The following is a 57,671-nucleotide window of genomic DNA, read 5'->3' on the forward strand; positions in this document are numbered from 1 at the left end:
ACGCACAGCGGCTTCACCGCCACGGCCTTGGGCATTCGGACGTTCCGCAGGAGGTCGAAGCCCACCAGCCGCAGTTCGACCACACCGGGCTTGACGGCGGCGACGTGCACCGCGTGTACGCCCCACGCGTGCCGCAGCCGCTCCGTCGAGGCAGCGAGGTCCGCCGGTTCCTGGCCGGGTGCGAGCCGGACGCGGAACCGCATTCCGGTCGCGGTCGGTCTGATCAGTCCACGCCGAGGTGGCACCGGCCGGACCTCTCGCCGGGTTGCCGCTGTGACGACCAGGACCCTCAGCCGGGACGGAGCGACCGCCAGGCCGCAGGAGTCCATGACCGACCCGTACGAGATGAGGACCCGGACGACTGAGAGCGGCAGGCCCACAACCAACCAGTACAGGGCCGGATACCGGGCCTTGGCCCAGACCGCCCCACCGCCGAGTGCGACGACGAGGCAGCCCAGAAGGGCGAGCGTCAGCGGACCGGGCATCTCAGACACCGGCACCGACTGTCGCACCGGCGGTCAGCGCGGCGGCTCGGTAGGCGATGCCGTGCCGTGCCTGGCCGTTGAACACCGACTCCCACGGGCGGGCGACCAGACCGGGCAGCGAGACGAGCCCGCCCAGGGGCAGCCCCTGTGTGATGCCGCTTTCGGGAACGGTGACGTGGACCAGAGCGGACTCGCCTTCGTCGATGTAGACGACGCCGACCTTCATCAACGCCTCACCGGTCTCGGCATCCTTGGCGATCTCACCGGTCTGCCGGTCGCGGACTTTGGGCTCAGGAATCTCGGTCAGCAGGATCGTCGCGGTGGAGGTGTCAACACGGATGGAACGCACGGGATGTCTCCTCAGAGGTTCACCTCAATGCATCTAGTCATCTAGACAAGATGCATCGGGATACAGGGTTCAGCAGGAACGAGACCCAGAGTGCCACACCTCTTGACCACTCGTCTATACGAGTTGGCGTTTTCGTGTGTACGAGTTCGCCGCGATCGATTCCCCGAGGGTCCGTCAGCATCCCGTGCGCACAGGCCGGTTAGGTGGCGGGCAGCTGGTAGTTCAGTACGTACGCATCCGCCGCCATGACCGTGTCGCAGACCTCCACCGCCCGTCCCTTGGTGTCGAAGGCGGTACGGATGAGATGGAAGACAGGCACACCGGCAGCGAGCCGCAGCGTCCTGACCTCCTGCGGCGAGGGCATCCGGGCCTTGATCTCTTCCTCGAAGTGGTCGAGGGTGTGGCCGAGTTCTTCCAGTCGGGCGTAGATGCCGCCAGGCCCCGGGTTGGGTTGGGCGATCGGGGTGTCGCGGGCGAGGTCGAGCGGCAGATACGAGACGGCGAACTCAACCGGCCGGCCGTCGAGCAGATAGCGACGGCGCCGAGCCAGGACCTTGCGGGGAGCTCCCAGCCGAGCCGAGATATCAGGGGTCGGACGCTCCTCTTTCACTTCCAGGTTGTCCACTTCAGGGTGACTGCCAGCCGCATCGGCCTCCACGATGAAGGCGGACTTCCCCTGCTCCCGGTGACGGCGGGCGAATCGGTCCGAGGCGAGACGGCGAACCGGCGGCCGAGGCCGGACGAAGACGCCCTTGCCGTGTTCGGACGAGACCAGGCCCTCACTCTGGAGGATGGAAAGCGCGTTGCGGACCGTCATCCGGGAGACGCTGAAATGCTCGACCAACTCGGACTCCGAGGGCAGCTTGGCCCCCTCGGCGAATCGCCCCTTGTCGATGGCTTCCCGCAGCTGATCGGCGATCTGCCGGAAGACGGCGCGGTCGCTGGTGGGGTCCAGTGAGCCGAGCAGGCCGGACGCAAGAGCGGACATGTGCACTCCTTTGGATATCTAGACAAGAGGCTGAGTGCTGTTGCTACGGTGAGCAGCCTAGCCAGCCCGCCGGGACGAGGAACGCCGAACGTGACTGATGCCGAACGCCCCCACTCCGTGAGCGTCGCCGGAGTGATCGTGGACGACCACGGTCGCGCCCTGCTGATCAAGCGACGCGACAACGGACACTGGGAGCCGCCCGGCGGAGTGGTCGAAGCCGGGGAGACCCTGCCCGAGGCGCTTCAGCGGGAGGTGCTGGAAGAGACCGGCATCAAGATCGAGCTTCCCGCGACCCTGACCGGCATCTACAAGAACATGACGGGCCTGATCGTCTCGCTCGTCTTCCGCTGCCGTGCCATCGAGGGCCAGCCGACCACCGGTGACGAGACCAAGGCTTTGCGTTGGGTCACCCGCGACGAGGCGGCCGAGCTGGCCGACGAGGCGTATGCGATCCGAGTCCAGGACGCACTCGACACCATGACCCCGCCTGCCGTCCGAGCCCACGACGGCGTGCGACTCATCTAGTACAAACCATCGGTCCATAGCCGCCCACCAGCATAAAGGAACTTGTATGCACGAGTATATGAGTGAAATCCGAGTCTGGGGCCTCACTTGTCCAGGATTCCGAGAGGAGGTGAGCCGGGCCAGGCGCTGGACCCGCGACATCCTCAACGGCCACCCGAGCACGGACGACGTCGCAGTGATCGTCACGGAGCTCAGCGCCAACGCACTCCGGCACACGGCCAGCGGCGAGAAGAACGGCGCCTTCCACATCACACTCGCGCTCGCCGAGCACGCCGTCTTCGTATCAGTGGCCGACGCGGGGAGCAGTAGCACCGTCCCGAGGGTGACGTGCGCCGATGACATGGCGGTCAGCGGCCGAGGGCTCGACATGGTCACCACACTCGCCGACAGAGTCGCCATCCACAGCACCGGCCACGGCCACACCATCACCGCGGAACTCCGAACGCAGGAGCCAGAGGGGCACCCATGGTGACGCCCCTATCCGCCTTACCAAGCCGCCCCACCTATTGGTGCGAGGCCACCGCCCAACCCACGACCGGTGGCAACACCTGCTGGCTCGGCTCCTATATGGCCCGCAGCCCCCGCCTGGCCTTGCGGTGGTTCACCCGCCGGGTCCGCGATGTCACCGACCAACTCGATCCCCACTACGCCGCCCCCGGCCGCCACTGGCTCACCGACCACACCGAGCACGAGCGCGCCCGAACATCCCTGGCCGAAGGCGAGATGTACACCCTCACCCTCCACGACGACACCGCACGGTACGTACTCTCCGCCCGCCCCACAGGAACGACCCTATGACCGCGCGACTCGTCACCCCCGGCTTCTGGTGCGAATGCCAGACCCACACCACTACCGCCATGACACCCGTACTGGTCGGCTCACTCAACACTGACAGTGCAGTGCAGGCCGTCCGCTGGATCAGAACCGCGGTACGCACCATCGTTCCGGCACTGGACCCAGAGCCGTTCCAACAGGTCCTCGACTGGCTCACGCTGGAGTACCTCAACACCGTCTTGACCCTCAACTCTGGCCAACCGATTGCATTCACGGTCACCCAGGCCACCACCACGATCCAATGGACCGCCAGACCAGTGCACTTCCTCCACCTGGCCCACCGCCAGACTGGCAACCTCCCAGCCTGCGCAGACCAGTACACCGAGCCGCCGTGGACTCAGTGAGAACAACTTTCTCTACGGTTTCAAGGCGTCTCGCTTCGCTCGCCGCACGCGGTCCGGCTCTGGCCGGGCCCGCCGCTCCTGTCTCCGCCCCGCTCCGGCCCCGGCTCCGCCGGCCGCGCCGAGAGCGGGTGGGTGGGTGGTGAACCCCGATGTGGCTGGGGCGGTCGGCTCCGCGGCTTTAGGCAGCCACCATGGGGCGAGCCTCTAAGATCGGGGCCCACATCGTGCCATTGCGGGCAGGTCCACAGACCGCCCGATTCGCCGAAAGCTTACGGGCCCCGATCTCTCGCCCCATGGCAGCTCCCGCCCAAAGCCGCTCCACCGACCGGACTCACCTGCGGATAACCGAGGTGCCCTCAAGAGGTCGAGTAATGAACTGAGCGTCGACTACTCCTCAAAGAAACTCTGAAAAATAAGGTCGAACTCGCATTGGATATCAGCCGCTTCCAAAGCGAGCGCAGATCTCATCCCGCTCGCCGTTCGATGCTCATCACAGAAGTTCTGGGCTGCAGTAAGTTTGTCTCCTACAACCGAAGAAGGGTAATAGTCCTCGATTGTTCCACGTTCAAGCACATAGATCTTTTCCTCACGCAGCGTCGCAATCAAGGAGGATTTTGCCTCTTCGATCTCGCGGTTGAGCGGATACTTGATTGCGCTGACCCGTAGGTCACGCGTCACGACGCGAGTGAAGAATTCATCAACCTTTTGCCTCACATGAGGCCAATCACCCTCTCCCGCCAAAAACATATCTGCGGCCTGCTTCGCGTCTCGCCAAAGCTCCTTCATGGCTGGCGCGTCACGAGCTTTTCGAGCCTGATTACTCGAAAGATCGTAGGATGCCGCGCCTTCCTTTGCGATCACTGCACCAACAAGCGACATGAGATGGCGCTGTTTTTTCATGGAGTCTTCGCTAGCTCCTAGCTTATTGAACCCCTCGGAAATTGCGTCCAGATCTGCAAGCACCGCAACCGAAACACCAAACCGCTCAAAGAATTCTCGATATCTTCCGATGCTGGACTTACCATTGACTCGCGCAATGGCTACAGATCGCCTATCGAAATCCCAATCAGGGCACAGAGTGCGAGCAACGTGCGGGATCAAAATGTGGTCACTGTCACCCTCAACCAGAAGGACCTTGTCGGAAAAGAAAGCGGCATCATTGTTCTCTTGGCGAATCATCTGAAACTGATCTTTCGCCTTTAGGTGCGAGAGATCTACGGGATAGGCAACAGCCTCTGGAGGTGTAACGTTTCGGTCTTTTGCAATCTTCACAAAGGTGCCGGTAGCTTGCGGGCTATAGAAGGATGTGGAGTGAGTACTTACCAGCACATGATTATCCTGAGCGAATACTCTCAACGCTTCGAAGAGTTGACGTTGTGCACGCGGATGAAGAAAAAGTTCAGGCTCCTCAAACAACAGGAAGTAGGGCCTCCGTGCCGTTTCGGGAAATCCTCCGCGCATGGAGGCTCGCAACTCCGCATAAGCTCTGAGGATGGCAAAGGTTATAGACCTCCGGAGACCATCTCCCTTGCTCTTGAACGCCCCACGGACTCCGTCATCGACTGTAATTGTTGCGTTCGAGAGAATGCTCTTGAGGTCAGGCGGAGGGATTTCAATTTGTGTGACGGTATCCGGAAAGGCTGCTTGGAGATTCCTCTGTACCAGCTGTTCAATCTGCCGGACCTCGGCCAACCTTTCATCTACCTGAGTGCCGTCTTCCTGAATTTCAACATTTAGATACCCACGGAGTTGCCCAAACAGCGAACTCAGATCTGCAAGCTGCGGCTTAATTTGCTCAAAGAGGATCCCAAGCAATTTCCCAAATGAGGCACTTTCGGTGGTCTTCAGATCGTCCGAGAGCTCTTTAACTGCAGGAATGTAAATAACTTCCGGAAGGAGCGCCTGAATGGATCTATCCATTCCGGTAGGAAGCTCCACATCGCCTTTCACTCGCTCAGAAGGAGGAAGATCACTGGCCAGTCTTGCGACCGCCTCCTTGACTTCTTTTTGAGTGGTTTTCTGCGAAAGAACCTCCCGCAACTGAGGAAATACGTAGATGACACTCTCTCTTAGCTCCTCGCCTCGTTTCCCTGCGACGAGCTCATTGACAGAAGACGGCCAATAACTCTTGTCGGAAGGGACTTCATCCACCTGGCGAAGAAGCCCCCTGCCAGGACTTTTATAAACACGAGAAAGCGTTAGCTTGCCTCCCTCGGTTGCCTTTTCAATTCTCCCCCGATGCTCTTCGGCGAGACGCGCTAGATCTTCATCCTTTATCTCCTCAAAGACAATCTCGATGCGGAGTTGGCTACTTTTGTCATAGAAGTCAGAGTCCTTCAGGGTCGGACCGCTGAAGAATATGTCCAGCGCTTGCAGAATAGATGACTTCCCTGCGTTATTTTCGCCAATTATGCAACCAAATTGAGAGATCGGCATTTTCAGATCTCGGAGACCTCGATAATTTTGGACATGTATATGCGAGATCCGCATTGCAGTGCCTCTCATGGATCACGGTTTGTTCGCCCTAGGGTGCAAGGGGCATGAGCTGAACAGCCTAGATCCACGAGGCTCCCGTTCGAGGCGTGTTGGACAAACTGGCCTCCGCGCGCCAAAGCACCTGGCCTCCAGAGGTACTGGCTCAGAAACCCGTACCATCGACATTTTGGCCTTGTACTGCAACACCAGGACCACAAGTCCACTGGCATCCCATGGGTTTCGGTAGTCTCTGGAGCTTGGCTCCCAGGTCTGAGTAGAGAAGACCTGCCACATGTCGCAACGGCTGGCTGAGCACACCGAAGCACGCAGGAGCTTCCGCACTAGGGAGCTTGTGACGAGCGATGCGTCGAGTTCGTACGCGACCCTCTGTCGAACGAAGACCCCCCGGTCTGACATCACCAGCTGACATCAACGTCGCCGGACAGCAACGGATCCCGGCATCTGAAACTGGACTCCGAACCGCCGGGGGAGCACTAGCCCAAGCAGTTGGCTTGGCCGAGCGATCGAACTCCTAAAGCGGGTGTCGCAGGTTCGAATCCTGCCGGGGGCACAGGACGAAGGGCCAGTTCAGAGGCTTGATTCCCTCGAACTGGCCCTTCTTCATGATCACGGCCGTGCCACCCCGTGCCGGAAGCCCGCGCTGGGAGTCCGCGACGCCCCGCTCTTTCCGGATCGTCGAGCCGATCGGCAATCTCCCGATCACGACCGTTGCGGTACGAGAGGCCACCCGTAGCGCACCTGGCCCGAAGGCTCCGCATCATCGCGGGCAGTTAGAGTCCGCCCTGTGAACGAGCACGAGGCGAGGATGGCCCGTCCCCGCATGGCAGCCGGCGCTCTCTTCTTCGACGAAGCCGGTCGCGTCCTGCTCGTGGAACCGTCCTACAAGGACTACCGCGATGTACCGGGCGGCTATGTCGAACGAGGCGAGTCACCCTTGAAAGCCTGCACGCGGGAGATTCACGAGGAACTGGGCATCACACCCCGCGTCGGCCGTCTGCTCGTCGTGGACTGGGCACCGAATCCAGGGGAGGGGGACAAAATCCTCTACCTCTTCGACGGCGGCCTCCTCAGCACAGACCACCGCCACCAGGTCGCGCTGCGGGCCGACGAACTCCACGGCTACGACTTCCACCACGCCGAACGGTTGCCAGAGCTCACCATCCCCCGCCTCGTACGCCGCATCACCGCTGCCATCCAGGCCCGCCTGGATGGCCTGACTGTCTATCTGGAACATGGCGAGCCGCCAGAAGCAGGCTCCTGACCAGGTCGAGTACCCGCGTTCACAGTCTCGTCCGTGGTCTCATTCGCACCCGTCCGCACAACAGCGTCAAGCACGCCGTCAGGATCCGGTTCCGCACCTCACGCGATTGCCCCAGGGCGAATCCTGCCGGTGCACGGCGACCGCAGCAGGACAGAGCATTCCGTCCGTGTGAGCGGATCTTGAGGCTGGTCTGCGCCGACCGTGTATCCCCCAGCACAAAAGCCCCAGCCCTCCCCGAGTGGAAGGCCAGGGCCCTTGCTTGCCGGCGAAGGGGGTCAGGCGACCAAGGCCACCTCGGTGCCGGGTGCCGTGCCCGGGTAGGCGTCGTTGACCAGGTTGAGTTGGCTCTGCATGTACCAGGTGCTGAGGCCGAAGGCGAAGAACAGGAGCGTGGCCGTGGTGGGGTTGCACGTCACCGGGAGGCCGGCCGCGCGTTGTGCGTTGGCGATGGCCCGTGCCGTGTTGCGGAAGGAGATCAGCGGTGCGATCAGGGTCCAGCCCAGGAAGATCAGCACGAGAACGCTGCCGCCCGGCTTGAGGACGCGCCGCCGGTCGAACTCCTGCAGTTCGTTGAGGATCTTGTAGTACCAGACCAGTTGGTAGACCCCGAGGGTGATCAGCGGTAGGCCGATCCACACCGCGGCCGGTCCGCGACGCTTCATGGTCAGGCCGGTCAAGCGGCCGGCCACGGGGGCCTCGGCGCCTTGGGGCGCGACGGCGACCCCGGCGGCGGGCGCGGTGTTCTGGCTCGAATCGGCGTTGGGCTGGACGTCAACCATGTAGCGGGCTCCGTTTATCCATGTCGTGGTGCTGGTGTGAGCCGGAGCAGCGTGACAGGGGAGCGAAGGGCACGTGAGGGCAGTTGCCTGTTCGTTACCGGCTGTCACGTCATCGTGATCAAGTCGGTCTCGGAGGCGGTCCGCGCGTACCTGGGCGCGATCGCGCTCCCTCGGTGTTGCGGCGTCGGTGTCCGGTCCCGGAAGGCTCGGCACCGCCGTTGGCGAGGGCTCCGCGCCGGGCCCGCACCCCATTCACAGACACTGGACGTGGACGGCCCGAGCGTCACAGCATGTGACGATGGGAGGCCCGGTGCAGGACGGGCCGGGGCGAGCGGCAGTGGCCCAGCGGGGTCCCGTACGAGGTCGCCCGGCACTCCGCGGGGAGCCGTCGACGCAGCAGACGTCGACACGACATCCAGTCATACCTAGGCAGGAATGCGCAGCTCAGAGATCTATTCATGGCATGTATACATCCCGTGTATAGTCGAGCCATGTCCATCGGTCACACTCTGCTCGGACTCCTGGAGTCCGGCCCGCGTCATGGTTACGACCTCAAGCGCGCCTTCGATGAGAAGTTCGGCCACGACCGCCCCGTCCACTACGGACAGATCTACTCGACCATGTCCCGCCTGCTGAAGAACGGCCTCGTCGAGGTCGACGGCGTGGAGTCCGGGAGCGGGCCCGAGCGCAAGCGGTACGCCATCACCAAGGCGGGCATCACCGATGTCGCCCACTGGCTCGCCCAGCCGGAGAAGCCCGAGCCCTACCTCCAGTCGACCCTCTACACCAAGGTCGTCCTCGCCCTGCTCACCGGGCGCAGCGCCGCCGGACTGCTGGACACCCAGCGGGCCGAGCACCTGCGTCTGATGCGCGTACTCACCGATCGCAAGCGCCACGGCGACATCGCCGACCAGCTCATCTGCGACCATGCCCTTTTCCATCTCGAAGCCGATCTGCGCTGGCTGGAACTGACAGCCGCCCGACTGGACCGACTCGCGCAGGAGGTCAGCGCATGAGTACCGAACCCAGGACCCTCGACGGTCCCCTGTTGTCCGCCGAGGAACTGCACAAGTCCTTCGGCCCCACTCCGGCCCTCGACGGGGCTTCGTTCTCGATCCGCCGTGGGGAGGTCGTCGCCATCATGGGCCCCTCCGGTTCGGGCAAGTCGACCTTGCTGCACTGCCTCGCGGGCATCGTCCCGCCGGACTCAGGCACGATCACCTATGCGGGGCGGAACCTCACCGCCCTGACGGACGCACACCGCAGCGCCCTACGACGCAGCGAGTTCGGCTTCGTCTTCCAGTTCGGCCAGCTCGTGCCCGAGCTCAGCTGTGTGGAGAACGTGGCGCTCCCGCTGCGCCTGGCCGGTACGCGGCGCAAGGAGGCGCACCGCGTGGCCAAGGAGTGGCTGGAGCGGCTGGAGGTGTCCGACGTCGGGCACAAGCGCCCTGGTGAGGTGTCCGGTGGTCAAGGCCAGCGCGTCGCCGTCGCCCGGTCTCTGGTGACGACTCCGAAGGTGGTGTTCGCGGATGAACCCACCGGTGCCCTGGACTCGTACAACGGCGAGCGGGTGATGCAACTGCTGACCGACGCCGCACGCGAGACCCATGCTGCGGTGGTCCTGGTGACGCATGAAGCCCGGGTGGCCGCGTACTCGGACCGGGAGGTCGTGGTCCGCGACGGTCAGGTGCGCGATATGGCGGGCGTCGGATGAACGACCCCACGAGCGGCGCCGGGCTGCGCGGTTGGGCACGGGATCTGACGCTGGGCGTCCGATTCGCCGTGACCGGAGGCCGGCGCGGCTGGACGCGTACGCTGCTGACCGCCTTCGGCGTCGGTCTCGGAGTCGCCCTCCTGTTGGTGGCAGCTGCGATCCCGCACGCCCTCCAGAGCCGTGATGACCGTCAGGGAGACCGCACACCCGCGCCGCAGGGCAGCGGGCAGCTCTCCGAAGCAGCGTTCCACCATGCCCAGACCGAGACCGTCTTCCGTGACGACGTGATCACCGGCACCCTCTTCCGCGCCGCGGGCAAGGGCACCCCCAGCGCCCCTCCCGGTCTGGCGGCGCTGCCGAAGCCCGGTGAGATGGCGGTCTCGCCGGCCCTGGCGGAACTCCTCGCGTCCCCGGGCGGCACCCTCCTGAAGGAACGTTTGCCCTATCGGGTCACCGCCACCATCGGTGACCGCGGGCTGATCGGTCCCGACGAACTGCGCTACTACGCGGGCAGCGACCAGCTCACCGCGGAGAACGCCAAGGGCACGAGCGACAGCTTCGGGCGGTACGAGGTCGGCGAACCCTTCGTCGGTGTCCTCCTCCTCATCGCCGTGATCGCCTTCGTGGCACTACTGCTCCCGGTGGGGGTCTTCATCGCCACCGCGGTGCGGTTCGGCGGCGAACAGCGCGACCGAAGGCTCGCGGCACTGCGCCTCGTGGGCTCGGACCGGGCCATGACCCATCGGATCGCCGCGGGTGAGGCCCTGTGCGGAGCGCTGTTGGGACTGGTCGTGGGTGCGGGCCTCTTCGTGCTCGTCCGGCAGTTCGCCAGTGCCGTGACGGTCTGGGACATCACCGCGTTCCCCTTCGACATCGTCCCCAACCCGGCGCTCGCAGCGCTGATCCTGATCGCCGTACCGGTGGCCGCGGTCGGTGTCAGCCTCTTCGCCATGCGCGGAGTGTCCGTCGAACCCCTCGGCGTGGTGCGGAGCAGCGCCCCGCGCCGGCGCAGGCTCTGGTGGCGGATCCTGCTCCCGGTCCTGGGCATCCTGCTCCTGCTGTCGTCGGCGAGCGCGCTCACCCTGGCGGGTGACGAGTCCTTCCAGATCGCGCTGGGCGCCGCCTTGACGCTGACCGGCATCACCGCGCTCCTGCCCTGGCTGGTCGAGGCGGTCGTCTCCCGGCTGGACGGCGGCCCGGTGGCCTGGCAGCTGGCGATCCGACGGCTTCAGCTCAGCAGTGGCGCCGCAGCACGAGCCATCAGCGGAATCGTCGTGGCGGCGGCGGGCGCGATCGCGCTCCAGATGTTGTTCAGCTCCGTGCAGGGAGACTTCACCAAGTCCACCGGTGTGGACACCTCCCGCGCGCAACTCCAGGTGGAGAACGGCACCAAGGACGGTCGGGAGGCGCGCGAGGCCCTCACGACCCTGCGGGAGACCACCGGAGTCGCCGGGGTGATCGGGCTGACCGAGGGACTCATCGAACGGCAGGGCCCCAAGCGCACCGGTGAGGACTTCGTGCCCTTCACCCAGCTGACCGTCGCCGACTGCCCCGCGCTGCGCACGCTGGTGAAGCTGTCCTCCTGCAAGGACGGGGACGTCTTCACCGTCCGTCAGCCCAAGGGCATGGAGACGTACTCGTACCGGCCGGAGCCGGGTGCGAAGGTGAATCTGATCAGGAACGACGGGGGCGAGGGAGCCGGGCCGAAGCCGCGCCCGTGGCAGTTGCCCGCGACCACCCAGGAGGTGAAGTCCCTCGTCAGCCCGGTGGGCACCCACACGGCCGGGGTGCTCGCCACCCCGGCGGCGCTCGATGTCGATCTGATGCCCCTGCCCCGGATCAACGCGATGATCAAGCTGGCGCCCGATGTGACGGACGCGGCCGAGCTTGTGCGCAATGCGGCGGCGAAGCTGGATGCACGGGCGAGCGTCTCCACGCTGGAGTCCACGGAGACCGTGCGTCGGTTCGACGGCCTGCGCACCGGAATCTTCGTGGGAGCCACGGCGACGATGGTCCTGATCGCGGCATCGCTGTTGGTCTCCACCCTGGAGCAGTTGCGGGAGCGGCGACGGCTGCTGTCGATCCTGGTCGCCTTCGGCACCCGGCGCTCGACCCTGAGCTGGTCGGTGCTCTGGCAGACGGCCCTGCCCATCGCACTCGGGCTGGCGCTCGCCGTGGCGGGTGGCACGGTCCTGGGGCTGACGCTGCTGTTCATGGTGGGCAGCGGGGTCGCCGACTGGACGGTTTCCCTGCCGATCGTCGGGGTGGGCGCGGCACTGATCGCCTTGGTGACCCTGTTGAGCATGCCTCCGCTGTGGCGGATGATGCGCCCGGACGGATTGCGTACCGAGTAGCCGCCCGGTGGGTACGCGAGCGGCCCGCTCCCTGTACATCGGTACGGGGGCGGGCCGCCCCCGTACCGACGACAGGGGTTCACTCCTGCATTTCCTTGGGGCAGGGAGTGCCCCGGGGAAGGTCGTAGGGGGCTGCCAGTCGGTACACCCCGGGCCGGGGTGCCAGCAGTTCCGTCCACTCGTCGCCTTCGGCGTCCTCTTCGGCCTTGATCAGACAGCCGTTCGGGTTGGTGAACGACTTGGGCTCGCCTTCGGCGCGCTCCTTGGACGCCTCGGACTCCTGCGGGCCCTCGACCTTCTCGCGCTGGTCGTCGACGATGCTCAACCAGGGCGAGTAGGGCACCCGGATCAGCACCCGTCCCGCGGTGGTGACCTTGAGCCTTATCTCTTCCTCGCCCGCGTGCTGGACGACCGCGGGCGCATCCGCGAGGGGCGTGGGCTCCTTGACGGCGAACAGCTGCCAGTTCGCATCGCTCCAGACCGGCTTGAGATACGGCTGTCCCTCCTTCACCAACTCGGTCTCCTGCTCGGCCCCGGTGTCGGGGGTGCCGTTGGGCAGGACCACGTAGTGCACGGCCCAGCGGTCCAGCCAGGCGCGGTAGTCGGCGGAGGTGAGGGTGCGGTCCTTGTCGTAGAAGAGCGGGTTGCGCTTCATGTCGGCCTGTCGGTTCCAGCCGCGGGCCAGATTGACGTACGACGCGAGTGCGGACGCCTCCCGATGGCTCTTGGCGGGAACGACCTCGACCCGGCCCCGCTCGGACTTGACCTCCTGGAGCTTGCTGACGAGCGGTGCCAGCTCACGCGTCCAAGCGGCCGTCGGTGCGGTGCGGACCATGTCGTCCACGCCCTTGAACCCGATCCAGAAGTTCAGCCCGGCGAAGGCGAGGAGCAGCGCGTACCACTTCCGGGTGCGCGGAACCGTGTACGGCAGGACCGCGAGGAGCGTCACTCCGGCGAAGAGCATCGGCAGCCGGGAGACGTTCGAACCGATCTGGGAATCGATCGCCCAGGTCAGGAGGGTGCCGAGCGCATAGACGGCGGCTGCGGTGCGGACCGTGCGCCACTGCTTGGGTACGAAGAGGAATACCAGCACGCCGTAGAGGAACGGCAGCGAGGTCGAGGCCAGGGACATCGGCTGGGTGCCGGAGAACGGGAACAGCCAGGAGGAGAGCGCCACGACCGCCGCGGGCGGGAGGCCGATGGCGTACGCGCCCGGGCGCCGTCCGTTGAGGAACAGTGCGGCTGCGATGACCCCGAGGAACAGACCTGCGACCGGGCTCGCGGCGGTCGCCAGTGCGGCGAGCGGGGCGGCGACGGCGGCCTTCGCCCAGCGCTTGGTGCGCCAGCGGTGCGGCCAGCAGAAGACGGCGGCGACCGAACCGAGCGCCACCATCATGCCGAGGCCGAAGGTCACCCGGCCGGAGAGCGCGTTGCAGAAGAAGGCGAAGACCCCGGCGAGCGAGCAGGCCAGCGGATTGCGCACGGCGCGCACCCGGACCAGGATCAGTGCGGTCAGCGCCGCGGAGACCGTACCCGCGACCATCATGGTCGAGCGCACGCCGATCAAGGACATCAGATACGGCGAGACCACGCTGTACGACACGGGATGCATCCCGCCGTACCAGGCGAGGTTGTACGCGGAGTCCGGATGTCGACCGACGAACTCGGCCCACGCGTCCTGGGCGGCCAGATCGCCGCCGCTGTTGGCGAAGAGGAAGAACCAGAGCAGATGCACGACCGCCGCGACGGCCGTGGTCACGAGAACGGGACGGCGGGTCAACCGGTCCCTGAGGTCGGCGAGTACGCTGCGGTCCCCCGGGGTCCCGGGCCCGGTCGCCGGACCGGTGTCGATAGTGTTGGACGCGGGCTGGCGTATTCGCGGCCCCGTACGGATGCTGCGGCCGTCCGTTTGGACCGGCTCAGCAGTAGTCACTGCGGCTCTCCCCGTCTCCCCGTCCGTATGTGGTCGTCGCTCGCCCACGAAGACGCTGTCCCGGCGCCTTTGAGTTGACCGGACGCTAACACGAGGGCGTCCCGGTTTCCCGGGACGCCCTCGTGGGCCCGACCTGCTCAGCCGAGCCTGGTCAGCTTGGCTCCGAAGCCGGGCTCGGCGAGTTCCTGCTGGAGCTCGATGGGTGCGGTGACCTTCCCCGGCCCGGTGCCGACCGAGATCTGGCCGACGATCTGACCGGACTTCGCCGCCCCGGGGAGCTTCTTGCCGCCGTCGTTGATCTCGATGGAGACCCGGTGGCCGGCCCAGCCGATCGCCTTGAGGTCCTTGGCGGCAACGACCGCCGTCCGACCGCCGAGACCGTCGTCCACATAGCCGACGACCTGTCCCTTCTTGACCGCGACCGCGGAGGTGACGGCCTGCTGGGTCGCCGCGATCACATTGATGCTGTGGTCGATGGCGAGGTCGACCTTCTCCTTCAGGAGCTTGGCGTCCTGAACGCCCAGGGTGACACCGACGATCTGGTGCAGTTCGCCGTCCACTTCGGCGTTGGCGGCCCAGAGCAGATTGCCGCCGGCCGGGGTGGACGATCCGGTCTTGATGCCACCGACGCCGTCCTCGAGGAGGGCCCGGTCGTTGCCGTTGCGCAGCGGGATCCCCACACCCGGGATCTCCTTCATCGTGGTGTTGACGATCTCACGGAAGATGTCGTTCTTCATCACGGCCTGGGCCAGTTTCAGCTGGTCCTGGGGGGTGGAGACGGTGGTCTCCTGGAGACCGCTGGGGTCGGTGTAGAGGGTGTCGGCCATCCCGAGTTCCTTGGCCGCGTCATTCATCTTCTTGACGAACGCCTGCTCCGTGCCGGCGTCCCAGCGGGCGAGGAGCCGGGCGACGTTGTTCGCGGAGTGGATCATCACCATCTCCAGCATCTCGCGCTGGGTGAACTTCTGGCCCTTCGACACCGGCACCCGGGACTCGTCCGTGTTCTTGCTCTCGTCCTCGGTCTGCTGATCGACGGTGATCTTGGGGCCCACCTGCTTGCCGGTGATGGGGTGTTCCTTGAGGATCACGTACGCGGTCATCGTCTTGGCGACGCTCGCGATGGGCGCGGGACGCTGAGCCCCATAGGTGGCCACCGTGCCCACGCCGTCGACGGCCACGGCCCCCTGTCCCTCACCGGGGAACGGCAGGCTCAACGCATCGCCCTGGAAGGTGAAGGTGGGGTCGGTGGAGAGCTTGAGCGTCGGCGCGGGCAGCGGGCGCAGAACCTGCACGATCGCAAAGACGATCAAGAGGACCGCCAGCAGCGGCGTCCAGATCTTGACCCTGCGGATCAAGGTGCGCACCGCGGTGTCGGGCGGTGGCGGGGTGTTCGTCAGCTCCGCGAGCAAATCCAGCGGGGGCAAAGGCGGTACGGGCTGCTGGGTGGTCCGCTCGGGCTCGCTCAAGCCTGCGGGCGCACCGGCCGGAGGGCCGCCCGCGACCCGGTCCCGGTCCGCCGGAGCAGCGGTTCCGGTCTTGTTGGCGACCGGGGTGCGCGGTCCGTCGTCGCTGCGCAGCGGCACGAACGTACTGGGCCGTGGTGACGGGGAGTCCTTGGCGCTGGGGTCGGACTCGGGTCGTGGCGCGGGCGGGGCCTTGAGCGAGGCGGTGGTGTTGTCGGTCTTCTTGGCGGTGCCCACCTTGTCAGCGCCAACGGTGCTGTCTGCGCCATCAATACTGCCCGTGCTGGTGCTGGTGGCAGCTTCGCCGGGCTTGCGCAGCGCCTTGAAGACGGCGGTGGGCTGGTCAACGGCGGGTCCGGTCCCCGTGGAGGCATCGGCGGGCCCGGTCGCGGATCCGCCCTTGGACGCCGGAGTACCGGCCCTGGACGCCGGAGTACCGGCCTTGGGCGAGGCGTCGGCCTTGGGCCGGTCCTCGGTCGAGGACTTCGCCGTTCGGTGTCCCGAGCCGCCGGAAGGGCCGTCCGTGGAGGTGTCAGAGCTCTTGGCCTCCGCGGGTGCCGTCCTGGCCGGTGTCCCGGCAGCCGGTGTCCTGCCCGGCGCCCTTTCGGCGGCTTCTGCTGCGGACGGGGTGCCGCTCGGGGAGGGCTCGGTGGTGGCGCGGGCGGCCCAGGAAGGAGTGCCGGGGGTTCGGCCGGCCCCTGTGGTGCGGGAGTCGGCATCGGACTCGCCCCCCGCCCCGGAGTCGGTACGCGCGGCACCGGCGGCCGAAGCCGCGCCCTTCGGGTCACGTGTCTCGGAACCGTCGGCCTTCGGCGCCTGGGGGGTTCCGGTGCCTTCGCCGGCCCCCGTACGGCGCTTGGTGAGGTCCGTGGACGTACCGGGCCCCGACGCCCCGGACGCAGTCTCCGCGGCGGGCCCGGTCTCGGAGGTGTCCGCGGAGGTGGCCGTCGACGGCTCGGAGGGCTTCTTCGTGCTCCCTGAAGCGCCCCGGGGGGCCGTCACCGACGCCGCCGGTCGGGAAGCGCCGGCCGCGGGCCGCCGGGCGCCGTCCGGCGCCTCCTCGCGCTTCGCAGGTTCATCATCCGCCACAGCGGAGGCCCGGCCCTCGGCATCGCCGTCGTTCGCCTCGTCGCCATCCGCTTCGCCGCTGTCGACCGGGGCACCGGCTTTGTCCAGGGTGACGCGATCGCCGGCGGTCCGACTCGTCGTACCGCCCGTCGTGGTACCTATCTCGGCACCGTCGCGATCGGCCTCGGGGAGCACGGCCGTCCGCTCGTCCGCGGACGCCTCGCGTGACTGCGGCAACAGCGCGGTCCTCTCGGCGCCCGCGCCCTTGCCCTTCCCCGTACCGCCGCTGTCGGTGTCGGTGTCGGTGTCGGTGTCGGCAGCCGATTCCGCATCGGCTTCCGCGGCCGGTGCGTGATCCACCGACGCCACCCACGCGGCCACCGCAGAGCGCAGTTCGGCGTCGCTCTGCACGGAGCCGGTCTCGGTGCCCTGCTGACGCACTCCGGAGTCCGGGGCCTTGCGTCCGGCGGCGCCGGACGGCTTCGGTTCGTCGGGGAGCCTGAAGACCGCGGTCGGCTGATCCACTTCCGACGCTGACGCCCGTCCGAGCATGGCGAGACGCGGATCGCGTTCCCCCTCGGTCGTCTCCCCCGACGACTTCCGCTGCTCCGACCTGTCGGGGGACTCGCCCGCCACCGTGCCTCCTCCATGAGTCGTGCGCCGCTGCCATACGTACGCACTACGGGTCGCCGCATCCGGCAGCCCGTGTTGTCCGAACCATCTATCAGTGTCCTGTGTGAGAGCACGGCCCCTGGGCGTAGACGAGAACGACATACCTAACGGTTCCCATACAAAGCACCCAGGCGCTCTCGACAGACCAATGTGAGAGGGGTCACCCTGTCATTCATCCACGCGGGGAGGCATGGATGGGCAGGAGCCGCAGAACAATTCCGGAGGAGCTTTTGCTGCTCGCTTTGGACCCGACGACGGGAACCACAGCGCAGCCGCAATCGCTCGACCTTGGTCTGGCCGGAGCACAGCTAGTGGAGCTGGCTTTGGCAGGACGGATAGCCCCAGACGGGGATCGTATCGCCGTGGTGATGCCACGGCCGACCGGAGATCCAACACTGGACTCCGCGCTGGAACTGCTGCGCCGACGTGGCAGTCCGGTTCGCGCGGTCCACTGGATCGGCGGGCCCCGACTGGGGTTGCGCCAGATCTACCTGGCACACCTGGAGCGGTGCGGCATGGTTCATGCCGTGGCGGGCCAGATGTGCGGGGTGCTGCCGACGACTCGCTACCAGGCGACGGACACGGCGATCAGCAGGGACATCCGAGCCCGGCTGGACAGTGCGATCCGCACCGGTGTTCCACCGGACCCGCGGACCGCGGCGCTCGCCGCGCTGGCCCATGCGGTCGGACTCGGCAAGCACCTCTACCCAGGAAATGAGGGGCGTTCCTCGCGATCCCGACTGCGGGATCTCATCAGGCACGACCCCATGGGCGGACTCGTGGCGCACGCCGTGATGGACGTCCAGAACGGTGTGGCCGCGCAGCCTCGCCGTAACCCTTCTGCACCGGGCAGCAGCCGTCAGGCGGCCGTTTCGATGCAGCCGCGCCGCGGGGGCATGGCCCGCGTCGCCGCGCACTGAGCACCACACGCACCAGGCGCCGCACCGAGCACAGCGATACGCACGGAGCGGCGCAGGGGGCGCCGATTCACCGCGATCGACCGAACCACCGCACCAGGCAACGCTGTCACGCTCTGGAGCACCGCACCGCGCGAACGGCGGCCATCACCGCCGTCGCAGCGATGTGTTCCTGATCGGTTCGGGGGTCGTACCCCGACGCGCGGGGCAGCCAGCACTGCTCCGCGCGTCCCTCACGCCGGCAGTCGTGCGACCGGAGCCTTCCGGCGTCCGAAGTGCGGTGCGACACTGCCATGAGCGCAGCCGGAACATGCCACTCCGACCGTGTCTCGTGTGGCCATTCCCCAGCGCGGGCCCTCGTGATGGTGGCAGTCTGCTGAGCAGTAGATACGCTCAGCTACAGCCGGAGGTGCAGTTTCTGTGGCGTCCAGTGTCAATCCCACCGTCAGGCGACGCCGTTTGGGTCTGGAGTTGCGCAGGCTCCGGGAACTCCGCGGCATGACCGCCGAAGAGGTCGCCGAACGCCTGTTGGTCTCCCAGTCGAAGATCAGCAGGTTGGAGAACGGCCGTCGTTCCATCAGCCAGCGGGACGTGCGCGACCTGTGCAGCGTGTACGAGGTCGACGACCATCGGATTGTCGACTCGCTGATGCAGATGGCCAAGGACTCGCGCCAGCAGGGCTGGTGGCACGCCTTCGGTGACATCCCGTACAGCGTCTACATCGGTCTGGAGACCGACGCCGCGAGTCTTCGGGTGTACGAACCGCAGGTCGTTCCCGGGCTGCTCCAGACCAGGCCGTACGCGGAGGCGCTGATCGCGGGCGCGCTGCCGGAGAGCGCGGTCTCGGACATCGAGAAGCGCGTGAGCGTGCGGGTGCGCCGCCAGGAGCGGATCAAGGACTCCGACCTGCCGCTGCGGCTGTGGGCGGTGATCGACGAAGCCGCGCTGCGCCGTGCCGTGGGAGGCAGGGCCCTGATGCGCGAGCAGTTGGAGTACCTGATGGAGATGTCCCAACTGCCGCACGTCACCATCCAGGTGCTCCCGTTCGACATGGGCGCCCATCCGGGCATCAACGGCCAGTACGCGATTCTGGAATTCCCCGACGCGACCGATTCGAGCGTCGTCTACATCGAGGGCGTCACGAGCGATCTCTATCTGGAGAAGGCGAACGACGTGCACAAGTACAGCGTGATGTACGAACACCTGCGGGCCCAGGCGCTGAATGTGGAGCAGACGACCTCGTTCATCGAGGGCATCGCCAAGGAGTACGCGCGCTGATGTCGCCGTGCACGCTGATGTCGACGTGCACGCCGGGCGCGACCGGGGATGTCCGACCGCGCGTTGAAGCACCGGTCTGAAAGATCAATTCGCCCGCTTCGCATGAAAGGGCGGAAAGGTACACCCCCGAACCGCAATTGCGTAAGGGGTCGGTAGTACATGCCATCCGACCGAGTGAATGCCTGCCTCGCAGGTCCGTTGCGGCGAGTAGCGTCGATCACACCAGCGACACGCTGGCACATCGCACCACTTGCCGAAGCGGAGTAAACATGGCAATCATTCAGGGAGCCACGGAGTCATGGACCAAGTCCACGTACTCCGGGGGGAACGGGGCTTGCGTGGAGGTCAAGTCCCCGATCATGCAGGCAATTTCCGTACGAGACTCCAAGGTCCCCGCGGGCCCCACGATCACCTTCGTGCCCGGCTCGTGGAACGCGTTCGTCAGCGAAGTCGGCCAGGGAGCGTTCCATCTCGGCTAATCCCCTGCCGAGCAGTGAAGGACGTTCTTCGCACACGCAGGATTCCCCATGCGCGTGTGCGGATGCACCACCTGACAGAGCCCTCTCGACTGGTCCGCCGTCCCGGCCGAGGGGGCTCGGCCGTGCCCCCACTTCTCTCCTCTGTGCCGGGGCCGTTCAGACCGGGGCACCGGGTGGGACGCGCACGACGCTGATGCCCGAGTGGGTCACGGGCAGGCCGCGGGCACGATCGGGTACGAGCAGCGTGTGCAGCCGGGGGAACGCTTCCAGCCATCCACCGCCCAGCACCGCCGAGTAGCCGTCCTTGAGCCAGAGATGCGTGAGCAGGTCCGGGTCGAGGTGTGCCACCAGATCGGTGGAGCGGAAGATGCCCACCAGTTGGATGCGGGAGCGACCGCCGAGGTCCCGAAGGGCCCGCAGGTGGTCCGGGTGGTGGGCGGTGAAGTAGAGATCGGTCTCGTCGAGGTGGGCGACGACGGACTCCGCGTACCTCTGGGTGTCGAACCGCGGCCAGCACCAGGCCAACTGGCGACGTACGGACAGGGACGGATGGCGGCCGAAGCGGGCGAGGACGGGCAGTGCGGCATCGGTGCCGATCCGACTCGCCGTGATGACCACGTTCTCGGCCTGGTCATCCGTCAGCTCTGCGGGGCCCGGCAGCAGTCCGAGGACGATGGGACCGCCGTGCTCCCCCAGGTTCCGCGCCCGTCTGCGGCTGTTCGGGGGGACGAACCCCCCGACGAGGTCGACCACGCGTTGGCGTACGCCCGGGGCCACCTCGGTGGCGTGTTCCAGACAGGTAGCCGCCAACAGCACCCGGCGGAGTTCCTGTCCCGGCAGGCTGCTAGCGAAGGGGATGTCGTCGTGGTCGCGCCCCAGGGTGGTTCCCTCGATGTCCGCGATGAGACCGGCGAGCACGCGTTCCCGCTCGGCAGGGCGGCCCAAGGCCACCGACATCCGGACGACGTCCTCCCACTGGTCCTTGTGCGCATTGTCCAGCAGTAGAGGGAAGTCCCCCTCCTCGACGACCGCCTTGGCGCCCAGGTAGTCCTGGAAGGTGCGGTGCACAAAGTCGATGCGTCCCGCGACCGGCTCCCGCAGCAGCCCGGAGCGCTCCAGCAGATGCCTCAGCACCTCATCGGCAGGCGCCTGGACATGGGCCATGTTCACCAGCGAGCGCTCCAGCTGACGCAGCGCGTCGTCCTGTTCCATCTCCACCCGCGCATTGCGGATGAGCCAGTGGGCGAGCTTCTGGAGCAGCAGGATCTGGGTCTCGGACGACAGCCGCAGACCGCCTTCGGAGCGCACCCCGCGCTCCACGTCGCGCCGCTCCAGCAGCATCCTCAGTGCCGCGTCGTAGAGGTCCCGACGGCCGTGGGGCAGGAAGCCGCGGCGCTCACGGTGCAGGGCGCAGAGCAGTCCGCACATCAGCGGGTTGACCGCCAGCCGGCCGAGGTCCTCACCGACCCGGACGGCGTCGAGCAGCGCTTCGCCGAGAGCCGGGTCCGTGCCCGCCGCCGTGTGCCAGCGGCGGATGAAGTGGCTGACGTCCGGGCGGGACATCGAGGACAGGGAGAGCGGGGCGAAGCCCTCGCGGGACAGCCAGTCCTCGCCGACCGCGGAAGGGCGGGCGGTCACCAGCCAGAGGTTGCCGGGAAAGTCCGCCATCAACTCGCGCAGCCAGCGGCGTGTCTGCTCGCGCTCGCGCTGGGGGATCTCGTCGATGCCGTCGACGAGGAGGAAGGCCCGGCCCGCGCGCAGCACCCGGTCCGCCCAACCAGCCGGTTGGGCTCCGCTGACCGAGCTGCGCACGGCGGACAGGAACTCGTCCGGTGTGGGCGGGTTGCCGTCGCTGATGACCCGGCGCAGCGGAAGGACGAAGGGGATACGGCCGATGAGTTCGCTGAGGTGCTCGGTGTACTCGGACCGGTTCCCGCCGTCGACGGTCCAGCGGGCGGTGGCGACCGCCAGCCACTGCACGAGCGTGGTCTTGCCCGATCCCGCGCCGCCGAGCAGCAGGACCTTGCTCCGGCCGGAGAGCGCCTGTTCGGCGGGGATCGGCGCGGCCGTGTCCCGGGTGAGCTCCAGCGACACGTAGGAGGCGTCGAGTTGCCATTCGTGCTCGTGGTGGAGGTCGAGTCCGTAGATCGTCAGTTCGCCGTGCTTGCGGATGACGTGGCGGAGATAGCGCTCCTCAAAGCGGGCGTCCTCGACGGAGCGGCTGGGGAGCCGCTCGATGAGGAGGTCACCGATCGCGATCAACGACTCGATGGAACGCGACTGTTCGACGAGGGTGCGGGCGACGAAGGTGGAGCGTTGGGTGAAGAAGTTCAGGATGTGCAGACAGGCCGCCTGGAGGAGGGCGTCGTAGTGTCCCTCGGCCGCGGCCGACAGTTGAGTGGGGCGGGCGAGTCGGGCGGCGAAGCGGTCGGCGCCCAGCCGGACGGCCTGGACGTCGTCCATGTCGAGATCGCCCAGGCTGTGCAGGGCGAGGACGAGCGCATCGGCCAGTTCTCGACGCACCTCGGGGGTGGGCGCCTCGGCGGGCCCGTGGGCGCGGGAGGCGCGTTCCACCAACTCGGTGCAGAGTTTGGTCAACTCGGCGTCGCCCAGGGTGCGCTTCTCCCCCTTGAAGGAGACCAGTCCCGATATCCGCACCGGCCGGTCCACCAGGCCGGCACCGGAGGTGCCCTGGACGAACAGCTTCTTGACCAGGGGGCCCACGGCGCTGGAGGCGAGGCGTGCGGCAAGGAGGGAGGGGTCCATGAGCGGGATGCTAGCCGGGGGTGGGGCGCGGGCTGGTGGACCAGTCGGGCACCAGGTCAGACGCGGGGGTAGCGGGCCAGCCAGCCGGGGGCTGCCGCGGCGGGACCGTGCAGCGCGGGGCCCTGGGTCATCTCCATGGCGAAGTCGTCCGCCAGCTCCAGGATGGTCGGGCGCCCCTCCAACTCCGAGAGCCAGGCGGGGGGAAGCGCGGTTTCGCCGTGCAGCGCCCCGAGCAGGGCCCCGGTCAGACAGCCCGTGATGTCCGACGGGCCGTCGTGGTTGACCGAGAGTCTCAGCCCGTGGCGTATGTCCTGGCTCACCAGGGCGCAGTACACGGCGGTCGCCAGTGCCTCTTCGGCGCTGCGCTCGCCACCGAATCCGGCGATGCGCTCCGGGTTGGGCGGGCCTTCCGTCACGGCTGCGACGGCCTGCTCCAGCGCGTCCGTCACGGGTTGGTGACCCGGACGGGTGGCCAGCAGGGTCAGTGCTCGTCGGATCGAGCCGTCCAGCCCTTCACCCCGTGCCAGACCGTGGACGAGCACGGCGAACGCGCCTGCCGAGAGATAGGCGCTGGGGTGGCCGTGCGTGTGGACGGCGCACTCCAGGGCGAGTTGGTAGACCAACTGGGGCTCCCAGCCCACGAGCAGTCCGAAGGGGGCCGAGCGGGCCAGCGCACCCGCGTCCCGGGCGTTCGGGTTCTTGGGGCTGTCCAGGGTGCCCATGATGTCGTCGCCCAGCCCCATGAGGACGGCCTTCGCGGGGGCGCGCCGGGTGTAGAGCCACTCTTCGCAGGCCAGCCAGCCGTTGTCCTTGCGGCGCTCGTCCGGACCCCAGTCGGACTGGGTCGCGGCCCAACGTCGATGGGCCCGGTGCACATCGGTGGGCGGGTGCCAGGCGCCCGTGTCCCGTCGGACCTGGGCCCGGATCAGCCCGTCGACGGTGAACAGGCTCAGTTGGGTGGCCGCGCTGATCGCTCCGCGCCTGCCGTACGCCGGGACGAAGTCGTTGACGCCTTGCGGACCGTAGGCGTCGACCATTTCCTTCCAGGTGAGCGCGGTGACACCCGCGCCCAGCGCATCGCCGATGGCCGCGCCGAGCAGGGAGCCGCGCACCCGGGCCCGGAAGTCCTGCTGTTCGGCACGCCCCCAGACGGCTGTGGCTGCTGGGGTCACCGCGCGCCCTCCCTGGACGTGGAACGTAGTGCGAACTACAGCGAACGTAGTGGGAACGTAAGCCGGGGCAGCACTGTAATCGCTACGGCCCTGGCAGGGCGGCTTGTGGGGTGAAGGCTCTCTTCATATATCGGGCTCGGACTGCCCGGATGGGGTCGGGCGTAGCTGTTGGGGCGACTGCGGCTTGGAGTGGCTGGCTCCGGCCCCCCGGGCAGGACCGCCGCCCGAGGCGGGCACGGACCTCGCCGCACGGACCTCGCCGCACGGAGCTGGTCCCCCGTGCTGGACCGCGGCCCGGGACACGAACCTCGGGCGCACGGCCCGCGGGCGTGAGCGGCCCCCGGGCGTGGGCAGTACCCGCCCCGGGAGCACGTCCCTGTCGCGGCTGCACGGTCCCTGTCACGCCGACACCGGAAGGGGCCGGTGGAAGGGATCGGTGGATGGGATCGGTGGATGGGTGGATGGGATCGGGCGCCGGCTTCCCCCGGTGAGGCCGCCCCGCCCGAGGTCGGGGTCTACTCAGCGCTCTGCCGGCGAAGCTCGTCAGCCCCCTCCTCGTCCCTCAGCCCTGGTTCCGCCAGCAACTCCCGGGCGCTCGACCCTTCGTCCAACACCAGCAGTGCCCTCACGTCCAGCAGGGCGAGCGCGGGGCTGCCCTGGGCCAGATGGACACGGCCGCGGAGTCGGTAGGGGCGGGCGTCGTCCTGCGCGAGGGATATCGCCCGGTCCAACTCGGCCCGGGCTTCGTCCAGCCGGCCCAGGGCGAAGAGGCTCGCCCCGCGCCGGGTGGCGATCCGTGGGTCGTCCGGCAGGAGTTCGGCCGCCCGGGTCAGATCCCCGAGGGCTTCCTCCGGGCGGCCGAGCGCATGGAGCGACTGGCCCCGGCGCCCCCTCGGCCATCCGTCGTCCGGCGCCAGGGCCACCGCGCCGTCATAGTCGGCTATCGCCCGATCGTGGCGCCCCGCCCGCCGATGTGCGTCCCCGCGCAGGACGCGGTACTCGGACTCCAGGGGCGCCGCGGCCACCGCCGCTTCGAGATCGGCGAGTTCGCTCTCGACGTCCCCGAGTGCGCGGTGCACTGGGGCACGCGCCACCAGTGTCGCAGCGGAGCCCGGTGCGACCTCCAGCGCACGCTGGAAGTCGGACAGGGCGTCCGGGTATCGCTGGAGGGCCGCCCGGGCGCGGCCCCGGGCCACCAGCGCGTACTCGTAGGACGGGTCGTGCCTCAGCGAGCTGTCGAAGTCGGCGATCGCCTCCTCATGCCGCCCAAGGAGATGATGGGCATGGCCTCGCTGTGCATACGCCCATTCCTTGGCCCTGGAGGTCGCCACGACCCGGTCGAGATCGGCGAACTCCGCCGCGGTGTCTCCCAACTCTCGATGGATCTCCGCTCGGCGCAGCATCGCCCACAGATAGCCCGGCTCGATCTCCAGTGATGCCGTCAGATCCGCGAGGGCTTCTTCGATGCGGTCCAGCGACTTCTTCGCCATGGCCCTGCTGCCGAGCGCCCAGGCATAGGCGGGATCGAGAACGAGCGCCCGGTCGTACAGGGTGATCGCTTCCTCGAATCGATCGAGGCGGCGCAGGATCTCGCCGTACTCGCCCACGATCCAGGGGTTGTCCGGGTCGAGCTCGCGGGCGCGCCGGATGTCGTGGAGGGACCCTTCTCCATCCCCCAGCCCCCGTCTGACCTGAGCACGCCGCACGAGCGCCCAGACATGGCGGGCGTCGGACTCCAAGGCGTGATCGAGATCGACGAGGGCTTCCGCGCTGAGCCCGAGGGCGTGTTTGCTCTGGGCCCGGCTGGAGAGCGCCCAACTGTCCGTCGGGTTGAGCTCCAGGGCCCGGCCGAAGTGTTCGAGCGACTGGCCGTGCTGCTGGAGCAGCCGATGGGTCTCGCCGAGCCCGAAGTGGGCGCGCTGGCAGGTGTCGTCCAGGGCGATGGCCCGGCGGTAGTCCTTCATCGCCTCCGAGTGGTCGCCCAGATTGCGCTGGTCGCGGCCCCGGACGACCAGGGCTGTGACCTTGGCCTGCGGTTCCAGTTCGGCGCGGCTGAGGATCAGGCCGAGCAGTTCGACGCATCGGCGTCCGTCGTCCCGCAAGGCACCGAGGGATTCCCGACCCAGCGGGACGAGGACGTCGCTGTCGGCGTCGGTGCCGGCGTCGATGAGGAGCTGCGCCCACTGACGGGCCCGGAGCGGCCCCGCGTCACAGGCGTCGATGCCGTCGCGAAGGGCGGCGGGCAGCGCTCCGCGCGGCTGGGCGCAGAGCCGGTGGTAGAGCTCCTCCAGCCGCAGTTCGCGCCAGGTGTCCTGGGCCCAGCGCTCGGGTGGTGCAAGCCCTTCTCCGGCCTTCGCGCACCAGCCCGCGAACACGGCGGCCAGCCGGTCGTGTCCGGCGCTCCAGCGCTCGGGGGAGCTGTTGCGGCGCAGCCGCAGCATCGGTTCCCGGACGACGTCGTGGTACTGGGCGCGTCCGCCGCGGTCGATGACGAAGGGCATCGACCGGAGCCAGGTGAAGAGGTCCGGGGCCAAGTCGTTGCCGACGGCGGCCCGGAACACGTCCTCGTTGAGCCGTCGGGGCAGCGCTCCGTCCTGGGCGGCGGCGCGCCGCACGGGATCGGTCTCCCACTTGAGGAACCGCTCCACTGCGGTGGCGCTGGGGTCGTCGACGGCACCGGTGCTGCCCGCGTTCTCCGCGAGGGTGGAGACGAGCACCGGAAGGCAGCCGGAGAGTCTCAGGACGTCCCTGACGACGTCCTCGTCGTGGACCTTCTTGTCCGCGAGGAGTTGCCGTGCCTCGGTCTCGGTGAACGGCGACAGCGGGATCTCGGCGATCAATCCGGCGTAGTCCGACCAGACGTGGGGGTTGAGGGGGAGCTGACCGGAGGTGGTGAACAGGCAGTTCCCCGCCAGTGAGCCGTGCCGGCTCGCGAGGAGGTCGCACAGCCAGGGGTCGAGGAAGGGGCCGGTCCGCTCGTAGGTGTCGAAGAAGAACGCGATCCACGGAACGCGGTCGGCGATCCGGTCCAACTCGGCCAGGAGGACCGGGGTGAGGAACTTCACCGGGTCCAGGACGAGCGCCACGTCCTCCTGCTTGCCGAAGTGACGGCTGAGGGCCGCGCGTGCGTTGTCGGTGGCGTGGGCGATGCGGTTGGGGTCGATGGCCCCGGTGATGGCTCCGGCGCCGGGCACCAGCCCCATCGCGATCAGTCCGGCCTGGGCGACGACGAGGGAGCCGGTGGTGGGGGCCGGGGCACCGGTCGCGGGGTCCACCTCGGGCACGGCGGCCACCGCGGACTCCACCTCGTGACGGCGCTGGCGGTAGGTGGCCAGCAGCTTCTCCACCGGTTTCAGCGGGAATCCCTGTGCGGCGAACTGTGCACAGACCGCTTCCAGGACCTCGGGCACGCTCGTGGCCGACTCGTCGACGACGGCGGTCAGCGCTCCCGCCTCCTTCGCCGTGTGGACGAGCCGGCGCAGCAGGAAGGACTTGCCCACGCCCGAATTGCCGTGGACGTGGAAGGCGAACTGGTGCTCGGGGTCTTCCAGAGCCGTCGTCAGATTTCTCTGGAACAGCGCCAACTCGGCCCGCCTGCCCACGAACCCGGCGAGTCTGCGTTCCTTCAGCAAGTCCTGCATCGACCGAACCATGTGATCAGTCTGGCCGCTTCGCGCGGCGGCCGTCAGCCCCTGTGGATAACCTCCGCGACCCCGTCCCCACCACTCGTTTCGGAGCGCGAAACTCCGCTCCGATCCGCCGGATGGTTGCCCCGACATCAGCAGCGCGGACGCCTACCCGTACACCAGCGACGTCAGCGACACCAGCAATGTCAGCCGGCTACTCCGACACCAGCGGCAGCAGCGTCGGCAGTTGGCCGTCCGCTTCGCCCGCCGTGCGCTGCCGCTCCTCGGGCACCTCCCCGTACAGCGTCGTCCGTGCCCGTGCCGGGCGCCCCGCCAGTTCGGCGATCTCCACCAGGCCCTTGATGGAACGGTACGAGCCGTACCGGGACCCGGCCATCCGGGAGATGGTCTCCTCCATCAGCGTGCCCCCGAGGTCGTTGGCGCCCGAGCGCAGCATCTCCGCCGCCCCCTCGGCCCCCAACTTCACCCAGCTGGTCTGGATGTTGGTGATGTGCGGATGGAGCAGCAGCCGCGCCATGGCGGTCACGGCCCGGTTGTCGCGGTCGGTGGGACCCGGACGGGCGATCCCTGCCAGGTAGACGGGGGCGTTCGTGTGGATGAACGGCAGGGTCACGAACTCCGTGAAGCCGCCCGTCTCCTGCTGGATGCGGGCGAGCGTACGGAGGTGGCCGAGCCAGTGCCGGGGCTGGTCGACGTGCCCGTACATCATGGTCGACGAGGAGCGGATGCCCAGGTCGTGTGCCGTGCTGACGACGTCGATCCAGGTGGCCGCGGGCAGTTTGCCCTTGGTGAGGATCCAGCGGACCTCGTCGTCGAGGATCTCGGCCGCGGTGCCGGGGATGGAATCGAGGCCCGCTTCCTTCGCCGCGGTCAGCCACTCCCGTACGGACAGGCCCGTCCGTGAGGCGCCGTTGACGATCTCCATCGGGGAGAAGGCGTGCACGTGGATGCCGGGCACGCGCTCCTTGACGGCCCGGGCGATGTCAAAGTAGGCCGTGCCGGGGAGGTCGGGGTGGATGCCGCCCTGCATGCAGACCTCGACGGCTCCCACCTCCCACGCCTGTTCGGCGCGGTCGGCCACCTGGGACAGCGAGAGCGTGTAGGCGTCGGCGTCGGTGCGCCGCTGGGCGAAGGCGCAGAACCGGCAGCCCGTGTAGCAGACGTTGGTGAAGTTGATGTTGCGGGTGACGACGTAGGTCACCTCGTCACCCACCACCGACTTGCGCAGTTCATCGGCCACGGCGGTCAGCGCATCCAGGGCGGGCCCGTCGGCGTGGAGGAGGGCCAGCGCCTCGTCGTCGGTGAGCCGGGTGGGGTCGTCGGCGGCGGTCCGCAGCGCCTGGCGCACATCGGCGTCGATCCGTGACGGGACCATGCCGGGAGCGGCTGCCTCCCGGAGCGCGCCCCAGTCGCCGTACACGGCGTCGAAGTCGGCCCTGCGGTCGTGGGTGCGGCCCTCGGTGTCGATCGTGCGGTGGAGGTCGGTGCGCCCGCTGGCGGTGAAGCCCTCGTCCGGTTCCTGCCAGGGCAGTCCGACGGGGACGGCGTCCTGGCGGGCCAGTCCGGTCTGCGGGTCGGCCAGCGCCCTTACGTGGGGCAGCACCCGGGGGTCGAGCCAGGGCTCGCCGCGCTGTACGAACTCGGGGTAGACGCAGAGCCGTTCCGCGAGGGTGAAGCCGACGGCCTCGGACTGCCGGGCGAGTTCGTCGATCTGGGGCCAGGGGCGTTCGGGGTTCACGTGGTCGGGGGTCAGGGGCGACACCCCGCCCCAGTCGTCGATGCCCGCGCCGATCAGCCGGGCGTACTCGGCGTCCACCAGGTTCGGCGGGGCCTGGAGGCAGGCGGACGGCCCCAGCAGCAGCCGGGCGACGGCCACGGTGGCGACCAGTTCGTCGAGTTCGGCATCGGGCATTCCGCGCATGGCCGTGTCGGGCTTGGCGCGGAAGTTCTGGAGGATGAGTTCCTGGATGCCGTGGTACGAGCGCGAGGTGCGGCGCAGCGCGAACAGCGACTCCGCACGCTCCTCGTGGGTCTCCCCGATCCCGATGAGGAGACCGCTGGTGAACGGCACGGAGCTGCGTCCGGCGTCCTCAAGGACCCTGAGACGTACGGCGGGTTCCTTGTCGGGCGAGCCGTAGTGCGGTCCGCCGGGTTCGCTCCACAGCCGCGTGGCGGTGGTCTCCAACATCATGCCCATGGAGGGGGCGACGGGCTTGAGGCGCTGGAAGTCGGTCCACGTCAGCACCCCGGGGTTGAGGTGTGGCAGCAGCCCGGTCTCCTCCAGGATGCGGATCGAGATGGCCCGTACGTAGGCGATGGTGTCGTCGTACCCCTCGGCCTCCAGCCAGGCGCGGGCCTCGGGCCAGCGGTCCTCCGGCTTGTCCCCGAGGGTGATCAGGGCTTCCTTGCAGCCCATTTCGGCGCCACGCCGGGCGATGGCGAGCACCTCGTCGGGGGACATGAACATGCCGTGGCCGGCGCGGCGCAGCTTGCCCGGCACGGTGACGAAGGTGCAGTAGTGGCACTTGTCGCGGCAGAGGCGGGTGAGGGGGATGAATACGCTCTTGGAGTAGGTGATGATTCCCGGCCGGCCGGCGGCTTCGAGCCCGGCGTCCCGCACGCGCGCCGCGGACGCGCAGAGGTCGTCCAGATCACGGCCGCGGGCCTGGAGGAGGACGGTGGTCTCGGCGACATCGAGGGCGACCCCGTCCCTGGCTCGCTTGAGGGCGCGGCGCATGGCGTTCTCGGTGGGGCGTGCGGGCTCGTGATCCGTCATGAATCGAGCATACGAGCTGTTCGGGGGCGGTAGAGGGCCCGGTGCGCGCGCTGGCCGAGTACGGGCGTTCGGCGCCGGGGACCGCGGTACGCACCACCGGGAGGCATGCCCGGTGGACACGGCAACCACCGCCTTCGCCGTCCGGCTCGGCGCCCGCAGTCGTTCTTCGGACCGTTCATCAGACCGTCATGTACGGCGGGGTGCACGGGATCGCGGAGATGAGTAGCCGGGCGGGTTCCCGCGGCCTGCCGGGCGTGGCGCAATGACCCCATGGCCGATTCGTCTCGCTCTCGTCGAGTGCCCGTGACGCCCGTCAGCCCCGCCGGTCGCACGGCCGACCAGCAGTGGCGCCTGGCGGCCCGGATCGGGCTGACGACCCTGGTGCCCGCGTTCGTCACGGCGGTGCTCGTGATGCTGGAGCACTGCATCCCGAACGACTGTACGGACCAGTCGGACGTCCTGTCGCACATCGCCTGGTGGGCGTTTGCGGTCAGCGCGTCGGCGGGGCTGTTCGCCGGGTTCTCGCCCCGGCGCTTCTACTGGAGCCAGCGCGCCAGGCCACCGGTGACGTTGCTGCACTGGGCGGCGCAGCTCGTGTCGGTGGGTGCGGTGTTGGCCTATATGAGATGAGCGCGCTCGGACGGGGTCAGTCCGGAACGACCAGGGAGGGCGTCTCGCGGGTGAGGACCTCGCCACGGAAGAACGCCGGGCTCTTGCGCTGCATCACCAGCATGATGACCACGCCGACGAGCAGCAGTCCAACGCCGATGACGAAGACCGAACCGACACCGAAGACGGACGAGCCACTTCCGTACGCCGGGTCCCACATGTCGTACAGCGTCTTGCCGAAGACCGCCGCCAGCAGCGTGCCGCCGAGGAGCGGGAAGACTCCCTTGAAGACCAGGTCGCGGCCGGAGCGCAGGAGTTCCCTGCGGAAGTACCAGGCGCAGGCGAAGGCGGTCAGGGAGTAGTAGAAGCAGATCATCAGACCGAGGGCGTAGATCGTGTCGATCAGTACGTTCTCGCTGACGAGGGTCATCACGGCGTAGAAGACGCCGGTGGCGATGCCGGCGACGACCGTGGCGCGGCCCGGGGTCTTGAAGCGGGGGTTGACCCGTGAGTACGAGGCGGGCAGGGCCTCGTACGTGGACATGGCCAGTACGGTTCGGGCGACCGGGATGAAGGTCGTCTGGAGGCTGGCCGCGGCCGAGGCGAGCACGGCCACGAAGAGCAGGACGCCGAGGCCGGGGCCCATGATGGGGCCGGCGAGGGCGGCGAAGACGTTGTCGGAGGTCTCGGCGTTGGCGAGGCCGAGGCCCTTGTCACCGGAGCCGACGGCCATCTGTGCGGCCACGGCGGTGGCGAGGTAGGAGGCGACGAGGATGATCATGGCGATCAGGGCCGCGCGCCCGGGGGTCTTGTCGCTGCCCGTGGTCTCTTCGTTGGCGGTGAGACAGGCGTCCCAACCCCAGTACATGAAGATCGACAGTGAGAGTCCGGCGGTGAAGGCGGCGAAGGACTGGACGGCGAAGGGGTTCAGCCACTCCATGGAGAAGGACAGCGAGGTGTCGAAGGAGCCCGCCTTGCTGAGCGCCATGGCCACGAAGAGGCCGAGCACCAGCAGTTGGAGGCCGACCAGCGCGTACTGCACGCCCTTGGTGGCCGTCATGCCCCGGTAGCTGATCGCGGTGGCGATGGCGATCAGGATCAGGACGGTGACGATGTGGACGGCCTTGTTGTCGTCGAGGGCGGCGATGGATTCGCTGCCGGTGATCTCGCCGGCGAGGAGCCAGAAGAAGGAGGTGGCGACGCCCGCCAGATTGGAGAGCACGATGATCGTGGCGATCACCAGTCCCCAGCCGCACATCCAGCCGAGGCGGGGGCCGAACGCCTTCACGGTCCAGGTGAAGGAGGTGCCGCAGTCCGGCATCACCCGGTTGAGCTCCCGGTAGGCGAAGGCCACCAGCAGCATGGGCAGGAAGCCCGCGAGGAAGACGGCGGGCATCTGGAGCCCCACCTCACCGGCGGTGGAGCCGAGCGTCGAGGTGAGGCAGTAGACGGGGGCGACGGTGGAGATGCCGATGACGGCACTACCGGTGAGGCCGACGGAATTGCCGCCGAGGCCCTTGGTGCGTACGCCGCTTCGGGACGCGCCCCCATCCGGGGCACCCCCTACCGTGTCTCCGGCCAGGGGCCGCGCGTCCAACTGACTCATGAACAGGACGTTAACGGGTGCGGTTTCCACATCCGGAAGCTATGCGTCCGAATATCGAACCTTCGTTTTCGCTAGCAATTTCCATGAGTCACCTCGGGATGGAAGATCGACCGAGCGAGTTGGCATGGGTTACAAGGATTTTCACCCCTACTCACAAGTACGAGAACCGCAGCGCTGACCGTTTTGTACCTTTTAAAATTTTCCCGCGCCCGATACTGGTTCATGATCGCCCGCGCAAGGTGCACCCCTCAGTGATCTTCACCTCGCCGATACGGAATGGCGCTCAGGTGACCTCCAGCCCCAGCGCCGTGGCGATCACGGCCGCCTGCTCCAGATCGATCTTCGCGCCGGACAGTTCGACGGCGAGCGGGTTCAACGAGGACAGATCGCTCCCCCGCAGATCGGTGCCGCTCAACTTGGCGCCGACGAAGGTGGCACCGGAGAGGTCCGTCATGACCATCGAGGCCCCCTCCAACCGGGCGCCCGTAAGGTCGCACTCCCGCATCCGCACCCCGTCGAAGGAAGCGCCCCGCAGATCCGCCTTCGGCAGGGCGACGAAGGACCAGTCCCCTCCGGTCACCCGCAGGATGTTGAAGGTGCACAAGGTGAACTGACTTCCGACGAACTTGCACTGCTCAAAGACGGTGTCGAAGAAGGTGCACCGTCTGAAGGTGCAGTTGGTGAAGGCTGCGCTGCTGTGTCGCGAAGCGTTGAACCGCACCCCGGAGAAGGTGCACCCGTCGAAGATGCCGCCGTCGTTCACCACTTCCGTCCAGTCGGTGTCGTAGAAGGTGTGCCCGGTGAACCGCTGGTCCGACAGGTCCCTCCCGTACCAGTCCTCGTCTCCCACGATCACGGCCTCGGCCGGGTCGGAAGCCCCCGGGGATTCGGGGTCGGGATGCGCGCGCTCACGTCGGATGGCCATGCCTCCGATTGAACACGCCGCCACTGACAATCCCCTCCCGTACCTCCCTCTATGCGATCCCCTCCCGTGCCCCTCCCCCGGCGTTCGAAGGGTCAGTGCCAGGTCGGCTCCCCCAGATGCGTGGTGACCCGCTCCACCGTGCAGCCCATGGCACGAACAGCGGCGAGCACCGCGGCCCTGGCGCGCTCCTCGTCGGCCGGCGGATGCGCCAGCCGGATCTGATGCCCGTACGCCGTCTCGTACGTGAGCTTCCACCCTCGATCGGGCACGTCGAAGTGGTCCTGCCGCATCCCGTCACCGTCATCGACAGCGCCACGGTCGGCGGTCGGTGCGAGCGCCGCACGGAGGATGCGCAGCCGCTCGGGGTAGTCGGGTTCGTCCTGTACCGGCCCGGCGAGCTTGAGGTAGACGTGGGCCCGCTCGACGAAGGGGTCGAACCACGGCTGCGCGGTCTGCGGCTCCGGGAGCCATCCGGTCGGCTCTCCGCTGAGCCAGCGGTAGAGGAAGCCCACCGCACCGAGCGGATGGACCTCCCAGCGCTGGCTCCGCGGACTCCACAGCACCGTCCGCCAGGTGTCCGGCGCCCCCTCGGTGAGCCAACAGAGCCGATCGCCGTTGTCGGTGCCCGCCCACATCAGCAGCCCGCCGGGCTCCGGGTAGTAGGGGTGGGGGTGCTCGTCGGGGTACTCGGCCCGTGAGTCGGCCTCCTCCGCCAGGATGCGCCGGGACCAGTGGAGCAGCGGACTGTCGCCGCCGAAGGGGTCGAGGGGGGTGACGAAGTCGACGAACCGGCCCCTTCCGTAGCGCTCGACGAGCGCGGTGAAGTCGGTGGGCAGCGTCAGACCCAAGGCGTCCTCCACCAGCGCCCAGTCGCCGTCGGCCGAGACGGGGGAGCGCGGCGGCGGCACCAGACGGGTCAGATCGTCGATGGTCGTCATGGACGGGAGTGTACGAACGGCGGCAGTGGACCAACCGCGGTCGATCGCGTGAGTGCGCACCTGCTCCAAGGCACGGCGCGGCCCGTCACATCCGCCCTCTCATCATGATCCAGCCCGATCCACCTGCGACGACTTCTTTGCATCAGGCAACCCAACCGCACGGAGCACCGTCTCTACGGACGACTATGCATCGCGCGTATACGCCCTGTGTATAGTTCCGGAGGCAGTGCGCCCCCGACCAGTGGCGCAGCACCCAGCGCGCCCGTACCCATCGACCTCTCGGGGGAAGTTCCGCCATGCCCATCTCCAGGACGAGGGTCGTCGTCACGACGGCCGTCGCAGCGCTGACGCTGACGCTCGCCGGCTGCTCCATGGACACCACCGCTCCGGCGGACGCACGGGCCGATGCACGGTCCGACGGCAAGTCCCTCAAGAGCGACGCGAAGACGGTCCGGGCGGCCACGGTGACCCCCGACAAGCCGGTGGACTGCGAGAAGGCCAAGTGCATCGCGCTGACCTTCGACGCCGGCCCCGGCAAGGACACCCCGCAACTGCTCGACACCCTGCTCAAAGAGCAGGTCCCGGCCACCTTCTTCCTGTTGGGGAAGCACCACGTGGTGAAGTACCCCAAGGTGGTGAAACGTATCTCCGATGAGGGCCACGAGGTCGCCAACCACACCTGGACCCACCGCAGGCTCGACGAGCTCGACCGCAAGGAGATACGCGAGGAGCTGGAGCTCACCCAGAAGGCGATAGCCAAGATCACCGGCAGCGAACCGACCCTGATGCGCCCCCCGCAGGGGCGCATCGACGACGAGGTCACCGAGGTCAGCAAGGACCTCGGGCTCGCCCAGATCCTGTGGAGCGCCACCGCCAAGGACTACTCCACCAATGACTCCGCCCTCATCGAGAAGCGCATCCTCAAGCAGGCCGGGCGCGACGGCATCATCCTGCTGCACGACATCTACGACGGGACGGTCCCCGCGGTCCCGGGCATCATCAGCAAGCTGAAGGACCGCGGTTACACCTTCGTCACCGTGTCCCAACTGCTGGCGCCCGCCAAGGCCAACCCCGGTGAGGTTTACCGCCCGTAACGCCTGCCCCGGGACGCGCACGACCCCCTTCAGAAGGTCCGACCGCACCCGTGCACCCGCACCCGCACGTGCAAAAGCACGATGAGGAAGCGCTTCGTTGCTGACGGGGCCACCCGGTTCAGGGCAGACTGTCGGGTGCGAATCGGCAGTTCGGGCAGGGGGCAGCTATGGACCGTGACCGCGGGCCACGCGTACCGGAGCAGCGCATTCCAGCGCCCAGTGACGTCATTGACCTGCGTTTCAGCGTGTTGGGGCCGGTACGGGCCTGGCGCGGCGGGGATCCCCTGCCCTCGGGCTCGCCTCAACAACGGGCCCTGTTGGCCGCACTGCTGCTGCGGGACGGGCGCACGGCGACCGCGGCCGAGTTGATCGACGCCATCTGGGGCGACGACCCGCCGTCGCAAGCGCTTGCAGCCGTTCGTACCTACGCGTCCAGGCTGCGCAAGGTCCTTTCGGCCAACGCCCTGGTCAGCGAATCCGGCGGCTACGCCATCCGGATAAGGCGGGAGTGCCTGGACCTCTCCATCGCCCAGGAACTGGCCGTTCAGGCGGACAAGGCCCGGGCGGCCGGCGACCGCAACCAGGCCAGGGCGCTGCTCAACAAGTCCCTGGGCCTCTGGGACGGCGAGGCACTGGCCAACGTGCCCGGACCCTACGCGGAGAGCCAGCGGGTGCGGCTCGACGAATGGCGACTGCAACTCCTGGAAACCCGACTGGACCTCGATCTGGAAGCGGGCTGCCACGCGGAGGCGGTATCGGAACTCACCGCGCTCACCGCGACGCACCCCCTCCGCGAACGCCTGCGGGAGTTGCTGATGCTGGCGCTCTACCGCAGCGGACGGCAGGCGGAAGCGCTGGCCGTGTACGCGGACACCCGACGGCTGCTCTCCGAGGAGTTGGGCGTCGACCCCCGCGCCGAACTGTCCCGGCTCCAACAGCGCATCCTCCAGGCCGACGCCGAACTGGCCCGCCCGAGCGACGAGCAGACGCACGCGCCCCAGATCGCCCAGCCCGCCCAGCTCCCGGCCACCGTCCCCGACTTCACCGGACGGGTTTCCTTCGTACGCGAGTTGGGCCGCAAGCTCGCCACCGCCGAGGGCTCCGTCATGGCGGTCTCCGCACTCGCCGGCATCGGCGGAGTCGGCAAGACCACGCTCGCGGTCCACGTCGCCCACGAGGCCAGGCCGCACTTCCCCGACGGACAGCTCTACATCGACCTCCAGGGCGCGGGCAGCCGCGCCGCCGAACCGGTGGCGGTGCTCGGGGCGTTCCTGCGCGCCCTGGGCGTGCCGGACACCTCGATCCCCGACTCCCTGGCGGAGCGCGCCGGGCTGTACCGGTCCACGCTCGCCGGCCGCCGCGTCCTGGTGCTCCTCGACAACGCTCGGGACGCCGCCCAGATCCGGCCGCTGCTCCCCGGTACGGCCGGCTGCGCTGCCCTGGTGACCAGCCGGGTCAGGATGGTCGACCTGGCCGGGGCGCATCTGGTGGACCTGGACGTGATGTCCCCTGACGAGGCACTCCAGCTGTTCATGCGGATAGTGGGTGAGGAACGGGTGGGCGCGGAGCGCGAGTCCGCCCTCGACGTGGTCGCGGCCTGTGGTTTCCTTCCCCTGGCGATCCGCATCGCGGCCTCCAGACTCGCCGCCCGCCGCACCTGGACGGTCTCCGTGCTCGCGGCCAAGCTCGCCGACGAGCGCCGCCGCCTCGACGAACTCCAGGCCGGGGACCTGGCGGTGAAGGCTACCTTCGAGTTGGGGTACGGCCAGTTGGAGCCGACCCAGGCCCGGGCCTTTCGACTGCTGGGCCTCGCCGACGGCCCGGACATCTCGCTGACGGCCGCCGCAGCGGTGCTGGGGCTCGCCCTGCACGAGACCGAAGACCTGTTGGAGGCCCTGGTCGACACCTCCCTGCTGGAATCCGCCGCACCCGGCCGCTACCGGTACCACGATCTCGTACGCCTCTACGCCCGGGCCTGCGCCGAACGCGACGAGACGCCGCAGGAGACCGAGGCGGCCCTGTCGCGACTGCTGGACTTCTATCTGGCGACGGCGGCACGGGTGTACGGGATGGAGCGCCCCGGCGACCGGCTCGTCGACCACGTCGGGCCGACCGTGCACGACGGGCTGGCCTTCGACGACCAGCGCGAGGCTCAGGACTGGCTGTACTCGGAGGCCAACTGCCTGCTCGCCGCGGCCCGACAAGCAACGGACGGGCACCGGCTCACACTCGCCGTGGACCTGCTGTGGGCGGCCCAGGATCTGGCCGAGTCCGGTGCCAACTCCAAGTTGTACGAGATCGCGGCAGCGGCCGTCGGCGATGCGGCGCGCACCTCGGGTGACCCGCGCACCGAGGCCAGGGCCCGTACGTCGATGACCAATGTCCATCTGGTGGCCGGACGGTACGAGCACGCGGACGAGGAGGCGAAGGAGGCCGCGGCGCTCGCCGGGGCGGCGGCCGACCCGGCGCCCGTCTACTGGTCCGCCAACGACCGCGGCATCATCGCCTTCAACCAGGGCCGCTTCAAGGAAGCCGAAGAACATCTGCGCCGCGCCACGGAGGGCTCGCGCGCCGACGGCAATCTGCCGGGCGAGGCGAGCGCCCTGTGCAACCTCTCCCGCATCCATCTGTCCACGGGGCGGGTCGCCCAGGCGATCGCGCTGGCCGAGCAGGGGGTGGCGATCTACGACCGCATCGGACACACCCTGCGGCTGGCCAACGCCCGCTATGCGCTGGGTGTGGCGCTGACGCAGGCGGGTCGGCCGACCGACGCACTGGAGCAGCTCACCGAGGCACTGGACCGCTTTGAGACAAGTCGACAGCGGTTGTGGGAGGGGACGACCCACTTCCGTATCGCGCAGGCCCACTACTCGGCACGGCGTACGGCACGGGCCGCCCAACACGCCGAACAGGCCCTGGCGATCGGTTGCATCGGCGGGGACCGCACCCGGGCGAACGTCCTGATCACGCTCGGCAGGGCACTGTCCGCGCTGGGCCAGGCGGACCGGGCCCGGGCCTGCTGGCTGGAGGCATTGGCGCTGCACGAGGCGTCGGGCGCGGTGGAGGCGGACGAAGTCCGGGAGTTGCTGGCTCCGCTCAGCGCGGCCTGACTCAAGGGTCACTAACCGGACGGCCCGTCGTCCGGTGGCGCTTGTCGTCCTGGCCCGTCGCCCGGAATGATGCGTGCACGACACCGAGCACGTACGACCGGTTCCGTACGACCGGTCCCGCACCCTGTTGCGCTCCGAGTGTGGTGGCGGGCTCCGCGGGAACCCGTAGGCGGGACCGAGCCGTTCCGGTCGGCTACCGGGCGGAGCGAGGGGACGCGGGGAACAGCCTGCGATACGTCGTGGATCCACCGGTTCGAGTGGTTCTGCGGCGTCACGCACCCGGCCCGCTCCCGGTGTCGCGCCCAATGTGGTCGTGTTCGCCGGTGTCCGTTCCACCGGACACATCCGGCCGTCCGAACCTCTGTGACAGCTTTCTGCCAGGACGTTCATCGAATGTTTATGCCTGTCCGACATGCTCCTATCCAGTCGATCCGTCGCGTCGGGGGGCAGACGGATCGCGCAGGGCCCTCACCTCTCCGGGGGGAGAGTGAGTGTCCTACGGCCTTCCGTCCGGCGACCCTCGGGGGAGTCTCCGGGCGGAAGGCCCTTTCTGGTTCATCGCAAGGAGCAAACCCATGGGGGACGAGATGAGCGACATGAACGACAAGGCCCCAGACGACATCACCACGTTCGGCGACCACCACACGCCCGCACCGCCGAGGGACGGGATCACCACGACGGGGGACCACCACACCCCCGCACCTCCCAAGAAGGGCGGCGCCCCCACCCTGGGCGACCACCACACGCCGGCCCCGCCGAGGGACGCCGTGGCCACGCTCGGAGACCACCACACTCCGACCCCGTCGAGGGACGCGGTGGCGCCGTTCGGGGACCACCACACGCCCGTACCGCCGAGGGACGGAATCGCCGGGGCCCCGCTGGGGGAACACCCCGCGCCCGTACCGGTGCCCGCACCCGTGCCCGTGACTCCGCGGGACGGGGTCACTCCTCCCGTGGTGGACCACCACGGGCCCGTACCGCCCAAGGACGGCGGGCCGACGACGCAGGGCGACCACCACACGCCCGCCGCCCCGCCGAGGTTCTGATCCGGGTACGGACCGGACGTGAGAACTCCGGACCGGAGAGCGCACGAACTGACTAGATGACTGCATGAACGCATGACTGCTCACGGGGTCGGCCGCGACGGCACGGGGGAAAGCCGTCGCGGCCGAGGCATGACGTCAGGGCCGTAGGGCCGCCGTGCCGGCCCGCAGGGGTGACTTCCCCGCACGGATGAGGTCGGCCATCGCCCGCGAGTCCACATGGTCCAGGCTCCAGTCCCGGCCGAACTCGCCGGAGGCATCCCCTTCGATGGAGAGCACGTCCGGCACGAGCAGCGGGACGAGACATGGGTCGGTCTCCTCGACGAACGAAAAGCCGTGCGGCGACTCGATACGCCGATGGTCACCAGCGATCAGCGGCGCGATCGGGCACGGGGTATGTCCATCGGGGATCTCCTTGCAGGCGTGGGACAAAACCAGGACGCCTCTCCAACTGGCCGAAACTATGCGCTCACCATGGGCTTTACCTGACAGGCAATCAGTCACCCCTCCCACAAGTTCCCTTTCTGCAACACAACTTCACAATTTCTTGCGGCAAGATCTACCGAGATAGCTCGGGAACAGTGTCTACTGGGCCAGGTCAATCCCCAGGCGGCCCTGACCAGCACCCTTCCCGAGGTCTATTCGATGATCGAGATACCGGACCTGGCCGTCATCGGCCTGGCCGCAGGGACCCTGTCGGCGTTCGTCCTCGGCGGCGGACTGCTGAAGTCACGACGTCAACACTCACGTCAACGTGACGAAATCACGTCCCTCCGCTCGGATCTGGAATCGGCCCGCGAGGAAGTGGGCCGCACCTCACGGGCGATCACCGCCGAAGTGGTGCACCTCGCCCAGCGCCGACTACCGGCAGCCGCGACCCAGTCCGTACACCCGCACATCAAGGTTCCGGGGCCGCTCCGCCCCGACCTCCTGACCAGCAGCGCGCTCGGCGCCGGCCTCAACCAGGTGCTCGAAGGGCTGCTGTCCGCGGTGACTCAGGAGCGCAAACGCGTCGACGCCGCCGCCCGTGCCGGGATGCGCGGCACCACCCGGGAGATCCAAGCCGGCCTCTACCGGCTCCAGGACGTCCTGCGCGGGCTCCAACAGCGCTACGACGAACCGGAACTGGCCGAGACCCTGTTCGCACTCGACCACGAGAACGAACAGTCGCTGCGCCGCGCCCAGGTCGCCGCCGTGGTCTGCGGGGCCTGGGTGGGTCTGGCCCGCGAGGAGTCCCACCTCGTGGACGCGGTGACGGGCGGTCAGTCCCGGCTGGCCGGCTACCAGCGCATCCGGATCAGTAACCATCTGGAGGACGGTACGGCGCTGGTCTCCCACGCCGTCGAACCCGTCGCCATCATCGTGGCCGAACTGCTCGACAACGCGCTGCGCCACTCGTCCCCGGACACGCTGGTCACCGTCAATCTGGAGCGCGCCCACCACGGTGTCACCATCACCATGGACGACGCCGGGGTCGGCATGGCACCCGACGAACGCGCCTACGCCCAGCGCATGGTGGCGGGCGACGACCCGATCCTCCTGTCGGAGTTGGGCGACCCACCGCGGATGGGCCTGGCCGCGATCGGCCAGTTGACCCGGCAGTTCGACCTGTCCGTGGATCTCTCATCCCCCTCCCCCTACGGCGGGGTACGGGCGGTCCTCCTGGTCAAGAACCATCTGCTCAGCCACATCGATCCCGCGGTGCGTCCACCATCCGCCGCCGCTCCGCACTCCACCAGAAACTCCCCGGGCCTTCAGGAGCACCCGAGCACCGGGGGCCCCGCCGCGCCCCCGTCCCCGGCACCCGCCCCAGCCGCGGCGGATGTCGTCCCCGTGGCGGCCCGCCCGCCCCTCGCACCCGAGCCGGCGCAGTCCCGTACGGTCCGGGTGCCGGAAGCCGAGGGAACGGTTCCGGCCCGGGGCCTCGGTGTCCGTACGCCGTTGGACGAACCGATCACCCACGACGCAGCGCATTCCACACCGCCGGGGACCGACGGCGACGCACTCCCCCGACGCCGCCGCCGCACCCGACCGGAGTCCGGCACCGGGTCGTCCGTCAGGGCCCGCCCGTATGCCCCCGTACGCACCCCGGAGGAAGCAGCGGCAGCCCTCGGGGCGCTGCAAGCCGGCACCCTGGCCGCCCGCAATGCCGAGCCCGTACGAACCGAAGCCGAGACTCCGCGCACCGCAGCCGAACCCCTGCGCACCGCACCCGAATGGGAAGGGAACGACCCCCGATGACCAGCCGCACCTCCCGCGAAACAGGCGACACGGCATGGGTACTCGATCCGATCCTGGAGATACCCCATGTGCGTGCCGCCGTTCTGCTGACGCGGGACGGTCTGGTCTCCGGCTATTCGGATCGGCTGTCCAGGCCGTCCGCCGAGCGGGTCGCCGCGATCACCAGCACCGTGCAGGGCGCGTGTCGTACGGCGGCTGCGGCCTTCGCCGACGAGGACAGCGCGGAGGTGCGGCAGGTCGTCGTCGAGTCCGACCACGGATACATCCTGGTCGCGCCCACCCGGCACGGCACGTGTGTGGCGGCGTTCGGCGATCCGGAGGTCCGGCTGGACCTGTTGGCCCACCGGGTGCACTCCCAGGTGGCCCGGCTCGGCGAGAAGGCGATGAGCGCCGCACCCCGCGGAGTCGACGGCCCCGGTACCGCATGACCGGACGCCGGGGCGGCCGGCCGCTGGTCCCCGCGTACCTGTCGACGGCAGGACGGGCCCGGCCGAGCCGCAACAGCCTGGAGCGGCTCTCGGTGCTGACCGGTCTGGTCGGCGGTACGGGCCCCGGCCCGTCGCCGAGCACCCCGGGCGAGGACGGGCCCCGGCAGCAGGGGTCCGCCGGGAGTGCACCGGTACGCGGGGTGCCGCCCGCGCTCGACGACGCCGTACCGCTCCCACCGGGATTCACCACCCCGCGGCCCGTCCCGATGAGCGACCCGCCCCCGGCACCCTCCGGGTCCGCCCGCTCGCCAAACCCGCCGCTGCCCATCGATCTCACCCCCGCCCAGCGCAGTCTGCTGGAGGTCCTGGACGGCGGGTCGCTCACGGTGGTCGAGACGGCCGCCCTGCTGGAACTGCCCGTTTCCGCCGTGCGCGTCCTGGCCGGCCAGCTCATCGACCGGGGGTTGGTGGCCTCGCGCCCACCGATCCCCCATGCCGCCAAGCCCCGCCCTGATCTGTTGGAGAGAGTCGCCGATGGTCTCCGCGCCCTCAAGCTCTAGCGCCGCGCCGAGCGCCAGCGGCCCGCACGGCTCACGCGGCCTGCACCTGCCGGACACCACCCGCGAGTTGGTGAAGATCGTGGTGGCCGGCCCCTTCGGGGTCGGCAAGACCACCTTGATCGATTCGGTGTCCGAGATCCGCCCGCTGCACACCGAGGAGCAGTTGACCGAGGCGTCCGTGTCGGTGGACGACCTCGCCGGAGTGCGGGACAAGACCACCACCACGGTCGCGATCGACTTCGGCAGGATCTCCTTGGACGGGGGAATCGTGCTGTACCTCTTCGGAACCCCTGGACAGGAACGTTTCCGCGCACTCTGGGGCGACATCGCGTACGGGGCCCTCGGCGCCCTGGTGCTGGTGGACACCCGCCGGATCGACGACTCCTTCGAAGTGCTGGGACTGGTGGAGGACTCGGGGCTGCCGTACGCGGTCGCGCTCAACACCTTCCCCGACTCGCGCCAGTACACCGAGGAACAACTGCGCACCTCCCTCGACCTGGAGCCCGAAACACCGATGGTGGCCTGCGACGCCCGGGACCGGAACGCCTCCATCGATGCCCTCCTGGCCCTGGTCCAGCATCTGATATCCCGCGACGTCCCGAGCTCGGAGTCCAGCTGACGATGTATCCCGCCCATCTCGCCCCGTCCGCAGAAGCGTTCTCCCTCGCCGCACCGGTACGCCTGTGGGAGGACGGCTTCGCCGCCGATCCCCACACCTACTACGAGCGGCTGCGCGCCCAGGGCCCGATCGGCTGGGCCGAACTCGCCCCCGGAGTACCGGCGTACGTCGTCGTCGACCGCCGGGCGGCCCTCGATCTGCTCCAGGACCCCGACACCTGGTCCCGCGACCCACGCCCCTGGGAGGTGACGGTTGCCGAGGACTCCCCAATCCTCGGCATGATGCGCTGGCGCCCCAACACCCTCTTCGCCGACGGCCAGGACCACCTCCGCTACCGGCGCACCCTCGTCGACGCCTTCGCCCTGATCGAACCCCATGACCTGCGTGAACGCGTCCACCGGGCCGTGGACGTCCTGGTCTCCCGGATCGGCCCGGACGGCGCGGCGGATCTGGTCGGCGACTTCTCCCGACCGCTGATGGCCCTGGTCTTCAACAGCCTCTTCGGACTGCCCGACCGCGAGGGAGACCGACTCCGCGACTCCATCGGCGCCATGATGGAGGGCGGGGAAACGGCGGCGCACGGCGAGCAGGAGTACGGGCGCTACGTGCTGGAACTCATCGCCACCAAGACCGCCAAACGCGGTGAGGACTTGACGAGTTGGCTGCTCGACCACCCCTTGGAGCTCACTCCCGAAGAAGTCACCTGGCAGGTCTTCCTCACCCTTGCGGCGGGCCTTGAGCCGACCGCCAACCTGGTGTCGAACGCCCTCTCGCGCATCCTCGGCAACCCGGCGTACTACACCACCCTCACCAGCGGATCGCGTCCCGTCATGGACGCGGTGATGGAGGTGTTGCGCTACGAGACGCCAATGTCCAACTACGGTGTCCACTACGCCCGTCAGCCCGTGAGCTTCCACGGTGTGTGGGTGCGCGAGGCGGTACCGGTGGTGATCTCGTACGGCGCACTCGCCCACTTCTCCGAGGTGGAGCAGCGGCCGGCCGGCGGCCACCACCCGCATGACGCCTCACACCTGTCGTGGTCGGCCGGCGCCCATGCCTGCCCGGTCAAGCACCACACGCTGCTCATCGCCACCGAGGCCATCGAGCGGCTGACGCAATGGCTCCCCGACCTCGACCTGACCACCCCACGAGCGGGGTTGACCTGGCGCCCGGGCCCCTTCCACCGCTGTCTGACCGCCCTGCCCGTGCGTTTCACACCGCGGGCGCTCGATGTCCCGGGAGCCCGCTGAGAACCCCAGGGCCGGGCCGGAAGAGATATGTCATCGGGGCATGGCGAACGGCGTGGAAGTAGACCAGTCGAACGAGCCGCCGGCCGCCTTGGCGTGGTCACCGGGGATGCGGGCGCAGGTCGACTCCACGATCACCACGATCATCTGGCGGGCGCTGCCCCACTGCACGGTGACGATGTCACCGGTGGTGGGGTCCTCGAAGCGGGAGCCGACCTCCAACCAGTCGGGGCCCTCGTTGTCGTAGGCGTACCCCGCCTTCCAACCTGCGTCGAACAGCCGCTCGGCGACCTTCTCCATGGCGGCGCGAGCGGTGCGCTCGTCGACGTTCCGCACACCCCAGCCGTGCCGCACACCGATCGCCGTGCGGTCCCTTCGACCTGAGTTGATCAACGAGGTCTGCTTGCAGCGTGAGGAACGCAGGGTGTTGTACCCAGGCACGATCGGATCGGGCAGCCCCAGTTCCAGGAAGAGGTCCCGGGAGCGGTCCTGGAGCCGTGCGGCGACCGCGTCGGGGTCGGCGGTCGGATAGGGCTCCCCGTCCAACAGGTCCCCCACACGCGGCACGATGACCGAAACGGCCGCGACGATGCCGATGACGAGCAGTGCCGCCAGGGCGTACCAGTGCTTCTGCCTGCTGCGCATGGCGAGAACCGTACGGCGAGGGCGGACGATGGCGCTTGAGTAGTCGTACTCATGAGCGGACGCCTGCGGCGCCCTGGCGTACTTCATGGGCCGCGGTGATACGCCAGGGCGCCACTGAACCGACGGGATCATGGACAGCGGCCGTACGCGCTGGTGGAGACGGCGTTGCGGCTCAGAGTCCCGCGCTGCGTCACCGTGTGCCGAGAGCGGCCCCGTGCCGGGCGTCCGATCAGCCGAGGACCGAGAAGTCCGTGCGCGCCGTGTAGTTGCTGAAGTCGGACGGGTCACGGTCCAGTGCCTCCCGCACCCCGTTGGAGACGGCTTCGCTCCGGCCCTCGCGGATGTGGCGGAACAGTTCGACGAAGACGTCGGCAATCTCCTCCGACTCCCCGCCCGCGATGGTCTCCGCGCGGTACTCGTCCTCCGTGACCGGGACATAGCGCAGCTCTCGGCCCGAAGCGCGGGCGATCTCCGCAACGGCCTCGCCGAAGGTCATCGCTCGCGGGCCGGACAGTGCGTACGTACGGCCGTTGTGTCCGTCCTCGGTGAGTGCGGTGACCGCCACGTCCGCCAGGTCGTCGAGGTCGACGAAGGGCTCGCGTCCCTCTCCGGCCGGAATGCGCAACTCCCCCTTGGTCAGGGGCGCGACGAAGTACGGGAACTCGGTGAAGTTCTGTGCGAACCAGGTCGGGCGCAGGATGGTCCACTCCAGGCCCGATGCACGCACGACCTGTTCGGTCGCGAGGACGCTGCCGCTGCCGTCGTCCAGGTCTTCCCACACCCGGGCGGAGAGCAGCACCAGCCGTCGTACACCGTGCTCGGCCGCTGCCGTGACGAAGGCGCGCACGTCGTCGACCGCACTCGGGTCCTCGGAGCCGACGACGTAGACCGCGCCCACATCGGTCAGGGCCGGCCCCCAGGTGGTGCGGTCGGTCCAGTCGAATCGCACCGCGCCCGATCGGGACGCCACCTTGGCGGAGAAGCCCCGGCTCTGGAGCACATCGGCGACCCTGCGGCCGGTCTTGCCCGTACCGCCGGTCACCAGGAAGGAAGAAGAAGAGGAGTTCGTCATGGAGACCAGTGAATCGGGCGGACGCGGTACGCAGGATGGCTGTCGCTCTCGTTGGGATGTCTGATCGTCTCGGCTGCGAGCCTCCGGGACCGGGTCCCATCCCGATCGGACGAGATCGGCGCACCACCGTCCCTCCTACACTGGTGGGCATGGGAGACGCACTGTCCGGCCTGCTGCACGAGGTACGGCCCCGGGGCGCCCTCTTCGACCGGTCCGCTCTCAATCCGCCCTGGTCGATGCGGTTCCTCGAACGCACCCCGCTCGCCCTGCTCACCATGCTCGGCGGATCGGCCTGGGTGGGGGTGGACGGCGATGAGCCGGTGCCCCTGCGCCCCGGTGATCTGGTGCTGGTGCGCGGCCCCGAGCCGTACACCGTCTCGGACCAGCCGGGTACGGCCCCGCTCGCCTTCGTCCACGAGGGCGACCGGTGTACGACTCCGGACGGCCGGCTGATCCTCGACACGATGCCGATGTGTTCACCGGAACACCGGGACACCGTGTTGTTGAAGGGCACCTACCAGGTCGAGGGAAGCGTCTCGCAGCGCGTGTTGGACGCGCTGCCGCCGATCGCCCGGGTGCCGGCCGCACCGGAGGGCTGCCCGGCGCTGGGCATGATCTCGCAGGAGATCGATCGGGATGTACCGGGGCGTCAGGTGGTTCTCGACCGGCTGCTCGACCTGCTGCTCGTGACCACCCTGCGGGACTGGTTCGACCGCCCGGAGGCCAAGGCACCGGCCTGGTACCGGGCGTACGGCGACCCCGCCGTCGGGCGCGCGCTCCGGCTGATCCACAGTGATCCGGCCCGACCGTGGACGGTCGCCGCGCTGGCGTCGGAGGCGGGCGTGTCCCGGGCGCGGTTCGCGCAACGGTTCAGCGAGTTGGTGGGGCAGCCGCCGATGACGTACCTCACCGAGTGGCGCATCTGTCAGGCGGCCGATCTGCTCGCCCGGACCGATGACACCGTGGAGGCCGTGTCCCGTCGAGTCGGCTACTCCAATGCGTACGCGCTGAGCGTGGCCTTCAAGCGGACCATGGGCGTACGGCCGTCGGAGCACCGTGCCACCGCCCGGGCCGGGCAACTGCCCGCACTCGCACATCAGGGCGGATAGCACACACAGCACACCGAATGCTACCGAATGCCCTGTACAACCATTCCGCTTCGGCGGGGGTCTCCCAGGGGACTCCTGTTGATCACCACAGTCGGGACGACAGGAGGAACAGCAGTCTCGACCTGTGGGGAACACACCTTGCGCACACGCACCCTCGCCACCGCGATCGCCGTCACCTCCGCCTGCCTGGCCGCCGGCAGCCTCGTACCCGTCGCCGTCGCCGCGCCGGTCAGCGGCACGAGCGCCTCGACCGTGAAGCCACCCGGCGCCAAACCGGCTGACTACAACGGAGACGGTTACCGAGATCTGGTGATCAACCTGCCGGGCAACTCCGACGCCGCCACGAAGGTGTACGCGGGAGGCTCGGTGATGGTCCTGTACGGCTCGGCCCGCGGAGTCGACACCACCAAGCGCAAGCTCATCAGAGCCAGTACGGCCGGCATACCGGGAACCCCCGAAGGCCACGACCGCTTCGGCCAGCAGACCGCTTCCGGCGACTATGACCGCGACGGCTTCACGGACCTCGCCGTCTCCACGGTCGGCGAGGACCTGACCGTCAACGGCACCTACCGCCGCAACGCCGGCCAGAACACCATCATCTGGGGCGGCAAGAACGGATTGGCCAAGCACGGCGCGACCACCGTGCAGCAGTCCGCTCCGACCTCGATCGACGTGCGTCGCGGCATGGCCCTGGCCGCCGGGGACTTCAACGGGGACGGTGTGGCCGACCTGGCGGCCGGTGACTACAGCAACGGCCGCGGCGGCGATGTGCTGTACGGCCCCTTCACCCGCAAGGGCAAGCCCAAGAGCATCGCCTCCCTCGGGATGAAGGACGGACAGACCTATGTCCACCCGGCGGTCACGGCCGGTGATGTGACCGGCGACGGGATCACCGACCTCGTCCTCCAGGTCTATCCGGGGCGCGCAGGGGTCGAGCAGCGCATCGAGCTCCTGCGCGGTACACGGCAGGGGCTGGTCAAGGCCGGGACGCTCAAGGACGGCAACGGCAAACCGATCGTCAGCCTGGGGGCCTACGACCGGCAGCTGGGCATCGGGGACCTCGACCGGGACGGCTACGGGGACATCGTGATCGGCGACTGGCGGGCGGACCACGGCGAGATCGCCTTCGCCGGCAGGTTCACCGTGGTCTACGGCGGCAAGAGCGGTCAGTCGACCGATCGAGCACCGCAGGTGTTCACCCAGGACACCGAGGGCGTACCGGGCACGGTCGAACGTGACGACTACTTCGGCTCCTCGATCTCGGTCGGTGACATCAACGGCGACGGGTACGCGGACGTGGCCGCCGGCTCGCCCGTCGAAACGGTCGGGGACAAGTCCCTCGCCGGCCGGGTGACCACCCTCTTCGGGAGCGCCCGGGGCCTCACCGGTCAGGGCGCGCAGGTGCACGACCTGGACACGGCGGACGTGCCCGGTGACATGGAGACGCACGACCTCTTCGGAAGCGTCGTCAAGCTGATCGACCTCAACCGCGACGGTCGCTCGGAACTGGTGGCGGGGGCTCCCGGTGAGTACCCGGCGACGGGACGGTACTCGGTGCTGCCCGGCACGGCCCAGGGACTGACGGGGCAGGGTGCCAAGACCTTCGGCCCCTCCGACCTCGGGCTGCGCGCCGTCCCGGAAGCCGGTTTCGGTCGGACCCTCGGGGGCTGAACGGTCCCGCCCGGGTGGGACGCACGGATCGAGGAGTTCGTGCGTCCCACCGTTGGCGCCCGCTCACGCACGGGGCACGCCCGGCGGGCGCTCGGGTGAACGCGTTGTGCGGTGGTGGTCCCGAAGGGCCCTGACCGGGGGTGTTGGGCCGTTCGGAGGTGCGGGAGCGGCAGAAGAGTGCCCGGATCGTGCGCGCGAGTGATTATCGGATCCGTATGGCCCGGTAACGGGAGTGTCGACCGTGTCCCCTTGGGTCAGCTGTTCAGCCTGTCAGGGAATTGCCGGACAAGGCGACCCACAGGAGAAGTCGACGTATGAGAGCAACCCTCGCGCGACTGCGACAACGGTCGTGGACCTCAGGCTTGGCCTGTGCGGTCCTCGCCGTCACCGCGCCCGCGCTGGCTCTGGGGCCAACCATGCTGGCCGGTGCCGTACCGGTCAGCAAAGAACGAGCCAATATCGTCCAGGCCAAGGCGGCCGCCCCCCTGCCGGGCGGGCTCGGTCCTTGCATCCCGGGCGACTGCCCCGACCCGTTCCCCCCGATCAGCAACGGGCCCATCGCGGGCCGCGACGCCAACATCAACATCTTCGCCGGCGGTAACTTCCTGGTCCGCGAACGCGCGGCAGAAGCCGAGGGCAAGGTCGTCGTCCTCGGGAACTTCGACCAGGACAAGGTGGCCGGAGCCAGCTCCGTCTACAACATCGGCATCGTGGGCGTGGGGTCACGCGTCCCGCCTCCGAACGGCTCGGACTTCCTCACCACCGGCGGCAATGTCACCGTCGCGCCCGGTGAATCACTGCTCGCGGACGGCGGAGTCGTACGCCACGCGGGCACGGCCACCGGAACCATCACGGGCACCGTCGTCCAGGACCCGAACGCGGCGGCTCCCTACACCGCGCTGCGCGATGAACTGACGTCCTCAAGCCTGTGTTACGCCCGCAACGAGACCGGGCCGCGGCCGGCCACGGGAACCGCCGTCAACAGCGGCGGCGAGACGGTGTTCACGGGCGACGGGACCTCGGCGCTCCAGGTCTTCAACGTCGACTTCAACCTGACCACGGCGGGCGGTGGTCAGCAGGGGATCCGCTTCGTCAACATCCCGGCGAACGCCACCGTCCTGGTCAACCTCACCGGTGCCAACCGGATCATCAACACCTACAGCGGCAGCCCCTTCGACACCGACCCGCTCAACCAGCTGCGGGATCGGCTGTTGTGGAACTTCCCCGACGCGACCAGCGTCGGCCTCCGCGGCACCGGTCAGTTCCAGGGCAGTGTGCTGATCGGCAACCAGGCGTCGACGACCACCGTCACGCTCCCGGGAGTGAACGGCCGCTTCTTCACCACCGGCAACGTCACCCACACCAGTGTGGTGGGCGGTGGCGGCGGCCAGGAGTTCCACGCGTACCCCTTCAACGGTGATCTGCCGGACTGCTCGGTCGTACCGACCGCGCCCGTCCAGGTCCTGAAGAGGGACACGGAGACGCAGGCACCGCTGGCCGGGGCCACCTTCCAGCTGTGGGAGGAGACCAACGGCTTGGCGGGTCTCCAGACCACCGGGCCCAACCCCGACACGACGGTGGGCACCCCCTGCACCACCGGCGCCGACGGCCTCTGCTCCCGCACGGTCAACCTGGGCCTCTACTACTGGCAGGAGACGGCACCGCCGCCGGGGTACGACCTCCCGGACAACCCGGTGTTCCCGGTACTGCTGGAGGCCGACGACCTGCCGGCCGGTGTCACCGTCAACGCCGACAACGACCAGACCCCGGTGACGGGCGAGGTGTCGGTGGAGAAGACGGACTCGGAGAGCGGGGAACTGCTCTCGGGAGCCGTCTTCCAGCTGTGGGAGGAGACCAACGGAATCCCCGGCCTCCAGACCACCGGAGCCGACCCCGACACGGCGATCGGTGACCCGTGCACCACGGGCCTGATCGGCGAGTGCGCGGAGACCGTGGAACTCGGTACGTACTACTGGCAGGAGACCGCGGCACCGCCCGGCTACGACCTGCCCGCCAACCCCGTCTTCGGACCCCTCGTCCTGACCGCGGAGAACGCGGCGACCGGTGTGAACGTGACCGCGGAGAACACCGCGACCGCCCCCGTCACCGGTGATGTGACCGTCATCAAGACGGACTCGGGCACGGGTGACCCACTGGCCGGTGCGGTCTTCCAGCTGTGGGAGGAGACCAACGGGATCCCCGGTCTCCAGACCACCGGAGCCGACCCCGACACGACGGTGGGCGCCCCTTGCACCACCGGCGCCGACGGCGAATGCACCGACACCGTGGAGACGGGCACCTACTACTGGCAGGAGACCGCGGCACCGCCCGGCTACGACCTGCCCGCCAACCCCGTCTTCGGACCCCTCGTCCTCACGGACGCGAATGCTGCTGACGGCGTGACGGTCTTCGCGGAGAACACCGCGACCGTCCCGGTCACCGGTGAGGTGACGGTCGTCAAGGAAGACTCCGGAACCGGCGACCCGCTCGCCGGAGCCGTCTTCCAGCTGTGGGAGGAGACCAACGGCGTACCCGGTCTCCAAACCACCGGGCCCAACCCGGACACCACCGTCGGCACCCCCTGCACCACCGGCGCCAACGGCGAATGCACCGACACCGTGGAGACGGGCACCTACTACTGGCAGGAAACCGCAGCACCCCCCGGCTACGACCTCCCCGCCAACCCCGTCTTCGGACCCCTCGTCCTCACCAATGAGAACGCGGCCGACGGAGTCACCGTCACCGCCGAGAACACCGCAACCGTGGTGGTCACCGGGGATGTGACGGTCGTCAAGGAAGACGCGGACACCGGCGACCCGCTCGCCGGAGCCGTCTTCCAACTGTGGGAGGAGACCAACGGCGTACCCGGCCTCCAAACCACCGGAGCCGACCCCGACACCACCGTCGGCACCCCCTGCACCACCGGCGCCAACGGCGAATGCACCCGCACCGTCGAAACCGGCACCTACTACTGGCAGGAAACGGCAGCACCCCCCGGCTACGACCTCCCCGCCAACCCCGTCTTCGGACCCCTGGTCCTGACGACGGAGAACGCCGCCGACGGAGTCACCGTCACCGCCGAGAACACCGCAACCGCACCGGTCACCGGAGACGTCACGGTCATCAAGGAGGACTCCGGAACCGGCGACCCGCTCGCCGGTGCGGTCTTTCAGCTGTGGGAGGAGACCAACGGGATCCCCGGTCTCCAGACCATCGGCATCAACCCGGACACCACCGTCGGCACCCCCTGCACCACGGGCGCTGACGGGGAGTGCACCCGCACGGTCGAGCTGGGTACGTACTACTGGCAGGAGACCGCGGCACCGCCCGGCTACGACCTGCCCGCCAACCCCGTCTTCGGACCCCTGGTCCTGACGGCGGAGAACGCCGAAGAGGGCGTGACGGTCACCGCGGAGAACACCCCCACCGCCGCCGTCACCGGTGACGTGACGGTCATCAAGGAAGACGCGGACACCGGCGACCTGCTCACCGGAGCCGTCTTCCAGCTGTGGGAGGAGACCAACGGGATCCCCGGTCTCCAGACCACCGGGCCCAACCCGGACACCGCGGTCGGCACCCCCTGCACCACGGGTACGGACGGCGAATGCACCCGCACTGTCGAAACCGGCACCTACTACTGGCAGGAAACCGCAGCCCCCGAGGGCTACGACCTCCCCGCCAACCCCGTCTTCGGACCCCTCGTCCTCACCAATGAGAACGCGGCCGACGGAGTCACCGTCACCGCCGGGAACACCGCGAGCTCCACGGACACCGGCACGATCACGCTGCACAAGATCGACCACAAGACCGGTCGCGACCTGGCCGGTGCGGTCTTCGAGCTGTGGCGCGAGACCAACAACGTGCCCGGTCTCCAGACCAGAGGGACCCTCGGCGTTCCGGCCGACACCCTGACCGGAGCGGCCTGCACCACCGACGACACCGGCACCTGCGTCTTCGACGACCTACCGACGGGGACGTACTACCTGCTGGAGACGGACGTGCCCGAGGGCTATGAGCTCCCGCGCAACCGGGTCTTCGGCCCGTACGTCCTCACCTCGGAGAACATCGACGAGGGAGTGGACGTCACCATCTCCAACAAGCGTGCTGAGCACGGCAAGGGCAAGGGAGACAACGACAAGCCCCACGAGGGCTGATCCGACCCCTGCGACTTCCTTCGAGGGCGCGGACAGGACCTGACCGGTCCTGTCCGCGCCCTCACCGGTTTGGCCCGCGGCCTGGGGCGCTCCGGGCCGTCCGCTGGTAACTCTGGGCTTGGGCACGGTCGCACCTGAACCGACCGGGCCGGGACCGACCAGGGGGCAACCACCGGGGGCACAACGTCGTACGCATCGGCGTACGAGGACGGAGCACCGCATGAGCAACCCCGATCGACGCCGTCCAGGGCGGATATCCGCCGGCCGGTCCACAGCAGCGCTGCCCTTGACGGCCGTGGCGGCACTCGCCATCGCCCTGGCCGTGCCACATCCGGCTGCGCTGGCGACAACCAGCGAGGGCAACGGCAGCGGCGACACGCCCTGCACCAGCGGTACCGGCCCGTATCAGCGGCCCCTGGAGGAGCACCTAGAACGTCCCGTGGACGGGGTGCAGTCGGTGGCCGACTGCGAGGCGATCCGTGCCTTCCAGACGGCACACTCCATCGAACCGGCCGACGGCTACGCCGGTCTGGCGACCCATCGCATGGCGGTCGCCGTCGACGCCCAGGAGTTCCCCAACGCCGAGGGGCACTGCCCCGTCCGCACTTACCGGGTGACCTGCGTGGACCTCGATCGACAACTGCTCTGGGTGCAGCGCAACGCGGACGTCGTCTTCCCGGCCGTCCCCATCCGTACCGGACGGGACGACCAGGAGACCCGGCTCGGCTGGCACTCCATCTACTGGCGCAGCAAAGACCATGTGTCGACGATCTACGACAACGCACCCATGCCGTACGCCCAGTTCTTCGACGGGGGCCAGGCTCTCCACGGCCGCCCGGACGACCTGTACGACGGCGGGGGCTCGGCGGGATGCGTGAATCTGCGCCTGTCGGACGCGGAGAAGCTGTGGGACCTGCTGGACGTCGACGACCAGTTGTACATCTGGGGGGCCAAGCCGGGTACGGACGGCTGAACGGGCGACTGCGCGGCTCGGAAACGACCCCGACAGCGGCTCAGGAGTAACTCAGGAGCAGTGCGGGAGGAACTCAAGAGCGGTTCAGAGGCGGTTCGGGAGCAGTTCGGGAAGCGAGGGGGGGAACTGCGCGGCTCAGGGGGAGGGGGGCTGAGCGGTGGGGTCGGAGCGACCCGGGAGAAACGTGCGATGCAGCTGTTGGGTGGGGCCCGCGGGGGCAGGCCCCTACCTGGTCGGCTTGCGACCCGTGATGCCGAGGTGCACCAGCAGTGCGAGGTTGGGCTTCAGCTCGGCCTGCTTGACGCCCCAGGTGGTGAAGCCCTTCTGGTGCGAGGCCACCGCGGACAGCATCGCGACGAGCGAGCCCGCCACAGCCGCCGGGCTGATGTCCTTGTCCACCCTGCCCTTGGCCTGGAGGTCCTTCACCGCGTCGGTGAGGGAGCCGGTGACCGAGTTGAGGATCTTCATCCGGAGCTTGTTGAACCGCTTGTCGCCCTCGGCTGCGCCCAGATCGACGACCCGCAGGATCGCGTCGTTGCGGCGCCAGAAGTCCAGGAAGCCCTCGACGAGTTCCTCGGAGGTCTGCCAGGCCGCCTTGCCGGCCCAGGAGCGTCCGGCGACCAGTTCGGTGAGCCCGGTGCCCTCCTTCGCCGTCTCTTCCGCAATCTCCAGGACGGCGCCCTCGACATCGGGGAAATACTGGTAGAAGGTCGCGGGGGAAGTGCCCGCTTTCCGGGCCACGTCGATGACTTTGACGTCCCGGTACGGCGAGGAGCTGAGCATCTCGCTGAGGCAGTCGAGCAGCTTCTGCCGCGTCGCCTGGCCGCGCCGTCCGGCCACTCGGCCGTCGACTGTGCGTACTTGTCCTGTCATGCCGTCAGCTTACCGAGGGGTGATCGGGGCGCGATTCGGCCGACTGCAAATGGGGTGGTGCCCCCGTGAACACGGGACGGCGGACTAGTGGGCACATGTTCGATTTATCCAATCGCCGGTGCCCGGGATTGCCCCAGAACGTTGAGTGTGACGAGTGCCACGCACCTTCTGTGGACGGCGGCGGGGCACCACCGGGCGCCCCCACTCCGGCAGCGGGTCGCACACCCGGCCCGGCCATCGCGGTTCGGCCTCCGACGTCGCCCAAGTCGGTGTGGTGCGTACCGTTTCGCGGCCCGGTGAAAGCCCGCGGAGGCGGACCGTACCGGCCCGAAGCGGGGGTCCGTGCCCGAATCCGTATGAGACACCCCGATCCGCCCCCGGGTTCGCAACCAACGCTTTCGGCAGGAAGAATCAGGCTGGGCACCGCCGCTGAGCGTCTCAGTGGTGAGAGTCTCAGTAGCGGAGACGCGGGACGGCGCTGTAATGGACGGGCCCGGCTCGATCTGGGGCCGTACGGGGAGGTGGCAGGCAGGTAATGGAGCAGCTGACGCAGCACGATCCGAGACGGATCGGTCCGTTCGAGGTACTGGGCCGGCTCGGTGCCGGCGGCATGGGCCTGGTGTACCTGGCCCGCTCGGCGTCCGGTCGTCGAGTGGCGATCAAGACCGTGCGTACCGAACTCGCCGAGGACCAGCTGTTCCGAGTCCGCTTCACCCGCGAGGTCGAGGCCGCCAGGGCCGTCAGCGGCTTCTACACCGCGGCCGTGGTGGACGCCGACCCCCGGGCCGCCGTGCCCTGGCTGGCCACCGCGTACGTCCCCGCGCCCTCGCTCGAAGAGATAGTGAACGAGTGCGGTCCCCTGCCCGCGCAGGCCGTGCGCTGGCTCGCCGCGGGGATCGCCGAGGCGCTCCAGTCCATCCACGGCGCCGGCCTGGTGCACCGGGACCTCAAGCCGTCGAACGTCCTCGTGGTCGAGGACGGGCCGCGGGTCATCGACTTCGGCATCGCCTCCGGCGTCTCCAACACCCGGCTGACGATGACCAACGTGGCGGTCGGCACACCCGCGTACATGTCCCCCGAGCAAGCCCGGGACTCACGCAGCGTGACGGGCGCCAGCGATGTGTTCTCGTTGGGCTCGACGCTGGTCTTCGCGGCCACGGGCCATGCGCCCTTCCACGGGGCGAACCCGGTCGAGACCGTCTTCATGCTGCTGCGCGAAGGCCCCGACCTGGCCGGTCTCCCCGATGAACTGCGACCGCTCATCGACTCGTGTATGCAGCGGGAGGCACCTCGACGGCCGTCGCCCGAAGACCTCCAGGCACAGTTGGCGCCCCATCTCTTCTCCGGCAGCGACGACAGCGGTACGGCTTCGGCCTGGCTGCCGGACCTCGCCACAGCGATGATCGAACGGCGCCGCGGCGGTGGGCGCACCGCTCCCGCACCCCGCGCGCCCCAGCCTCCGCCCATGCCTCCCGAGCCGCCCCGGCAGCCCGTCCACAACGACTGGGCCGCCCCGCGCTCCCGGGTCGACGACCCTCGTACGGGCGCCGCAGGGCCGGTCCGGTTGCCCGGGGCGAAGGCGCCCATCGGCCCGGGGCTCCGGGTCGCGGACACCGGCCGCGGCCCGGCGCCCGACCTGCTCGCCGCGACCGGTTGGATCCGGCCCCCGGCCGGTGTCAACGGCTCGGCGGTCGTCCCCATGCCCGGCACCGGCCCGGTGCCCGCACAGTCGCCACCGTCCCAGCCCGTCCCACCGCAGGACGGCTCCTCCCCCTGGCGCCCCTGGCGGTTCCGGATGTCCAACGACGTCTGGGGCACACCGGTCGTGGACGGCAATCTGCTCTACGTCACCTCGTTCGAGGTGCACGCGCTCGACGTGGGCACGGGACGCCGGCAGTTCAAGACGCGCGACGTGGCCTGGTCGATGACGGTCAACGGCGGTCGCATCCACGCGTCCGACGGACCGACGCTCTATGCGCTCGACGCCACGAACGGTCAGGAGCGCTGGCGCCTTCAGACCGACGCCTGGGTGTACTCGATCAAGGCCGACCGGGGCACGGTGCTCACGGGGACCCGGGGCGGCGGCGTACAGGCGTGGGAGGCGTCCAACGGCGAGAAGCTGTGGGAGTTGACCGGGGCGCAGACGGAGTTCGAAACCGTCGAGGCCGGGCCCGTCATATTCGACGACACCGTCTACGTGTGGAAGGACGCCCGGCTGCGCGCCCTGGAGGCCCGTACCGGCATCGAACGCTGGTCCTACCCCATCGGGGACGCAGCGTCCTGCGGAAACGTCCCGGTGCGGGTCCAACCCGCGCCCGACGGGCAGGTGTACGTCTCGGCGGGCACCAGGGCCCTGGCGATCGGCATCGCGGACGGGCGGGTGCGCTGGCACTTCGAGGCGCCCGCGGTCTTCCTGTGTCCGCCCGCGTACGCACCGGGCGCCGCGGTCACCGG

At 68.8% G+C, this 57,671-nt stretch carries 43 protein-coding genes (2 of these 43 running past the window's edge); 25 read left to right on the forward strand and 18 right to left on the reverse strand.

Annotated elements, in window-relative coordinates; all coding sequences use genetic code 11:
- The 3 genes from ABZ348_RS17515 to ABZ348_RS17525 form a co-directional block, all read right to left on the reverse strand.
- Positions 1 to 485: the beginning of an FtsK/SpoIIIE domain-containing protein gene (locus ABZ348_RS17515; protein ID WP_358934037.1), read on the reverse strand. 892 nt of this gene lie to the left of the window's left edge; 485 of the gene's 1,377 nt are visible here — the first part of the coding sequence; the start codon lies at positions 483 to 485; its stop codon lies off the left edge, out of view.
- Between the two features lies 1 nt (position 486).
- Positions 487 to 834: a hypothetical protein gene (locus ABZ348_RS17520; RefSeq protein ID WP_358876726.1), complete on the reverse strand. Its 348-nt coding sequence runs from the start codon at positions 832 to 834 to the stop codon at positions 487 to 489.
- Between the two features lie 199 nt (positions 835 to 1,033).
- A complete protein-coding gene (locus ABZ348_RS17525; protein WP_250921675.1) occupies positions 1,034 to 1,822 on the reverse strand; it encodes a GntR family transcriptional regulator in 789 nt (262 codons plus the stop codon).
- A gap of 117 nt (positions 1,823 to 1,939) precedes the next feature.
- On the opposite strand from ABZ348_RS17525, the gene ABZ348_RS17530 reads away from it, so the two are divergent.
- The 4 genes from ABZ348_RS17530 to ABZ348_RS17545 all read left to right on the forward strand — a co-directional run bounded on the left by ABZ348_RS17530 (position 1,940) and on the right by ABZ348_RS17545 (position 3,525).
- Entirely contained in the window at positions 1,940 to 2,347 is a 408-nt protein-coding gene (locus tag ABZ348_RS17530; protein ID WP_250921826.1) for an NUDIX domain-containing protein, read from the forward strand.
- 46 nt (positions 2,348 to 2,393) lie between these two features.
- Positions 2,394 to 2,819, forward strand: coding sequence for an ATP-binding protein (locus tag ABZ348_RS17535; RefSeq protein WP_358933886.1), 426 nt, complete (start codon positions 2,394 to 2,396; stop codon positions 2,817 to 2,819).
- 95 nt (positions 2,820 to 2,914) lie between these two features.
- The gene (locus ABZ348_RS17540) at positions 2,915 to 3,145 is read left to right on the forward strand and encodes a hypothetical protein (protein WP_358933888.1); all 231 of its coding nucleotides are present in this window, start codon (positions 2,915 to 2,917) and stop codon (positions 3,143 to 3,145) included.
- Positions 3,142 to 3,525, forward strand: a complete 384-nt coding sequence (locus ABZ348_RS17545) for a hypothetical protein (RefSeq protein WP_358933890.1) — start codon at positions 3,142 to 3,144, stop codon at positions 3,523 to 3,525. Before ABZ348_RS17540 ends, ABZ348_RS17545 begins: the two co-directional genes overlap by 4 nt.
- A gap of 387 nt (positions 3,526 to 3,912) precedes the next feature.
- Here ABZ348_RS17545 and ABZ348_RS17550 read toward each other — a convergent pair whose 3' ends face one another.
- Complete coding sequence (locus ABZ348_RS17550; protein ID WP_358933891.1) at positions 3,913 to 6,030, reverse strand: AAA family ATPase; 2,118 nt, start codon at positions 6,028 to 6,030, stop codon at positions 3,913 to 3,915.
- A 796-nt stretch (positions 6,031 to 6,826) separates the two neighbouring features.
- On the opposite strand from ABZ348_RS17550, the gene ABZ348_RS17555 reads away from it, so the two are divergent.
- Positions 6,827 to 7,282: an NUDIX hydrolase gene (locus ABZ348_RS17555; protein WP_358934039.1), complete on the forward strand. Its 456-nt coding sequence runs from the start codon at positions 6,827 to 6,829 to the stop codon at positions 7,280 to 7,282.
- A 275-nt stretch (positions 7,283 to 7,557) separates the two neighbouring features.
- On the opposite strand, the gene ABZ348_RS17560 is transcribed toward ABZ348_RS17555, so the two are convergent.
- Complete coding sequence (locus ABZ348_RS17560; protein WP_358933892.1) at positions 7,558 to 8,061, reverse strand: DUF4234 domain-containing protein; 504 nt, start codon at positions 8,059 to 8,061, stop codon at positions 7,558 to 7,560.
- Between the two features lie 491 nt (positions 8,062 to 8,552).
- Here ABZ348_RS17560 and ABZ348_RS17565 point away from each other — a divergent pair, with 491 nt between their 5' ends.
- From ABZ348_RS17565 to ABZ348_RS17575, 3 genes are read left to right on the forward strand one after another with little or no spacing between them, the layout of a single operon-like run.
- A complete protein-coding gene (locus tag ABZ348_RS17565; protein ID WP_358933893.1) occupies positions 8,553 to 9,077 on the forward strand; it encodes a PadR family transcriptional regulator in 525 nt (174 codons plus the stop codon).
- Positions 9,074 to 9,775 (forward strand): ABC transporter ATP-binding protein, encoded by a 702-nt coding sequence (locus ABZ348_RS17570; protein WP_358933894.1) that lies wholly within the window; start codon positions 9,074 to 9,076, stop codon positions 9,773 to 9,775. The genes ABZ348_RS17565 and ABZ348_RS17570 overlap by 4 nt, the downstream gene beginning before the upstream one ends.
- A complete protein-coding gene (locus ABZ348_RS17575; protein WP_358933896.1) occupies positions 9,772 to 12,129 on the forward strand; it encodes an FtsX-like permease family protein in 2,358 nt (785 codons plus the stop codon). Before ABZ348_RS17570 ends, ABZ348_RS17575 begins: the two co-directional genes overlap by 4 nt.
- A gap of 79 nt (positions 12,130 to 12,208) precedes the next feature.
- On the opposite strand, the gene ABZ348_RS17580 is transcribed toward ABZ348_RS17575, so the two are convergent.
- On the reverse strand, positions 12,209 to 14,062 hold the full coding sequence (locus ABZ348_RS17580; RefSeq protein ID WP_358933898.1) for an MFS transporter: 1,854 nt from the start codon (positions 14,060 to 14,062) through the stop codon (positions 12,209 to 12,211).
- Between the two features lie 137 nt (positions 14,063 to 14,199).
- A complete protein-coding gene (locus ABZ348_RS17585; protein WP_358933900.1) occupies positions 14,200 to 17,229 on the reverse strand; it encodes a serine hydrolase in 3,030 nt (1,009 codons plus the stop codon).
- A gap of 230 nt (positions 17,230 to 17,459) precedes the next feature.
- Here ABZ348_RS17585 and ABZ348_RS17590 point away from each other — a divergent pair, with 230 nt between their 5' ends.
- The 3 genes from ABZ348_RS17590 (at position 17,460) to ABZ348_RS17600 (ending at position 19,939) form a co-directional block, all read left to right on the forward strand.
- Positions 17,460 to 18,185 (forward strand): GPP34 family phosphoprotein, encoded by a 726-nt coding sequence (locus ABZ348_RS17590; protein ID WP_358933902.1) that lies wholly within the window; start codon positions 17,460 to 17,462, stop codon positions 18,183 to 18,185.
- 417 nt (positions 18,186 to 18,602) lie between these two features.
- The gene (locus ABZ348_RS17595) at positions 18,603 to 19,460 is read left to right on the forward strand and encodes a helix-turn-helix transcriptional regulator (RefSeq protein WP_358933904.1); all 858 of its coding nucleotides are present in this window, start codon (positions 18,603 to 18,605) and stop codon (positions 19,458 to 19,460) included.
- A gap of 269 nt (positions 19,461 to 19,729) precedes the next feature.
- Positions 19,730 to 19,939, forward strand: a complete 210-nt coding sequence (locus tag ABZ348_RS17600; RefSeq protein WP_358877190.1) for a DUF397 domain-containing protein — start codon at positions 19,730 to 19,732, stop codon at positions 19,937 to 19,939.
- Between the two features lie 156 nt (positions 19,940 to 20,095).
- Here ABZ348_RS17600 and ABZ348_RS17605 read toward each other — a convergent pair whose 3' ends face one another.
- The 4 genes from ABZ348_RS17605 to ABZ348_RS17620 all read right to left on the reverse strand — a co-directional run bounded on the left by ABZ348_RS17605 (position 20,096) and on the right by ABZ348_RS17620 (position 30,300).
- On the reverse strand, positions 20,096 to 22,705 hold the full coding sequence (locus tag ABZ348_RS17605; RefSeq protein WP_358933906.1) for an NACHT domain-containing protein: 2,610 nt from the start codon (positions 22,703 to 22,705) through the stop codon (positions 20,096 to 20,098).
- A gap of 56 nt (positions 22,706 to 22,761) precedes the next feature.
- The gene (locus ABZ348_RS17610; protein ID WP_358933907.1) at positions 22,762 to 23,877 is read right to left on the reverse strand and encodes an ADP-ribosylglycohydrolase family protein; all 1,116 of its coding nucleotides are present in this window, start codon (positions 23,875 to 23,877) and stop codon (positions 22,762 to 22,764) included.
- Positions 23,878 to 24,392: 515 nt separating this feature from the next.
- Positions 24,393 to 27,518 carry a tetratricopeptide repeat protein gene (locus ABZ348_RS17615; protein WP_358933909.1) on the reverse strand — a complete coding sequence of 1,042 codons (3,126 nt, stop codon included), beginning with the start codon at positions 27,516 to 27,518 and terminating at the stop codon, positions 24,393 to 24,395.
- Positions 27,519 to 27,717: 199 nt separating this feature from the next.
- Positions 27,718 to 30,300, reverse strand: coding sequence for a bifunctional FO biosynthesis protein CofGH (locus ABZ348_RS17620; protein ID WP_358933911.1), 2,583 nt, complete (start codon positions 30,298 to 30,300; stop codon positions 27,718 to 27,720).
- 270 nt (positions 30,301 to 30,570) lie between these two features.
- Between ABZ348_RS17620 and ABZ348_RS17625 the strand changes: the two genes are divergently transcribed.
- Positions 30,571 to 30,930 carry a hypothetical protein gene (locus ABZ348_RS17625; RefSeq protein WP_358933913.1) on the forward strand — a complete coding sequence of 120 codons (360 nt, stop codon included), beginning with the start codon at positions 30,571 to 30,573 and terminating at the stop codon, positions 30,928 to 30,930.
- A 16-nt stretch (positions 30,931 to 30,946) separates the two neighbouring features.
- Here the strand turns inward: ABZ348_RS17625 and ABZ348_RS17630 are convergent, their stop codons facing one another.
- From ABZ348_RS17630 to ABZ348_RS17640, 3 genes are all read right to left on the reverse strand, one after another.
- Complete coding sequence (locus ABZ348_RS17630) at positions 30,947 to 32,515, reverse strand: APC family permease (RefSeq protein WP_358933915.1); 1,569 nt, start codon at positions 32,513 to 32,515, stop codon at positions 30,947 to 30,949.
- Between the two features lie 283 nt (positions 32,516 to 32,798).
- Positions 32,799 to 33,440 carry a pentapeptide repeat-containing protein gene (locus tag ABZ348_RS17635; RefSeq protein WP_358933917.1) on the reverse strand — a complete coding sequence of 214 codons (642 nt, stop codon included), beginning with the start codon at positions 33,438 to 33,440 and terminating at the stop codon, positions 32,799 to 32,801.
- Between the two features lie 92 nt (positions 33,441 to 33,532).
- Positions 33,533 to 34,378: an SMI1/KNR4 family protein gene (locus ABZ348_RS17640; protein WP_358933919.1), complete on the reverse strand. Its 846-nt coding sequence runs from the start codon at positions 34,376 to 34,378 to the stop codon at positions 33,533 to 33,535.
- Positions 34,379 to 34,674: 296 nt separating this feature from the next.
- Here ABZ348_RS17640 and ABZ348_RS17645 point away from each other — a divergent pair, with 296 nt between their 5' ends.
- The 3 genes from ABZ348_RS17645 (at position 34,675) to ABZ348_RS17655 (ending at position 39,628) form a co-directional block, all read left to right on the forward strand.
- Positions 34,675 to 35,472, forward strand: a complete 798-nt coding sequence (locus ABZ348_RS17645) for a polysaccharide deacetylase family protein (RefSeq protein ID WP_358933921.1) — start codon at positions 34,675 to 34,677, stop codon at positions 35,470 to 35,472.
- A 167-nt stretch (positions 35,473 to 35,639) separates the two neighbouring features.
- Positions 35,640 to 38,582, forward strand: coding sequence for a BTAD domain-containing putative transcriptional regulator (locus ABZ348_RS17650; protein WP_358933923.1), 2,943 nt, complete (start codon positions 35,640 to 35,642; stop codon positions 38,580 to 38,582).
- A 575-nt stretch (positions 38,583 to 39,157) separates the two neighbouring features.
- Complete coding sequence (locus ABZ348_RS17655) at positions 39,158 to 39,628, forward strand: hypothetical protein (protein ID WP_358933924.1); 471 nt, start codon at positions 39,158 to 39,160, stop codon at positions 39,626 to 39,628.
- 135 nt (positions 39,629 to 39,763) lie between these two features.
- Here the strand turns inward: ABZ348_RS17655 and ABZ348_RS17660 are convergent, their stop codons facing one another.
- On the reverse strand, positions 39,764 to 40,057 hold the full coding sequence (locus ABZ348_RS17660; protein WP_358933926.1) for a hypothetical protein: 294 nt from the start codon (positions 40,055 to 40,057) through the stop codon (positions 39,764 to 39,766).
- Positions 40,058 to 40,270: 213 nt separating this feature from the next.
- Between ABZ348_RS17660 and ABZ348_RS17665 the strand changes: the two genes are divergently transcribed.
- The 5 genes from ABZ348_RS17665 to ABZ348_RS17685 all read left to right on the forward strand — a co-directional run bounded on the left by ABZ348_RS17665 (position 40,271) and on the right by ABZ348_RS17685 (position 44,723).
- Entirely contained in the window at positions 40,271 to 41,866 is a 1,596-nt protein-coding gene (locus tag ABZ348_RS17665; protein WP_358933928.1) for an ATP-binding protein, read from the forward strand.
- A complete protein-coding gene (locus tag ABZ348_RS17670) occupies positions 41,863 to 42,294 on the forward strand; it encodes a roadblock/LC7 domain-containing protein (RefSeq protein ID WP_329020400.1) in 432 nt (143 codons plus the stop codon). The genes ABZ348_RS17665 and ABZ348_RS17670 overlap by 4 nt, the downstream gene beginning before the upstream one ends.
- A 266-nt stretch (positions 42,295 to 42,560) precedes the next feature.
- Complete coding sequence (locus ABZ348_RS17675) at positions 42,561 to 42,854, forward strand: DUF742 domain-containing protein (protein WP_358934041.1); 294 nt, start codon at positions 42,561 to 42,563, stop codon at positions 42,852 to 42,854.
- The gene (locus tag ABZ348_RS17680) at positions 42,829 to 43,473 is read left to right on the forward strand and encodes an ATP/GTP-binding protein (RefSeq protein WP_358933929.1); all 645 of its coding nucleotides are present in this window, start codon (positions 42,829 to 42,831) and stop codon (positions 43,471 to 43,473) included. The genes ABZ348_RS17675 and ABZ348_RS17680 overlap by 26 nt, the downstream gene beginning before the upstream one ends.
- Positions 43,474 to 43,475: 2 nt before the next feature.
- Entirely contained in the window at positions 43,476 to 44,723 is a 1,248-nt protein-coding gene (locus ABZ348_RS17685; protein WP_358933931.1) for a cytochrome P450, read from the forward strand.
- A gap of 30 nt (positions 44,724 to 44,753) precedes the next feature.
- Here ABZ348_RS17685 and ABZ348_RS17690 read toward each other — a convergent pair whose 3' ends face one another.
- Both ABZ348_RS17690 and ABZ348_RS17695 read right to left on the reverse strand, forming a co-directional pair.
- The gene (locus ABZ348_RS17690; RefSeq protein ID WP_358933933.1) at positions 44,754 to 45,452 is read right to left on the reverse strand and encodes a hypothetical protein; all 699 of its coding nucleotides are present in this window, start codon (positions 45,450 to 45,452) and stop codon (positions 44,754 to 44,756) included.
- Between the two features lie 142 nt (positions 45,453 to 45,594).
- Positions 45,595 to 46,437 carry an NAD(P)H-binding protein gene (locus ABZ348_RS17695; RefSeq protein ID WP_358933934.1) on the reverse strand — a complete coding sequence of 281 codons (843 nt, stop codon included), beginning with the start codon at positions 46,435 to 46,437 and terminating at the stop codon, positions 45,595 to 45,597.
- 149 nt (positions 46,438 to 46,586) lie between these two features.
- On the opposite strand from ABZ348_RS17695, the gene ABZ348_RS17700 reads away from it, so the two are divergent.
- The 4 genes from ABZ348_RS17700 to ABZ348_RS17715 all read left to right on the forward strand — a co-directional run bounded on the left by ABZ348_RS17700 (position 46,587) and on the right by ABZ348_RS17715 (position 54,344).
- Positions 46,587 to 47,546: an AraC family transcriptional regulator gene (locus tag ABZ348_RS17700; protein WP_358933936.1), complete on the forward strand. Its 960-nt coding sequence runs from the start codon at positions 46,587 to 46,589 to the stop codon at positions 47,544 to 47,546.
- Positions 47,547 to 47,684: 138 nt separating this feature from the next.
- Complete coding sequence (locus tag ABZ348_RS17705) at positions 47,685 to 49,217, forward strand: FG-GAP and VCBS repeat-containing protein (RefSeq protein ID WP_358933938.1); 1,533 nt, start codon at positions 47,685 to 47,687, stop codon at positions 49,215 to 49,217.
- 314 nt (positions 49,218 to 49,531) lie between these two features.
- Positions 49,532 to 53,371, forward strand: a complete 3,840-nt coding sequence (locus ABZ348_RS17710) for a SpaA isopeptide-forming pilin-related protein (protein ID WP_358933940.1) — start codon at positions 49,532 to 49,534, stop codon at positions 53,369 to 53,371.
- Positions 53,372 to 53,591: 220 nt separating this feature from the next.
- Complete coding sequence (locus ABZ348_RS17715; RefSeq protein ID WP_358933942.1) at positions 53,592 to 54,344, forward strand: L,D-transpeptidase; 753 nt, start codon at positions 53,592 to 53,594, stop codon at positions 54,342 to 54,344.
- A gap of 225 nt (positions 54,345 to 54,569) precedes the next feature.
- Here ABZ348_RS17715 and ABZ348_RS17720 read toward each other — a convergent pair whose 3' ends face one another.
- Entirely contained in the window at positions 54,570 to 55,217 is a 648-nt protein-coding gene (locus ABZ348_RS17720; RefSeq protein ID WP_358933944.1) for a TetR family transcriptional regulator, read from the reverse strand.
- A gap of 535 nt (positions 55,218 to 55,752) precedes the next feature.
- On the opposite strand from ABZ348_RS17720, the gene ABZ348_RS17725 reads away from it, so the two are divergent.
- Positions 55,753 to 57,671: the 5' portion of a PQQ-binding-like beta-propeller repeat protein gene (locus ABZ348_RS17725; RefSeq protein ID WP_358933946.1), read on the forward strand. The gene runs 448 nt beyond the window's last position; the window shows 1,919 of its 2,367 coding nt (coding positions 1-1,919); the start codon lies at positions 55,753 to 55,755; the stop codon falls past the right edge of the window.

Source organism: Streptomyces sp. NPDC005963 (assembly GCF_040638655.1).
Lineage (GTDB): Bacteria > Actinomycetota > Actinomycetes > Streptomycetales > Streptomycetaceae > Streptomyces.

Excerpts from the sequence above, each read along its gene's own strand:
- ABZ348_RS17525 (WP_250921675.1), bottom strand. The coding sequence starts at position 1,822 with ATGTCCGCTCTTGCGTCCGGCCTGCTCGGCTCACTGGACCCCACCAGC.
- ABZ348_RS17535 (WP_358933886.1), top strand. The coding sequence starts at position 2,394 with ATGCACGAGTATATGAGTGAAATCCGAGTCTGGGGCCTCACTTGTCCA.
- ABZ348_RS17540 (WP_358933888.1), top strand. The coding sequence starts at position 2,915 with ATGGCCCGCAGCCCCCGCCTGGCCTTGCGGTGGTTCACCCGCCGGGTC.
- ABZ348_RS17545 (WP_358933890.1), top strand. The coding sequence starts at position 3,142 with ATGACCGCGCGACTCGTCACCCCCGGCTTCTGGTGCGAATGCCAGACC.
- ABZ348_RS17550 (WP_358933891.1), bottom strand. The coding sequence starts at position 6,030 with ATGAGAGGCACTGCAATGCGGATCTCGCATATACATGTCCAAAATTAT.
- ABZ348_RS17555 (WP_358934039.1), top strand. The coding sequence starts at position 6,827 with ATGGCCCGTCCCCGCATGGCAGCCGGCGCTCTCTTCTTCGACGAAGCC.
- ABZ348_RS17560 (WP_358933892.1), bottom strand. The coding sequence starts at position 8,061 with ATGGTTGACGTCCAGCCCAACGCCGATTCGAGCCAGAACACCGCGCCC.
- ABZ348_RS17565 (WP_358933893.1), top strand. The coding sequence starts at position 8,553 with ATGTCCATCGGTCACACTCTGCTCGGACTCCTGGAGTCCGGCCCGCGT.
- ABZ348_RS17570 (WP_358933894.1), top strand. The coding sequence starts at position 9,074 with ATGAGTACCGAACCCAGGACCCTCGACGGTCCCCTGTTGTCCGCCGAG.
- ABZ348_RS17575 (WP_358933896.1), top strand. The coding sequence starts at position 9,772 with ATGAACGACCCCACGAGCGGCGCCGGGCTGCGCGGTTGGGCACGGGAT.
- ABZ348_RS17590 (WP_358933902.1), top strand. The coding sequence starts at position 17,460 with ATGGGCAGGAGCCGCAGAACAATTCCGGAGGAGCTTTTGCTGCTCGCT.
- ABZ348_RS17600 (WP_358877190.1), top strand. The coding sequence starts at position 19,730 with ATGGCAATCATTCAGGGAGCCACGGAGTCATGGACCAAGTCCACGTAC.
- ABZ348_RS17605 (WP_358933906.1), bottom strand. The coding sequence starts at position 22,705 with ATGGACCCCTCCCTCCTTGCCGCACGCCTCGCCTCCAGCGCCGTGGGC.
- ABZ348_RS17615 (WP_358933909.1), bottom strand. The coding sequence starts at position 27,518 with ATGCAGGACTTGCTGAAGGAACGCAGACTCGCCGGGTTCGTGGGCAGG.
- ABZ348_RS17620 (WP_358933911.1), bottom strand. The coding sequence starts at position 30,300 with ATGACGGATCACGAGCCCGCACGCCCCACCGAGAACGCCATGCGCCGC.
- ABZ348_RS17625 (WP_358933913.1), top strand. The coding sequence starts at position 30,571 with ATGGCCGATTCGTCTCGCTCTCGTCGAGTGCCCGTGACGCCCGTCAGC.
- ABZ348_RS17630 (WP_358933915.1), bottom strand. The coding sequence starts at position 32,515 with ATGAGTCAGTTGGACGCGCGGCCCCTGGCCGGAGACACGGTAGGGGGT.
- ABZ348_RS17635 (WP_358933917.1), bottom strand. The coding sequence starts at position 33,440 with ATGGCCATCCGACGTGAGCGCGCGCATCCCGACCCCGAATCCCCGGGG.
- ABZ348_RS17640 (WP_358933919.1), bottom strand. The coding sequence starts at position 34,378 with ATGACGACCATCGACGATCTGACCCGTCTGGTGCCGCCGCCGCGCTCC.
- ABZ348_RS17645 (WP_358933921.1), top strand. The coding sequence starts at position 34,675 with ATGCCCATCTCCAGGACGAGGGTCGTCGTCACGACGGCCGTCGCAGCG.
- ABZ348_RS17650 (WP_358933923.1), top strand. The coding sequence starts at position 35,640 with ATGGACCGTGACCGCGGGCCACGCGTACCGGAGCAGCGCATTCCAGCG.
- ABZ348_RS17655 (WP_358933924.1), top strand. The coding sequence starts at position 39,158 with ATGGGGGACGAGATGAGCGACATGAACGACAAGGCCCCAGACGACATC.
- ABZ348_RS17665 (WP_358933928.1), top strand. The coding sequence starts at position 40,271 with ATGATCGAGATACCGGACCTGGCCGTCATCGGCCTGGCCGCAGGGACC.
- ABZ348_RS17670 (WP_329020400.1), top strand. The coding sequence starts at position 41,863 with ATGACCAGCCGCACCTCCCGCGAAACAGGCGACACGGCATGGGTACTC.
- ABZ348_RS17675 (WP_358934041.1), top strand. The coding sequence starts at position 42,561 with ATGAGCGACCCGCCCCCGGCACCCTCCGGGTCCGCCCGCTCGCCAAAC.
- ABZ348_RS17680 (WP_358933929.1), top strand. The coding sequence starts at position 42,829 with ATGGTCTCCGCGCCCTCAAGCTCTAGCGCCGCGCCGAGCGCCAGCGGC.
- ABZ348_RS17685 (WP_358933931.1), top strand. The coding sequence starts at position 43,476 with ATGTATCCCGCCCATCTCGCCCCGTCCGCAGAAGCGTTCTCCCTCGCC.
- ABZ348_RS17690 (WP_358933933.1), bottom strand. The coding sequence starts at position 45,452 with ATGAAGTACGCCAGGGCGCCGCAGGCGTCCGCTCATGAGTACGACTAC.
- ABZ348_RS17695 (WP_358933934.1), bottom strand. The coding sequence starts at position 46,437 with ATGACGAACTCCTCTTCTTCTTCCTTCCTGGTGACCGGCGGTACGGGC.
- ABZ348_RS17700 (WP_358933936.1), top strand. The coding sequence starts at position 46,587 with ATGGGAGACGCACTGTCCGGCCTGCTGCACGAGGTACGGCCCCGGGGC.
- ABZ348_RS17710 (WP_358933940.1), top strand. The coding sequence starts at position 49,532 with ATGAGAGCAACCCTCGCGCGACTGCGACAACGGTCGTGGACCTCAGGC.
- ABZ348_RS17715 (WP_358933942.1), top strand. The coding sequence starts at position 53,592 with ATGAGCAACCCCGATCGACGCCGTCCAGGGCGGATATCCGCCGGCCGG.
- ABZ348_RS17720 (WP_358933944.1), bottom strand. The coding sequence starts at position 55,217 with ATGACAGGACAAGTACGCACAGTCGACGGCCGAGTGGCCGGACGGCGC.